General features: G+C 64.3%; 50 protein-coding genes and 1 tRNA gene (1 of these 51 cut by a window edge). 30 read left to right on the top strand and 21 right to left on the bottom strand.

From position 1 onward, the window contains the following. The 12 genes from HBA54_RS05640 to HBA54_RS05585 form a co-directional block, all read right to left on the bottom strand. On the bottom strand, window positions 1-970 hold the 5' portion of the coding sequence (locus tag HBA54_RS05640; protein ID WP_167222245.1) for a class II aldolase/adducin family protein. 104 nt of this gene lie to the left of the window's left edge; 970 of the gene's 1,074 nt are visible here — the first part of the coding sequence; the start codon lies at window positions 968-970; its stop codon lies beyond the left edge, outside the window. Further along, complete coding sequence (locus HBA54_RS05635) at window positions 967-2,472, bottom strand: glycerol-3-phosphate dehydrogenase (RefSeq protein WP_167222243.1); 1,506 nt, start codon at window positions 2,470-2,472, stop codon at window positions 967-969. The genes HBA54_RS05640 and HBA54_RS05635 overlap by 4 nt, the downstream gene beginning before the upstream one ends. A 7-nt stretch (window positions 2,473-2,479) precedes the next feature. Further along, complete coding sequence (locus tag HBA54_RS05630) at window positions 2,480-3,520, bottom strand: 2-hydroxyacid dehydrogenase (RefSeq protein WP_167222241.1); 1,041 nt, start codon at window positions 3,518-3,520, stop codon at window positions 2,480-2,482. After that, entirely contained in the window at window positions 3,517-5,076 is a 1,560-nt protein-coding gene (locus HBA54_RS05625) for an FGGY-family carbohydrate kinase (RefSeq protein WP_167222239.1), read from the bottom strand. The genes HBA54_RS05630 and HBA54_RS05625 overlap by 4 nt, the downstream gene beginning before the upstream one ends. Then, window positions 5,073-6,200: an ABC transporter ATP-binding protein gene (locus HBA54_RS05620; protein WP_167222237.1), complete on the bottom strand. Its 1,128-nt coding sequence runs from the start codon at window positions 6,198-6,200 to the stop codon at window positions 5,073-5,075. Before HBA54_RS05620 ends, HBA54_RS05625 begins: the two co-directional genes overlap by 4 nt. Next, complete coding sequence (locus HBA54_RS05615) at window positions 6,197-7,309, bottom strand: ABC transporter ATP-binding protein (RefSeq protein ID WP_167222235.1); 1,113 nt, start codon at window positions 7,307-7,309, stop codon at window positions 6,197-6,199. The genes HBA54_RS05620 and HBA54_RS05615 overlap by 4 nt, the downstream gene beginning before the upstream one ends. A 3-nt stretch (window positions 7,310-7,312) precedes the next feature. Continuing rightward, window positions 7,313-8,170, bottom strand: a complete 858-nt coding sequence (locus HBA54_RS05610; protein WP_167222233.1) for a carbohydrate ABC transporter permease — start codon at window positions 8,168-8,170, stop codon at window positions 7,313-7,315. 3 nt (window positions 8,171-8,173) lie between these two features. Then, window positions 8,174-9,097: a carbohydrate ABC transporter permease gene (locus HBA54_RS05605; protein WP_167222231.1), complete on the bottom strand. Its 924-nt coding sequence runs from the start codon at window positions 9,095-9,097 to the stop codon at window positions 8,174-8,176. A 66-nt stretch (window positions 9,098-9,163) separates the two neighbouring features. Next, window positions 9,164-10,606 (bottom strand): extracellular solute-binding protein, encoded by a 1,443-nt coding sequence (locus tag HBA54_RS05600; protein ID WP_167222229.1) that lies wholly within the window; start codon window positions 10,604-10,606, stop codon window positions 9,164-9,166. Between the two features lie 52 nt (window positions 10,607-10,658). Beyond that, window positions 10,659-11,642, bottom strand: a complete 984-nt coding sequence (locus HBA54_RS05595; protein WP_205944433.1) for a sugar-binding transcriptional regulator — start codon at window positions 11,640-11,642, stop codon at window positions 10,659-10,661. A gap of 235 nt (window positions 11,643-11,877) precedes the next feature. Continuing rightward, entirely contained in the window at window positions 11,878-12,411 is a 534-nt protein-coding gene (locus HBA54_RS05590) for a hypothetical protein (protein ID WP_167222224.1), read from the bottom strand. A gap of 202 nt (window positions 12,412-12,613) precedes the next feature. Further along, window positions 12,614-18,460 carry a beta strand repeat-containing protein gene (locus HBA54_RS05585; protein ID WP_205944432.1) on the bottom strand — a complete coding sequence of 1,949 codons (5,847 nt, stop codon included), beginning with the start codon at window positions 18,458-18,460 and terminating at the stop codon, window positions 12,614-12,616. A gap of 403 nt (window positions 18,461-18,863) precedes the next feature. Between HBA54_RS05585 and HBA54_RS05580 the strand changes: the two genes are divergently transcribed. From HBA54_RS05580 to HBA54_RS05510, 15 genes are all read left to right on the top strand, one after another. Then, a complete protein-coding gene (locus HBA54_RS05580; RefSeq protein ID WP_167222220.1) occupies window positions 18,864-19,457 on the top strand; it encodes a transglutaminase-like cysteine peptidase in 594 nt (197 codons plus the stop codon). A 54-nt stretch (window positions 19,458-19,511) separates the two neighbouring features. Next, the gene (locus tag HBA54_RS05575) at window positions 19,512-20,582 is read left to right on the top strand and encodes a DUF1612 domain-containing protein (RefSeq protein ID WP_167222218.1); all 1,071 of its coding nucleotides are present in this window, start codon (window positions 19,512-19,514) and stop codon (window positions 20,580-20,582) included. 674 nt (window positions 20,583-21,256) lie between these two features. Further along, window positions 21,257-22,414 carry a helix-turn-helix transcriptional regulator gene (locus HBA54_RS05570; RefSeq protein WP_167222216.1) on the top strand — a complete coding sequence of 386 codons (1,158 nt, stop codon included), beginning with the start codon at window positions 21,257-21,259 and terminating at the stop codon, window positions 22,412-22,414. A gap of 144 nt (window positions 22,415-22,558) precedes the next feature. Next, window positions 22,559-23,461 carry a GntR family transcriptional regulator gene (locus HBA54_RS05565; protein WP_167222214.1) on the top strand — a complete coding sequence of 301 codons (903 nt, stop codon included), beginning with the start codon at window positions 22,559-22,561 and terminating at the stop codon, window positions 23,459-23,461. A 221-nt stretch (window positions 23,462-23,682) separates the two neighbouring features. Then, complete coding sequence (locus tag HBA54_RS05560) at window positions 23,683-24,732, top strand: polyamine ABC transporter substrate-binding protein (RefSeq protein WP_167222212.1); 1,050 nt, start codon at window positions 23,683-23,685, stop codon at window positions 24,730-24,732. Between the two features lie 101 nt (window positions 24,733-24,833). Next, on the top strand, window positions 24,834-25,718 hold the full coding sequence (locus tag HBA54_RS05555) for an ABC transporter permease (RefSeq protein WP_205944431.1): 885 nt from the start codon (window positions 24,834-24,836) through the stop codon (window positions 25,716-25,718). Beyond that, window positions 25,711-26,499, top strand: a complete 789-nt coding sequence (locus HBA54_RS05550) for an ABC transporter permease (protein ID WP_167222210.1) — start codon at window positions 25,711-25,713, stop codon at window positions 26,497-26,499. Before HBA54_RS05555 ends, HBA54_RS05550 begins: the two co-directional genes overlap by 8 nt. After that, window positions 26,496-27,575 carry an ABC transporter ATP-binding protein gene (locus HBA54_RS05545; RefSeq protein WP_167222209.1) on the top strand — a complete coding sequence of 360 codons (1,080 nt, stop codon included), beginning with the start codon at window positions 26,496-26,498 and terminating at the stop codon, window positions 27,573-27,575. The genes HBA54_RS05550 and HBA54_RS05545 overlap by 4 nt, the downstream gene beginning before the upstream one ends. Window positions 27,576-27,633: 58 nt before the next feature. Then, window positions 27,634-28,935 carry a nucleotide disphospho-sugar-binding domain-containing protein gene (locus tag HBA54_RS05540; protein WP_167222207.1) on the top strand — a complete coding sequence of 434 codons (1,302 nt, stop codon included), beginning with the start codon at window positions 27,634-27,636 and terminating at the stop codon, window positions 28,933-28,935. Further along, entirely contained in the window at window positions 28,928-29,320 is a 393-nt protein-coding gene (locus tag HBA54_RS05535) for a cupin domain-containing protein (protein ID WP_205944430.1), read from the top strand. The genes HBA54_RS05540 and HBA54_RS05535 overlap by 8 nt, the downstream gene beginning before the upstream one ends. 26 nt (window positions 29,321-29,346) lie before the next feature. Beyond that, complete coding sequence (locus HBA54_RS05530; protein ID WP_167222205.1) at window positions 29,347-29,691, top strand: cupin domain-containing protein; 345 nt, start codon at window positions 29,347-29,349, stop codon at window positions 29,689-29,691. Between the two features lie 20 nt (window positions 29,692-29,711). Continuing rightward, window positions 29,712-31,223 carry an aldehyde dehydrogenase family protein gene (locus HBA54_RS05525; RefSeq protein ID WP_167222203.1) on the top strand — a complete coding sequence of 504 codons (1,512 nt, stop codon included), beginning with the start codon at window positions 29,712-29,714 and terminating at the stop codon, window positions 31,221-31,223. 97 nt (window positions 31,224-31,320) lie between these two features. Beyond that, the gene (locus tag HBA54_RS05520) at window positions 31,321-32,370 is read left to right on the top strand and encodes a D-cysteine desulfhydrase family protein (protein ID WP_167222201.1); all 1,050 of its coding nucleotides are present in this window, start codon (window positions 31,321-31,323) and stop codon (window positions 32,368-32,370) included. Next, window positions 32,367-33,104 carry a sulfite exporter TauE/SafE family protein gene (locus tag HBA54_RS05515; RefSeq protein WP_167222199.1) on the top strand — a complete coding sequence of 246 codons (738 nt, stop codon included), beginning with the start codon at window positions 32,367-32,369 and terminating at the stop codon, window positions 33,102-33,104. Before HBA54_RS05520 ends, HBA54_RS05515 begins: the two co-directional genes overlap by 4 nt. Window positions 33,105-33,290: 186 nt before the next feature. Continuing rightward, a complete protein-coding gene (locus tag HBA54_RS05510; RefSeq protein WP_167222196.1) occupies window positions 33,291-34,163 on the top strand; it encodes a bile acid:sodium symporter family protein in 873 nt (290 codons plus the stop codon). Between the two features lie 114 nt (window positions 34,164-34,277). On the opposite strand, the gene HBA54_RS05505 is transcribed toward HBA54_RS05510, so the two are convergent. The 3 genes from HBA54_RS05505 to HBA54_RS05495 all read right to left on the bottom strand — a co-directional run bounded on the left by HBA54_RS05505 (window position 34,278) and on the right by HBA54_RS05495 (window position 36,599). After that, window positions 34,278-34,354 (bottom strand) — tRNA-Arg (locus HBA54_RS05505). A gap of 156 nt (window positions 34,355-34,510) precedes the next feature. Then, window positions 34,511-35,653, bottom strand: coding sequence for an alpha/beta hydrolase (locus tag HBA54_RS05500; protein WP_240932520.1), 1,143 nt, complete (start codon window positions 35,651-35,653; stop codon window positions 34,511-34,513). Continuing rightward, window positions 35,625-36,599, bottom strand: a complete 975-nt coding sequence (locus HBA54_RS05495) for an ABC transporter ATP-binding protein (RefSeq protein ID WP_322095982.1) — start codon at window positions 36,597-36,599, stop codon at window positions 35,625-35,627. Before HBA54_RS05495 ends, HBA54_RS05500 begins: the two co-directional genes overlap by 29 nt. Window positions 36,600-36,739: 140 nt before the next feature. Between HBA54_RS05495 and HBA54_RS05490 the strand changes: the two genes are divergently transcribed. Then, on the top strand, window positions 36,740-38,011 hold the full coding sequence (locus HBA54_RS05490; RefSeq protein WP_167222192.1) for a DegT/DnrJ/EryC1/StrS family aminotransferase: 1,272 nt from the start codon (window positions 36,740-36,742) through the stop codon (window positions 38,009-38,011). Window positions 38,012-38,071: 60 nt separating this feature from the next. Then, a complete protein-coding gene (locus HBA54_RS05485) occupies window positions 38,072-39,322 on the top strand; it encodes a glycosyltransferase (RefSeq protein WP_167222190.1) in 1,251 nt (416 codons plus the stop codon). Between the two features lie 12 nt (window positions 39,323-39,334). Here the strand turns inward: HBA54_RS05485 and HBA54_RS05480 are convergent, their stop codons facing one another. Next, window positions 39,335-40,015: an acetyltransferase gene (locus tag HBA54_RS05480; RefSeq protein WP_240932538.1), complete on the bottom strand. Its 681-nt coding sequence runs from the start codon at window positions 40,013-40,015 to the stop codon at window positions 39,335-39,337. Window positions 40,016-40,221: 206 nt separating this feature from the next. On the opposite strand from HBA54_RS05480, the gene HBA54_RS05475 reads away from it, so the two are divergent. The 8 genes from HBA54_RS05475 to HBA54_RS05440 all read left to right on the top strand — a co-directional run bounded on the left by HBA54_RS05475 (window position 40,222) and on the right by HBA54_RS05440 (window position 47,472). Then, a complete protein-coding gene (locus HBA54_RS05475; RefSeq protein ID WP_205944429.1) occupies window positions 40,222-41,652 on the top strand; it encodes a phenylacetate--CoA ligase family protein in 1,431 nt (476 codons plus the stop codon). Between the two features lie 89 nt (window positions 41,653-41,741). Further along, on the top strand, window positions 41,742-41,912 hold the full coding sequence (locus HBA54_RS05470; RefSeq protein ID WP_167222184.1) for a zinc-finger domain-containing protein: 171 nt from the start codon (window positions 41,742-41,744) through the stop codon (window positions 41,910-41,912). A gap of 92 nt (window positions 41,913-42,004) precedes the next feature. Further along, on the top strand, window positions 42,005-44,779 hold the full coding sequence (gene polA / locus HBA54_RS05465) for a DNA polymerase I (RefSeq protein WP_167222182.1): 2,775 nt from the start codon (window positions 42,005-42,007) through the stop codon (window positions 44,777-44,779). Window positions 44,780-44,797: 18 nt separating this feature from the next. Then, entirely contained in the window at window positions 44,798-45,349 is a 552-nt protein-coding gene (locus HBA54_RS05460; RefSeq protein ID WP_167222180.1) for a hypothetical protein, read from the top strand. Between the two features lie 40 nt (window positions 45,350-45,389). Next, window positions 45,390-45,602, top strand: a complete 213-nt coding sequence (merF, locus tag HBA54_RS05455) for a mercury resistance system transport protein MerF (protein WP_167222178.1) — start codon at window positions 45,390-45,392, stop codon at window positions 45,600-45,602. Further along, window positions 45,572-45,796 (top strand): GDCCVxC domain-containing (seleno)protein, encoded by a 225-nt coding sequence (locus HBA54_RS05450; RefSeq protein ID WP_167222176.1) that lies wholly within the window; start codon window positions 45,572-45,574, stop codon window positions 45,794-45,796. Before merF ends, HBA54_RS05450 begins: the two co-directional genes overlap by 31 nt. A 7-nt stretch (window positions 45,797-45,803) precedes the next feature. Continuing rightward, window positions 45,804-46,934 carry an aminotransferase class V-fold PLP-dependent enzyme gene (locus tag HBA54_RS05445; RefSeq protein WP_167222174.1) on the top strand — a complete coding sequence of 377 codons (1,131 nt, stop codon included), beginning with the start codon at window positions 45,804-45,806 and terminating at the stop codon, window positions 46,932-46,934. A gap of 49 nt (window positions 46,935-46,983) precedes the next feature. Next, window positions 46,984-47,472: a hypothetical protein gene (locus HBA54_RS05440; protein ID WP_205944428.1), complete on the top strand. Its 489-nt coding sequence runs from the start codon at window positions 46,984-46,986 to the stop codon at window positions 47,470-47,472. A 95-nt stretch (window positions 47,473-47,567) separates the two neighbouring features. Here the strand turns inward: HBA54_RS05440 and HBA54_RS05435 are convergent, their stop codons facing one another. From HBA54_RS05435 to HBA54_RS05420, 4 genes are all read right to left on the bottom strand, one after another. Further along, entirely contained in the window at window positions 47,568-48,329 is a 762-nt protein-coding gene (locus tag HBA54_RS05435) for an SDR family NAD(P)-dependent oxidoreductase (protein WP_167222170.1), read from the bottom strand. 170 nt (window positions 48,330-48,499) lie between these two features. Next, window positions 48,500-49,078 carry a TetR/AcrR family transcriptional regulator gene (locus tag HBA54_RS05430; protein ID WP_167222168.1) on the bottom strand — a complete coding sequence of 193 codons (579 nt, stop codon included), beginning with the start codon at window positions 49,076-49,078 and terminating at the stop codon, window positions 48,500-48,502. 197 nt (window positions 49,079-49,275) lie between these two features. Beyond that, window positions 49,276-50,886: a phosphoenolpyruvate carboxykinase gene (locus tag HBA54_RS05425; protein ID WP_167222166.1), complete on the bottom strand. Its 1,611-nt coding sequence runs from the start codon at window positions 50,884-50,886 to the stop codon at window positions 49,276-49,278. 171 nt (window positions 50,887-51,057) lie between these two features. After that, entirely contained in the window at window positions 51,058-51,876 is an 819-nt protein-coding gene (locus HBA54_RS05420; RefSeq protein ID WP_167222164.1) for a HugZ family pyridoxamine 5'-phosphate oxidase, read from the bottom strand. 202 nt (window positions 51,877-52,078) lie between these two features. Between HBA54_RS05420 and HBA54_RS05415 the strand changes: the two genes are divergently transcribed. The 3 genes from HBA54_RS05415 to HBA54_RS05405 all read left to right on the top strand — a co-directional run bounded on the left by HBA54_RS05415 (window position 52,079) and on the right by HBA54_RS05405 (window position 54,762). Then, the gene (locus HBA54_RS05415) at window positions 52,079-53,086 is read left to right on the top strand and encodes a sodium-dependent bicarbonate transport family permease (protein WP_167222162.1); all 1,008 of its coding nucleotides are present in this window, start codon (window positions 52,079-52,081) and stop codon (window positions 53,084-53,086) included. A gap of 89 nt (window positions 53,087-53,175) precedes the next feature. Beyond that, window positions 53,176-53,484, top strand: coding sequence for a DUF190 domain-containing protein (locus HBA54_RS05410; RefSeq protein WP_167222160.1), 309 nt, complete (start codon window positions 53,176-53,178; stop codon window positions 53,482-53,484). 225 nt (window positions 53,485-53,709) lie between these two features. Beyond that, complete coding sequence (locus HBA54_RS05405; protein WP_167222158.1) at window positions 53,710-54,762, top strand: patatin-like phospholipase family protein; 1,053 nt, start codon at window positions 53,710-53,712, stop codon at window positions 54,760-54,762. A gap of 21 nt (window positions 54,763-54,783) precedes the next feature. Here the strand turns inward: HBA54_RS05405 and pspF are convergent, their stop codons facing one another. After that, window positions 54,784-55,830, bottom strand: a complete 1,047-nt coding sequence (pspF, locus tag HBA54_RS05400; protein WP_167222156.1) for a phage shock protein operon transcriptional activator — start codon at window positions 55,828-55,830, stop codon at window positions 54,784-54,786. Window positions 55,831-56,045: 215 nt separating this feature from the next. Here pspF and HBA54_RS05395 point away from each other — a divergent pair, with 215 nt between their 5' ends. Next, window positions 56,046-56,186, top strand: a complete 141-nt coding sequence (locus HBA54_RS05395) for a hypothetical protein (RefSeq protein WP_167222154.1) — start codon at window positions 56,046-56,048, stop codon at window positions 56,184-56,186. A gap of 124 nt (window positions 56,187-56,310) precedes the next feature. Further along, on the top strand, window positions 56,311-57,018 hold the full coding sequence (gene pspA / locus HBA54_RS05390) for a phage shock protein PspA (RefSeq protein WP_167222152.1): 708 nt from the start codon (window positions 56,311-56,313) through the stop codon (window positions 57,016-57,018). The last annotated feature ends 21 nt before the right edge of the window (window positions 57,019-57,039 follow it).

Genomic DNA, 57,039 nt, shown 5'->3' with positions numbered 1-57,039 from the left:
TCAGCTTGGCTGAAGGGTCGAGGCGAGCCGCAACGTCCCCCAGGCAGCAGGCCAGGGCCTGCATCGCGGGCGAGGCCTCGGCGGGGATGGCGGCGCCGCGGCCGGGAAAGACGATCATCTTGCGCGCTGCCCCCTTGCCCGCGCGGTCGATCGCCTCCGCGGCGGTCTCTTCCTCCTCCCCGACCAGGATTCCGGGGCCGAGAAAGATGACGTGGTCTGGATAGAAACTCGTTTCTCTAAGGCGGGACAGCAGGTCCGGGTCATGGGCGATGGCTGTCGTTGCGCGATGATCGACGGCCTGCCAACCCGTCCCGGCGAGGAACTGCCCAAGATCGGGCATCGGCCCTTCCACAGCCGGTGGTGCCGGTGTCAGACGGCCGGCCACCGCCAGGGCCAAGGCTTCCGCCTCCTCAGCCGTATCCGCGCCAACCACAAGCCCGTGGTTGCCCAGCACCAGGACCCTTGTTTCCGGTGTCGTGGCCGCATCGATGGCCCGGGCAAGGTCGAGGCCCGGCTTGGCGTAGGGCACGAAGGCGGCGCCCAGATCGCCGAGGCGCGCGGCGACGACGTCGGCGGCGTCCTGGCGCAGCGCCGTGGCGATGGTGGCGACGCAGTGGGTATGGATGACCACCGGCCAGTCGAAGATCGCGTGGACGGAGGTTTCGATGGAGGGCCGCAGGCCCAGGGGGTTCTCTTCCGCCGGCACGAAGGCGGCGTTGTCCTCCGCCGTGGGGTCGCCCGCCCTCAGCGCCGCGCAGAACCGCGCGCTGTCGACAGGGACCATGATGTCCTTGGTTTCGGCATCAGACAGCCAGGTACCCGATGCCTTCACCAGCATCGCGCCGCCGCCCTTCAACGAGGCATTGCCGCCCGGTCCCTGGACCTGCAGGGGGTTGCGCCCCAGGCGGGCGGAAGCCGCGAGCAGCGCGGCAAAGGCAGCGGAGTTGCGAAGCCTGTCAAAGTCGCTCATGCGGCGGCCTCCATTTTAAGCCAGTCCGAGAAGGCTGCCTTCTCGGCCTCGGTCAGGAACAGTGCATGCTTGGTCCGGCGGGTCAGGATGTCGTCGGCGGTTCGGGCCCATTCGCGTTCGATCAGCCATTTTGCCTCGCGCTCGTAGAACAGGGCGCCGAAGTGGCGGCCGAGATCGGCAAGCGAGGCGGCGCCGGCCAGCAGCGTGACGGCGTCGCTGCCGTAGCAGCGCCCGTAGTGGCGCGCCAGGTCCGCCGGCAACCAGGGCCGCGCCGACGCGAAGCTTTGCAGCCAGGCCTCGAAGTCCGCATCGGGGATGTCGCCGCCGGGCAGCGGCGCCCTGGCGGTCCAGCCGGGACCCATCTTCGGGAAGTAGATGGCGAGCTTCTCAAGGGCGTGTTCCGAGAGCTTTCGATAGGTGGTGAGCTTGCCGCCGAAGGCCGAGAGGATGGGCGCGCGGCCGTTGCCGCCGTCGATCTCGAACTCATAGTCCCGGGTGACGGCAGACGCCCCCTTTGCGCTGTCGTCGTCATAGAGCGGACGCACGCCTGAATAGGTGCTGATGACGTCGGCGGGTGCCAGTTCGGTTTTGAAGTAGCGGTTCAGGATGGCGAGCAGGTAGTCGATCTCGTCGCTGCCGATCGCCACGCCTTCCGGCCGGTCGTCATAGGGGATGTCGGTGGTGCCGACCAGGGCGAGGTCGTCGAAATAAGGGTTCACGAAGATCAGCCGCTTGTCATGGGCCTGCAGCACGTAACCGTGGTCGCCTTGCCACCAGCGCTTCATGATGATGTGGCTGCCCTTGACGAGGCGCACGCTGTGCCGGGCGTTCACACCGGCGACGTTGCCCAGGACCTTCTCCACCCAGGGCCCGGCGGCGTTGAAAAGCGCGCGGGCGCGGACGTCGCGTTCGGCGCCGGTCTGCGTGTCTTTCAGCCGGGCGTGCCAGAGATTGTCTTCACGGCGTGCGGCGATGCATTCGGCGCGCGGCAGCACCTCGGCGCCGCGCCGGGCCGCGTCCAGGGCGTTAAGGATGACGAGCCGCGCGTCGTCGACCCAGACATCCCAATAGGCAAACCCCCGGGGAAAGGCATCGCGCAGCATGGCCCCTTCGGGCGATGACCGCAGGTCGAGGGCGCGGGTCGCCGGGATGCGCTGGCGTCCGCCGAGATGGTCGTAGAGGAAGAGGCCGAGGCGGATCAGCCAGCGCGGCCGCTGCTCCGGGCTGTGCGGCAGCACCAGGCGCAGCGGCCAGGTAAGCTGCGGGGCGACCCTGAGGACGACTTCGCGCTCGATCAGGGCTTCGCGCACCAGCCGGAACTCGTAGTACTCCAGATAGCGCAGGCCGCCGTGGATGTACTTGCCCGAGCGCGACGAGGTGCCCTCGGCCAGGTCGTCCTTTTCGCAGAGCACCACGGAGAGCCCCCGCCCGGCGGCGTCGCGCGCCACCCCGGCGCCGTTGATGCCGCCGCCGATGATGAGAAGATCCACGGGCTCGTTCATTTGGCGCTCAACAGGGGTTCAGCGGCGGCTCGCCGGCGATCCAGCGGCGCACTTCCTCGGCGGCCTTGGTGGCGGCGATGCGGACGGTCTTCACCGAGGCCCCGGCGATATGCGGCGTCAGGGTCACGTTCGGCAACTGCAGCAGCGGCCAATCGGGCGGCGTCGGCTCGATGGAGAAGGTCTCCAGCATGGCGCCGCGCAGCCGGCCCGTGGTCAGTGCCTCGTAGAGCGCATCGTAGTCCATCAGGGGGCCGCGTGCCGTGTTGATGACTACCGCTTCCGGTTTCATGGCGGCGAAGGCCCCGGCGTCCAGCATGCCCCGGGTCTCTTCGGTGACGCGCGGATGCAGGGTCACGACATCGGACTCGGCGAGGAGCTGGTCGAGCCCGGCCATGATCACGCCGCCGGCCGCATCGTCGGGCGACAGCTGGACATAGGGATCGGCGACCAGGACCCGGCAGCCGAAGGCGCGCAGCAGCCGCACCACCTTGGTGCCGACGTTGCCGTAGCCGATCACGCCGACAGTCATCTCGGAAAGTTCCTTGCCGGTCACGTCGGCGCGGTAGAGGTCGCCGCGGTATTCGCCCCGGCGCAGGGCGTCGTGCCCCTTGGTGATATTTCGGGTTTCGGCGATGATCGCGCCGATGGTGAATTCGGCCACCGCCGAAGCGTTGCGCCCGGGCGTGTTGACCACCGTGACGCCCTGGCCCGCCGCCGCCGCCATGTCGATGTTCACCGGCCCGCCGCGCGACACCGCGACCAGCCGCAGGTCCGGCATGGCGGCGAACATCGAGGCGGAAAGGGGGGCGAGATGGGTGACCAGCACCGGCGCCGCACCGACGTGCCCGATCACGTCGTCCGGCTCGCCCATGTATTCCTTCAGTCCGTCCATGCCGGCCTTGGCATAACCGTGTTCCATCGGCTCGTCCGGCCAGGGCAGGTCTATGCTGCGGCAGACGACCGCGCCGCCGCAGGCCTCCTGCAGGGCCTCCTCGAACATTGCCGAGAGCATGAAGCGGTCGCCGATGATGGCGACTTCGGTGGTCATGACAAAACGCCCCGCGCGGTATTCATCGCCGCCCAGGCCGGGGTCATGGTCCGCCGCGTTGCGACATAGGCCTCATAGAGCGCGTCATAAACCCCGGTCATCTGCGGGTCCGGCGCTTCCGGCGCCTGCAGCAGCGGCGTCACCCAGGCTTCGGAGCAGGCGGCGATGTCGGGATAGAGGCCTTGCTGCACGGCGGCGATCATCACCGCACCGGCGGCGCCGGCTTCTCCCTGCGCCACGGTGCGCACCGGCGTGTTCAAGGTTGAAGCGAGGATCGACTTCAGGCCGGAAGAGCGCGCCGCGCCGCCGGTCAGGCGGATCTCGCCGGGCATCGGCCCCATCGCCGCGTAGCAGTCGCGCGCCGCCAGGGCGAGGCCGTCATAGACCGCACGGACCATGTCGAACCAGCCGGTGGTCTGGTCCAGGCCGGTGAAACTGGCTCTGGCGGCGGGTTCGGCAAAGGGGCCGCGCTCCCCCGCCGAGGAGATATAGGGATGATAGAGCGCCGCGCCGGGGCGGGCGGCCATGACACGGTCGTCCAGCCCCTTCAGCAGATCATCCAGGCTGCGTGCCACGCCTTCGCTCGCCAATACCTCCTGGGCCAGGCCCAGGACCCAGTCGATGTTCAGGGTGGCGGCCATGTTGGTCTGCATCTGTGCGTAGGCGCGACCGGGAAAGGCCATGGTGTAGCCGCAGCGCGCATCGTTCAGCACCACGGCCCCGGCGTCCGGTACGAAGCGCATGTGCATGCCGGTGGAGCCGAGCACGGTGAGGCCCGGACGGACCGCGGCGTCGTGAAGGCCCGCCCCCATGGCGCAGCACATGATGTCGACATAGCCCAGCGTCACCGGCAGGCCGGCGGGCAGCCCGGTCGCCGCGGCGGCCTGCGCCGTCAGGCCGTGCGCCGTGACGGCGCCGTCGACGATGGGGGGCAGCAGGTGGCGCAGGTCCGCAAGATCCAGGGCCTGCAGTACGGCATCGGAATAGTCCCGGGTCCGGTAGTCGCCGAAAGTGAAGACCCCTTCGGTGGGGTCGCTGGCGCGCTCGGCCGTCAGGTTGAAGTAAAGCCAGTCCTTGCAGTGCAGGGCCGTCGCGGCGCGGTCCAACAGTTCCGGTGCGTGGCGTTTCATCCAGGTCAAATGCGTGCGCATCTGGCAGACATTCACCCCGGCGCCGGTCGTGCGATAGATCAGGTCGATGCCGTCGGAGGCGGCGATGTCGCGGGCCTCTGCCGCCGCGCGGGCGTCGAGCCAGAGCCAGCCGTCATGAACCGGGATGCCCTCGGCGTCGATCAGCCAGCAGCCGTCGCCCTGGCCGGTGACGGAGAGCGCCAGGGCGCGCCCGGCCAGGGCGTCGATCTTCTCGCCCAGTTCGCGCAGGACCGCGGCCGTGTCGTCCCAGGTGCGGCGCATGTCCTGTTCGACGCCGCCGTTGGCCAGGGTGGCATAGTGGTTGCGGCGGCTGGTCATGGCGATCTGCCGGCCCGCAAGGTCGAAGGCGACCGCCTTGATCACAGAGGTGCCGGCGTCCACACCGATCAGGATGTCCTGCTTCATGCCAAAGCTCCGCCATGACTGATGGCCATGCCGCTTCGCGTGTCGAAGACGTGGAGGTCTTCCGAGGCCAGGGCGACACCGATGGTCTCGCCCTTTGCATAGCGCGTGCGGTCGTGTTCGACCGAGACGATGGCGCCGCCGGCAAAGCGCGCCGCAATGTGGGTTTGATCGCCGAGCCATTGATTGGCCGTGATCTCGGCTTTTGCCCCTTCATCGGTGATGCGGACCGCATGGGGCCGCACGCCGATGGTGACCTGCGGCTTCTTTAGGAGGGCGGCCCGCAGCGCCAGAGAGAACTCGTTCTCCGCATAGTCGAGGGTGACGCCGCCGCCGAGCCCGAAGACAAGCCGCCCGGCTTCGCTGCGCACCTCGGCATCGAAGACATTCATCGGCGGCTCCCCGATGAAGGCGCCGGTAAAGAGGTTGGCGGGGCGGTTTTTGAGATTCGCCGGCGTATCGAACTGCTGCAGCACGCCTTCTTCCATCACGGCGATGCGGTCCGCCAGGGCATTGGCCTCGGTCTGGTCGTGGGTGACCAGGATCGCGGTCAGGCCGCGCTCTTTGATGAAATGTTTGATGCGCCCGCGCAGCAACGCGCGCAGCTGCGGTTCGAGCTGACCCATGGGCTCGTCGAGCAGGTGCAGGTCGGCGCTGCGGATGAGGGCGCGCCCCAGGCTTACCCTTTGCTGTTGCCCGCCGGAGATCGAACTCGGGTAGCGCTCGAGCACTTCCTCGATCTCAAGCAGCTGGGCGATCTCCGCCACTTGCCGTGCAACCGCGTCTTTGGCGAGGGACTGGGACTTCAGGGCGAAGGCGATGTTTTCCTGCACGGTCAGCGGGGGATAGAGGGAGTAGCCTTCAAAGGCCATGGCGACATTGCGCTTGGCCGGCGCCAGGCGATGGATGTCGCGTCCGGCGAGTTGTATGGAACCCTTCGAGACTTCCTCGAAGCCGGCGATCATCCGCAGGGTCGAGGTCTTGCCGCAGCCCGAGGAGCCGAGCAGAGCAACGATCTCGCCCTCCGCCACGGCCATGTCCAGGCCCTGCACGGCATGCACCTCGTGGACGCTGCCGGGATTGTAGAACTTGTCCACGGCTTGCAGATTCAGCATTGCCTTGCTCATGCCGCGGCCTCGCTCTTTCCGCCACCGCGATGCTGCGGGGCGATCCTTTCCTGGGTTGCCCGGTCGAACAGCAGGGCATCGGTCGCATCGACTTCGATGCGCGCAGTGCCGCTGCCCGGCGCCGCTGTGCCGGCGGGCCGCGAGATCAGGATCTCACGTTTTCGCGCGGTCACCACCAGGGTCACGGTCTTCTCGTTGAAGGGCGTCTCGGCCTCGATCTCAACCGGGATTCCGTCCGGACTGTCGGAGAAGCGCAGGGCCTCGGGCCGCAGGCCAAGGACGCAGTCCCTGCCCACCGCCGCCTCCAGTCCGCTGTCCAGGGGGACCCGCTGATCGGAAAGGCGGGTGAAGACGCCGCCGCCGTCCTTTTCCGGCACCACATCCAGAAGATTTATGGTCGGATCGCCGAAGTGGCGGGCGATCTCGACCGAGGCGGGCCGGCGATAGATATCCTCCGGCGTGCCGATCTGGGCGATCCGTCCGCCCGACAGCACGGCGATGCGGTCGCCCAGCGCCATGGCCTCTTTGTAATCCTGGGTAACGTAGATCACGGTGGCACCCTGGTCGGCCAAGAGGCGCGGCAGTTCCAGGCGCATCTCAAAGCGCAGCTTGGCATCGACATTGCGCAGCGGGTCGTCGAGCAACAGGATTTCGGGCGAGGCTGCCAAAGCGCGGGCCAGGGCGGTGCGCTGCTTCTGGCCGTTGGAGAGGGCGCGCGGCGGATGGCTCAGCACATGGCCGATCTTCAGCAGCTTTGCCACCTGCTCGACGCCTTCCTGGATCTTTTCGCGCGACCAGCGCCGCGCGGTCAGCGGGCTCGCGATGTTGTCGAAGGCCGTCATATGCGGGAAGAGGGCGAAGTTCTGAAAGGCCATGCCGATGCCGCGGTGCTCCGGCGGCACATCGCTGATGTCGTTACCGCCGATGGTAATGCGCCCCTCCTCCGGATCGACGGCCCCGGCGATGCAGCGCAGCAGCACGGTCTTGCCGGCGCCGGAGGGCCCGAAGAGGATTGTCGTTTCGCCTTCGGCCACGGTGAAGGAAACGCCGTCAAGAACGGTCTCGTTCTTGAAGCGTTTGGTGAGGTTCTCGATGCGCAGTTCGGGCATGGCCTAACCTTTCACCGCACCGAGCGACAGGCCCTCGACGAGGTAGCGCTGGGCATAGAGGGCAAGCGCCAGGGTCGGCGCGATGGAAAGCACGATGGCCGCGGCGATCTGCCCGTACTGGATGCCGGAGGCGGTGACGAAGGCGAGCGCACCGACGGTCACCGGCTGCTTGTCGGCGGAGGCCAGCACCAGGGCGAAGATGAAGTTGTTCCAGGCGAAGATGAAGGCCAGCAGGCCGGCGGCGGCGATGCCCGGCCCGGCCAGCGGCAGGGCGATGCGCCGGAAGGTCGACAGCCAGGAATGCCCGGCGATGCGGTAGGCATGCTCCAGGTCCGGGCTGATATCCTCGAAGTAGCCGCGCACGATCCAGAGGATCAGCGGCAGGCAGATCAGCTGATAGACCCAGATGAGGCCGATGTAGGTGTTGGCCAGGCCGATCTGCTGGAAGTAGAGCGACAGCGGCAACAGCACCAGCAGCGGCGGGGCGAAGCGGAAGGACAGCAGGGTAAAGGCGACTTCCTCGGAACCGCGGAACTTATGCCGCGCGAAGGCGTAGGCGGCGGGCACGCCCAGCAGCAGTGCCACGGCGACCGAGCCGGCCGACAGCAGGATCGAATTCCAGAGGTTGCGCATGAAGGTGATGTCCATGGAAGCGACATTGGAATCGAGCTTGCCGGTAACGATGGCAATGTAGTTGCGGAAGGTCGGCTCGAAGACCATGGAGGGCGGGCTGCGCAGAATGGTCTCGTTGGTCTGCAGGCTCATCAGCACGATCCAGAAGATCGGGAACATGAAGAACAACACCACGGCGCTTAGGGCGATGCCCCGCAGCCCTTTCTCGACCGGTGACATGTGATCCATGGTTCAGGCCTCCCCGCGCGCGCGTTCGCGCAGGCGCAGCCAGTTCTTGATGAAGATGTTCGACAGGAAATAGGTGATGACCCAGAGGATCATCAGCAGCGCCGCCGAGCGGCCGACATTCATCGACTGGAAAAAGTTCAGATAGGCCTCGACCTGGAACACCATCAGGGTATCGCCCGGCCCGCCCTGGGTCAGCGCATAGATGATGTCGAACTGCTGGATCGAATCGAGCAGGCGGAACAGCGAGGCGGTGAGGATATAGGGGGTCAGCATCGGCAGGGTGATGCGCCAGAACTGCTGGACGCGCGGCACGCCGTCCAGCGCCGCCGCTTCGAAAGGCTGGGTCGGCAGGGAGCGCAGGCCGGCCAGCAGCAGGATCATGATGAAGGGCGTATAGACCCAGATGTCGACCAGCAGCACCGTGAAGAGGGCGGTGTCCGGCGAAGAACCCCAGCGGAAATCGGGAAAGCCGAGCTGTGCGGCGAAGTAGCTGAGGATGCCGAAGTTCGGGTTGGTCATCAGCTTCCACATCAGGGCCGCGAGCGCAGGCGCGGTCATCAGCGGCATCAGCAGCATGATGGAGATGAAATTGTTGAGCCGGCTGCGCTTCTTCAGCAGCAGCGCGATGCCCAGACCCAGCAGCAGTTCCAGCCCGACCGTCAGGAAGGCGTAGGTCAGCGAGACCTGCAGCGTGTTCCAGAAGTCCGGGTCGGAGAGAAAATTCAGGTAGTTCTCGCCCCAATTCATGCCGCGGTTCCAGGGCTGGGACAGCCGGAAACGCTGCAGCGAGTAGAAGACCGCGGTGAAGAAAGGCACCAGGATGGCGATGCAGACCAGCAGAGCCGGCAGGCTCAGCAGGTAGGGCAGCACCCGGCGCGAGACCGAAAAACGGCGCCTGGGTATGGAGGTGTCGCTCGCCGTCGCCATGGCGATCATCCTTCGAAGAAGAGAGAGCAGCGGCCCACCGCGAGACGGCAGGCCGCTGGCTCAGGTTCAGCCGAGGCCGGCGTCCTTCAACTGACGGTCCACCGAGGCCGCAAGCTGATCGAGGCCTTCGTCGACCGGCAGTTCCTTGGCCACCATCTTCTGCAGGCTCGATGCCCACTCCGTCGTCAGATCGAAGAACAGCGGCTGTGCCGTGAACTTGATGCTGGCGCCGGGCGCGGAGACATCGTGCATCGCGACATAGCCGGGATAGCTTTCGTCCAGCCGCTTGCGGAAGCCGCTGTCGGCCCAGACCGATTCGCGCACGGGATTGACGAAGTCCATCTTGGTGGCGCCGAAGAGGCCGTGCTCGGGGCCGGAGGCCCACTGCATGAAGTACCAGGCAGCGTCCTTCTTCTGGGAGAAGTTGGACATCGACAGCGACCAGATCCAGATGTTGGGCGTCGGTGCCGAAGCGGCCGGGTTGGCGGCGAAGGGCGCATAGGCCAGCTTGCCCGCCATGGCATTGTCGCCGCCGTTCATGAAGTAACCCAGGATGTCGGCATCGAAGATCATCGCCGACTTGCCGGCGCCCAGGTCGGTGCCGACCTGATACCAGGTGTGGGACGACCAGTCCGCCGCGCCGCTGTCCTGGATCATCTTCACCCAGTCGGCGTGGAAGGCCTTCGAGCTGGCGGTGTTCATCGCCGCCGAGAGCTTGCCGTCGCCGGCGAGATTCAGGTCCTTCTCGCCGAAGTTGGCATAGGCCGAGAGGAAGCCCGGATGAATCGTCGCCCAGCTTCGCGAGCCGCGCACACCGATGCCATAGGCGCCGTCGATGTCCTTGGTCGCCTTGGCGGCAACCTCCATCAGTTCCGACATGTTGGTCGGCACCTTGGCGCCGATCTGCTTCAGCATGTCGGCGTTGTAGGCCAGGTTGTTCTGCTCGTAACCCCAGGGAATGCACCACTGCTTGGCATCGTCGGAGCCGAGCTCGCCGCCGGGCTGGCCGTTCCAGGCGCAGGACTTGCGCACGCCCTCCAGCATGTCGTCCCAGTTGTAGGTGGGAGAGGTCTTGCTGTCGTCCTGGATCCACTCGTTGAGGTCGGGAATCCAACCGGCGGGCCCGTAGGTCCAGGTCATATAGGCGCCGGTCATGAAGGCGTCGTATTCGCTGGAGCGCGAGGAAAGCGCCGCTGTCACCTTGTCGAAATAGACGTCCTCGGGGAAAACGTCATAGCTCACTTCCATGCCGGTGAGGGCCTTGAAGTTCTCCAGGTTGGCGATCATCGCATCGGTATAGGGGTGCTTGTTCAGCAGCAGCTTCACGCCGGTGCCGGCATGCTTTTTCCAATCGAAATCGGCAGCCATGGCCTGGGTCGAGACCATGTTCACCAGAACCCCGGCGGTGGCGGCGGAGACGCCGAGAGCGCCGAGGCCGCGGATCATATTCCGGCGGCTCATCTGCCCCCGGCGGAACGCGTCTATGAGATCTTTTTCTTTCTCGTACATTGTGTTCCTCCCGTTTTGCTCTTCTTTTTGGGTCTGCAGCCGAGGCTCCGGCTTACAGCGCTTCGACAAGGCGTCGAGCAGTTGCCTCGTCGATAATCAGTCCAGTCAGCATTTCGCTGCGCAGCGCCGCGCGAATGGCGTCGACCTTGCTCTCGCCGCCGGCAATGGCGACGACTTCGCGGCCGCGCAGGCTTTCCAGCGCCGGGGCCATGACCCGCCTGTCGTAGGGGGTCGCCAGGATGGTTCCCTCGGCGGTCAGGAACTGGCCGAGAATTTCCGCCGCTGCGCCCAGGCGGCTGAGTTCGGCGATGGCGTCCGGCCCGTCCAGCGCATCCGCCGAGGCGCCGCCGCCCGAGCTGTCCATGTCGCCGATCCCGACGACCACCAGAGAGGCCTTGGCGATCAAGTCCATGGTCGCCGCCAGGCCGGACTGGCCCATCATCACCTGTTTGTCCTCGGCGGAGTTCGCAAACAGCGGCGCCGGCATCAGGTAGGCCTCGGCCTTGGTCTTGCGGGCCAGGTTGTGGATCACGTCGTAGGGATTGGCGGCGTAGCTGCGGGTCAGGCCGCCGAGCATGGAGACAAAGCGGATGTTCTCGCCCGGTGTCCGGCCCATGGCATCGACCGAGGCGGCGATGGTGCGGCCATGGCCGACGCCGATCACCTCATGGGCGCCGGCGGCCACGGTCTGCATCAGATAGTCGCCGCCGATGGCGCTGAGGGCGCGCAGCGGCAGCGGGCCGCTTTCCGGGGCCTCCATGGCCACGCGGCAGACCGAAAGCCCGTAGGCCGCCATCAACTGTGTTTCCAGGGCGACGCAATCAGCCGATTCGATGTCCACGAAGACGCGGACCAGCCCTTCGCTCTGGGCACGGGCGATGTAGCGATGTGCCCGGGTATTGGGAACGTTCAGGCGTTTGGCGACCTCGCTCTGGGTCAGGCCGCCGACAAAGTGCAGCCAGGCTGCCCGCGCCGCCATTTCGGCTTCGCTGCCGGCGTTGACGGCGCCGGTCCTTGTTGCCCCGGTTCTTGTCACCCCAGTCCCTGTCGATATCGGCATTTCGATCCGAATGAAAATATTTTCGTTACTGGAATATTTTTCAGATCGGCCTTTTTGTCAACCGGTATCATGACGGGACCGCCTGTGAGATCCCGGGCGGGACCGGCAATCGCGGCCCCGGGCAGTCGGCGTGCAGCCGACGCGCAGCAGTGAATATGGTCTGGCGAAGCGTTGCCTCGGTTGGTGGCGGCAGGAGACGCCGCCCTGGTCTTTACGAAACCTGCGACAGTCCCGGCGCTGGGGGAGTGGGGTTTATCCCGGGGGCGAAGCAGGCCTTCGGCAGCCTGCCGTCGCGCAACAGCGCCTGAAGGGCGGTGCAGAAGGTACTGCCAGAGACGGCCAGGACTTCTGAAGACAGCCGGACCAGCCTGTCCAGCGTAGCCCCATCGCCGCGGGCCAGGGCCATGACGCCGACGATGCTGGCCAGGATATCCCGACCGTCCAATTGAAAGATGGGCGACCTGGCCATCGCTTCGATGGTGATGAGGTCACGGAGCTGCAGCCGGCTGCCGTTCTCGAACGCGAGCAGCAGGTCCCGGTCCTTCACCGATACGGTGGCCCTCCGCGCTGACCCGGGCAGGACATAGCAGATGCCCGGCGCGAGCCGCAGACCGGCAGACTGGCCGGATTGAGGCTCCTGGACGTAGCGGGCGGCGGGGCTGCGCTTGATCGCGGCGGCTGCAGGACGGCCGTCCTTGTCAAGGGAGCAAAGCTCCCGAAACCCTGGGTGACGGTTGCTCGTCATTGGGTGTTCCGTCATTGGACAGCGATCGCCCGGGGCCGCTTCGGCGCTAAGAGCATGGAAGCACTTAGGAGCGCCCAAGTCCGCTGTCAGGGGAAGTAGGGGTCACAGAACAGCCGGACTTGGAACGCCCCTACCGCGCTTAGCCTAAGGGTTCCCAAGGTCGCCGCATCACCCGAACGGGTGATGCGGCTTCGCTTCTTATTCAGACCGTGGAAAGATTCAGGCTGTCGGCGTTCAAGTCACCGGTGACATTGGTCACCGACACGATGACGATATCGAAGGCAGCGTCTCCGTTGCTGTCGATGGAGATGATGGCGTCGGAACCGCTCGCGTCCTGTTGAATGTCGACGCGGCCCGCACGTTCGACCTCATCCTCGGCAACGCCGAGGCTGTCGAAGAGCGCATCCAGGTCGATCCGGTCGCCGTCCGCGCTACTGAAGCCGTCGATGAGGTCGCCGGCATCCTGCAGAGCTTCGTAGGCGAAGACATCGCCGCCCGCACCGCCAACAAGCGTGTCCGCACCGGCGTCGCCGAACAGCGTATCGTCGCCCTCGCCGCCGTAGAGCAGATCCGCGCCGCCGTCGCCGGCCAGATCGTCGTTGCCCAGACCGCCGAACAAGGTGTCGTCGCCGTCGCCGCCGTCCATGGTGTCGGAACCGTCGCCGCCGAAGAGAACATCGGCACCGGCGCCGGCCTCTGCGTCGTCATCGCCGCCACCGCCAACGATCGAGTCGTCCCCTGCGGTGCCGACGAAGATGTCTGCATCGGCGCCGCCCAGGAAAACATTGCCGCTGTAGCTGCCGTCGGTGAAGATCTGAAACACCCCATTGGTGTTGCCGCCACCGGAGTTGTCGAAGGTGTTGTCTTCGATATCAGTGGTCGTATCGCGTGCCCGCAGACCGAAGTTGTAGGTCAAGCCGGTGAAGCTGTTGCCGGTGATGCTGGAGTTTTCCGCATCGATGGTGACCAGGAAGTTGCCGAAGAGTGTGCCGCTGACATCTTGGGGCGCGCCAGCGGTTCCGGTCAGTTCGTTGTTCTCGAAGACGATCCCGCTTTTGTCGTTGCCGCCGATAAAGACAAGAGCGCGCGGTACGTTGTTGACCGTGAACTGTTCGGAAAAGTCGGCATTTGCGACGGTCGTGCCGGTGAAGGTCTGGCCGGAGAAGATATTGTCCGAGATGACAAAGTCGGTATTTGCAAAAGCATACTCGGTCAGCAGCCCGGCCTCGCCCTCGGCACGGATATCGTTACCTGCGATTCCCGCGTTGGCATGAGCACCCTGAAAATACAACGCCGCGTGCTCGATCCCGGGGGTTGCCACGTCGTAGCCGATGATTGTGAAACCATGCCCGATGGTCCCGATCTGCACACCGTCGGTATCGTTGGTTACCATGACAGTGCCCAGATTGCCGGCGCCCGACGAACCCTGGATGATCGCGCTGTCGCGCCCCTCGGCGGAGATCAGCTTGACAGCCTTATCGATGGTGATGTTTTCGTTGTAGGTGCCGGCCGCCACCAGGATGGTATCGCCCTCACTGGCGTTATCGATGGCGTCCTGGATGGTGAGGTAGTCTCCGGATCCGTCTTGCGCAACCGTGAAATTGGCTTCGACTACGACCTTCATCTGAGTTTCGGCGACAATCTCGCCGGTCGAATTGTCGGTCACCGTCAGCACGAATTCGTAGCTGCCCGGTGCCGTCGGGTCGTAGTCGCTGGCCTGCCAACCCAGATTCTGGGAGTTCTGGACACCATCCGTGTTGCCGTCAGGGTCTTGGTAGTAATCTTCCGCACCGCCCTTTGATGCCCGATGCGTGATCGGATTGAAGTTCAGGATGCCCTCGCTGCGGTTGCCGTTGATGTCGACGAAGTCGGCGGTGATGGCGATGGTGTAGTTCGACAGGTCGGCGGCGCCGTAGTCGACGACGCTGTAGTCGAAATTCCACAGTCCCGCGGCCCCGGAACTGATGCCGGTTTCGGTGTGGTAGGTCAGGCCGTCGGAATCCGCGTCGCCCTGGTAACGGAGCTTGGTCTTGATCGCGGCCTCGATTTGGACTTCCGTGTTGTCGTGGATCACGAAGTTGACGTTGGAGTTGCCGGTTCCCGGGTGGAAATTATCGCTGTTTTCGTTGCCACCGATTTCTCCGGGTGCAGCATCTATCTCCGGAACGCCTCGGGCCAGAGTCGCGCCGAAGCGCAGCGTTCCATCGTCGAACTGCAGGTTCTCGATGCCGTTCAGCGTATCGCTGCCCTCGTCACCGTCGTCCGGGTTGGTGTCGGTCAGCGTGAAGCCACCATCCGCCGTGGCGACGATCTCGAAATCGGAACGGTCGCCAAAGTAGGAAGCGGTGTCATCGCCGTCCCCGCCGGTGATGGTGTCGTTGCCGCCGCCGCCGTAGAAAAAGTCGACGGCGTTAGTGCCGGCCAGCGTGTTTGCCTCGTCGAGAACGTCATAGGGTGACGGCAGGCCATTTGGGTAGTCGATCCCGTGGGCCAGATCCCAGCCGATGGTGCCGGAGGCCGCTGTGAAGTCTGTGTAGTCGCCTTGGTTATCGACAGCACCGGCGTGATAAGGGCGGTCGCCAAAAGCTTCCGCCGCCTCGGTTCGCGGATCGGGTTGGGCTTCCGGTGCCAGATTGGTGAATCGGCTTGAGATGGGGCCGTCGCCCAGGTTGCCCAGCAAGTTGTCGTGCAGGGTCTGTTGGCGCCCGTCCGGCTCCGGGGCTACTTTCACCAGATCCAGGATCGCCTCACCACCTGCCGCCAGGTAGCGCACGTAGTCGTTGCCAAGATAGGCAAAGTCGGTGTTGACCGGCAGATTGAGAAAATTGCCGCCGGCAACATAGCTCGCATCCAGGTGAATCCAGAAAGCGGCGAAAACCGATGCATGGTTGCCGTCAATCGTCAGGTTTTCCGGAACCAGCGATTTCTCATCCGCCAGGCCGTCGAATTCCAGGGCCAGCAGATTGTTCACGCTCGGCGCAGTGCCGTCGTTGGGCAGGGTAAGGCCCGTATTGACGATATTGACCGCGGCGCCGCCCGAAATCGTCAGCGTCTGATCGTCGACCAGGGGGCTGGCGTTCGGGAAAGCCGCCGCGATCTGGCCGCCGTCCAGCTCGATACTCTGACCGCCCGAAGTCGTGATCTGCGTCAGTTCACCAAGGCTGGTAAAGGTAACGGCAGCGGCGCTGAGGCCGGAGACATCCAGATCCGTCACGCCGGACAGCTCATCGGCATTGATGGCGATGGCGGTACCGGGGCTCAACACCGAGACTCCGCCGCCGCTGAAGTTGTTGTCGGCAATCAGATCGTCATCGTCATAGTTGTCGTTGCTGTCGCGGATCGCCGGGACCAGGTCCGACGTCTGAAAGTCGTTGCCGGTGATCACGGCGCCGTCGCCGAAGATCTCCAGGTTTCCGAAATTGCTGTAGCCCTCGAAGGTATTGCCGGTGATGACGGCATCATCCGCTTCCACACCCAGCAGCAGGCCTGCACCGGGGGTGCCACCGATGCCCGCAACGGGGGGAGCACCAGTGAAGGTGTTGTCGATGAAGCGGACGTCGCTGGAGGCGTGGTCAGGCCCCAGGCTGGCTTCGCCATTGTTGTAGGCCACGGCCAGCGGTCCGTCGGCCTGCATGTCGTTGTCGCGTACGGTCAGATCGTCGATCTGGCCGCCGGTCAGCAGGGCATGGCCCGTACCGCCATCGATAGTGTTGCCTTCGATCACGATGCCTTCGTTGTCGCCGACCACATAGACCGCCGCCAGGTCGCCGTCGCCGGTGGAGATGTTGAAGCCGTTGTCCGAGCCGCCGAGGGTCACGTCGTCGACGTCTGACTTGATGCTGACGGCGGCACCCTGATTGACGCCGGTGCCGGTGATGGTCGCGCCATCGCCAAGAGCCAAGAGGGTCAGCGACTTGTCGATGGTGATCGGGCCGTAGTCGCCGTCCGCGACCAGGATGGTATCGCCCGCCTCGGCGGCGTCGATGGCGTCTTGAATGTTTTCGAAGGGATGACCCTCGCCGACCAGCAGGACGTTGCTGTCGGTGAAGGCGATGTCTTCGACGTTGGTCAGGCTGTCGGTGTCGCCGCTCGCCGTCTCGGTGATCAGGATCTCGCCGGTCTCGCCGCCGGCGAACGTAAAGCCGCCGATATCGGCGTCGTAGCGCACGATGTCCGTGCCGTCGCCGCCGTCGATGGTGTCGCTGCCGGGGCCGCCGACGATATCGTCGTTGCCGGCCCCGCCGTTGATCGAGTCGTCGCCGGCGCCACCCAAGAGGATGTCGTTACCGCCGCCGCCGTTGATGGTGTCGTTGCCCGCACCGCCGGATATAGCGTCGCTGAAGTCTCCGCCGGTCAGCAGATCATCACCGCCCAGGCCGTCGATGCTCTGGCCTGATGTGTCGACAGGATCGGCGACGAAAACGTCGTCGCCCTCGGTCAACGTCTCGGAACCGGTGACGCTGCCGACGTTGGCATCTGCCGCCTCACTCTCGATATCGTCAACATCAGTGAAACCGTCAACGGCAGTGCTATCGCTGTTTTCGACCGCGTCCTCGATGGCGTCGGCAGCCTCGTCCTGCGCCACCTGGGCGACCTGCGCCAGATCGGTCAGAACCTCTGTGGCATTGCTGTCATCATCAATCTCGATGTTTTCGACCGCTGTGTTGGTCGCGGCAATTACATTCGTGGCGTTGTCGACGTCGTCGTTGTCGAGATCGGTGTCATCCACGTTGTTCGCCGCTTCGGTCAGGACGTTTCCAATTTGACCGTCGTCGGTCAGATCGGTGTCGGTTCCGGCGCCTGCATTGTCGGCGATTTGTTTGGCGATGGCGTCATAGGCGGCGTTGGAGGCGCCCTCCGTATCGCTTGCTCCGCCGCCCTCCAGGGCGGCCTTTACCTGCGTTGCCGTATTGGCCACCTGGATACCGGCTTTCACGACTTCCAGCGCTTCGGTATCGCCGCCGGCGGCGGCGGCGACCGGATCGGTGTTGGAAAGATCGAAGTCCTCGGCGATCCCAAAGGCTTCCTTGACGGCGGCTTCCGCTTCTTCGGCGGTTTGATCGCCGTCTTCGACAAGCTGCTGCACCAGCGTGGTCAACGGCGTGATGACCGTGGCGCCCGCCGGGGCCTTCAGAACGCCTTTGAAGGCGAGGCCGGTGGAAACGTCGGTGCCGCCGACGGCGATCAGCGGGCCGCTACCGCCTTCCAGAGTGAAGTTGCCGTTGATGTCGGTGATGGTGGAAACCTCACCGTCATCCAACTGGCCATTGCCGTTGGCGTCGCGGAACACGGTGGCATTGGCGATGTAGCCGTCGACCACCTCGCCGGAGATAATCTCGATCGTAGGACCGCCATCCCCGCCGGTGGTGCTGCCGGTATCCGTCGTAGTCTCGATTTCCGTGCGGCCGGCCACGACGACCGGAAAGCCCGAGATGACGGTGCCGGAAGAAACCTCGGGTCCGACGTCGCCGCCAAGCGCGCCGCCGACACCGCTCAGGGCGTCGCTGCCCCCGCTGAAGCTGTTGCTTCCGGTGTTGTCCTGGTACTGGGTGGCGCCGCCGCCCAGAGCCGGTTGGCCATCGCCTCCGCCGCCTGCGGTTTCCAACGCCGGACCGGCCGGGCTCTGTTCCGCCTCGCCGGCGTCCTCGCCGCTCTCTCGTGCGAAGGCCAGGGCGCTCTCAACCAGGGCGGTGATGTCGTAGTCGACGCCGGCGATCTGAAACACCGGGGCGTCCGGCCCTTCAGTCATGCCGGCGAGTTCTAGGAAGACGATCCGCGAGTCCGCGCTGCCGTCGCCGTCGCTATCGAAAGTCAGGACGAGATTCTGCCCCTCGACGGTGATCCGCGCATCCGCCGGATCGAAGTCGAGAAGGTAAACAGCGCCGGTCTCACCGGTCACTTCCAGGGTCTCCCCGGCAGCCGGCTGATTGACCGTCAGTGGCGCCTGTGCCTGGCCCTCAAGCGCGGAAACCCCCGCATCACCTTCGACTGCGGTGTTGTCCGCATGCTGCTTCGCCGAGCCGCTCATTGAGCGCTCGTTAATGTCCATCGACCCCATGTGCACCTTGCTCCCTTTTTTTGAACCGCCGACCCCCAATCGACGACTGATGTAAAGCAAAGGTTGTGGTTCGGCGTCACCCCTAGGGGTGAATTTAATTGATGGTTTCTCATCAAGCTGTCCGAAAACACTAATCAATTCAGTTTGATAGCTTCACCCCCAGGGGTGACGGCAGGAGGGCTGGCTTTGCGTAAGAGTGTTCTTGGAAATGGGATGCAGGCTTTGGATAAACCTAAGGGCGCATTTCGAAACGTTGCTTCGGGCCAGGAAAGAGGCCCGAAGAGATTGCCGGAGGAGGCGGAACGGAGACGCGCAGGCCCGATGCGTTCGGGTGAGGCGCGGGCCGGTTCCGGAGAGAGGACGGCCTCTAGCAAACAAAGAAATGGAGCAAAGTATGCTGACCAGAAGACACCTATTGGGCGCCATGACGGCCTCGGCTGTGACCGCGATCTTACCGCGGCAGTCGCACGCCAATCTGGTTGCCTTGCCGGAGCCGCTTCCCCTCTCAACGCCGATCGGCAGCGGCGCGTTCGTCAATGCGCCGCCGGCCTGGTTGCGTCTTGTGGAGCGTTTTCCGGCGCTGCATCCGGGCAAGGCATCGTTGAGGCAGTTTGCTTCCACAAGACTGCGCGAAGCTGAATTGGACTATGTGCAGCGTCTGGTGAACAAGCAGACCCTCTTCACACCCGAGAACAAGGATGTCTGGCTGCCCGCCGGCCGTTCGGGGGATTGTGAGGACTTTGCGATCCGCAAGCTGGAGTTGCTGATCAAGCGCTTCGGCTGGCCGCGTGGCGCTTTGACCCTGGCGACCTGCTATGCAGATACCGGCCAGGGCCACGCGGTGCTGCTGGCCCATACGAAACGCGGCGCCTATGCACTGGATAACAGGTCTGTCCCGGTCATGCCCTGGCGGCGCCTGCCCTATCGCTGGGTTGCGCGTGAGGAGCCCGGCAGCCCCTTTGCTCTATGGCGCAAGATCGAAGTCTAACCCGGCCCCGGATGTTCGACCGGCCCGGCACCACTGATTGAGAAAGCAAACACTATGCAAGTCACGCCACAGCCACTTCAGAAAAACGGCAATCAACTCGGTCGTGAACTGCGTAAGGAACTCCTCTTCAGGCGGCCGGATCGCAAATCCGCGGACTACCAGGTCGGTTTACCCTGGGAGTCCTTCGCGCGGGCCTGGAGCCTGGCGGAAGATCGCGTGGCCCGGTTGGAGCAGCAGCTCTCGGTCAGCGATCTGCGGCACTCCTGGATCTGCCGGGCGGATTTCGAAGAAGCCTCCGCTCTGGTTTTGTTGGATGGGCAGTCCGTCGCCCTCCAGGATCTGGCCATGGTGGATGCCAACATATTGCCGGCTGAGCCGACAGCGGCATGGATGAAGGCGAGGGCCCTGCTCTCTCTGCGCCGCCACATCAGCCGGGCCGGACCGGCCAAGACGCTGACCAGCGACGGTATTATCGCGCTGGAAACCAGGATGATCGACAGCATCCAGGGCAACGGCGATGAGGCGGCCGAAACCTCCACCGAAGTTTCCCATGTAGACATCGAGGACAAACGTCGCTCGGTACAACGCTGGTTGGACGTTGTGGAAGAGCTGCAATCGACGCCGGCACTGCCGGCCGCGGCGGTGGCCTTGCGCGTGTGGCGCCGCATGAGCCCGCTGGAAGCCTACAACGATGAGGTCGGCCTGGTCCTGGCATCCCTGCTGCTTTGGCATTGGGGTAAGACAAAGGGTCTGACGGTTTGCCTTGGGATCGGTTTGCGCGAAGCGCAGCGCAGCCTTGACGATCAGGTGACCCTCGGGGTCTGGATTCAACGCTTCTGCGAAGCGGTGCAGGTCGCGGCGAACGCGGGGCTGGACAATCACCACACCCTAAACCGGGGCCGCGCAAAGTTGGTCCAGATTCTGACTCAGCGCCGGGCCGGTTCACGCCTGCCGCGCCTTGCCTGGCTCTTCCTGAACTATCCGGCCATTTCGACCCGGTTTATCTCGCAGCGCCTCGACGTCACCACCCCTGGGTCGTCGTGGCTTCTCGAAGAACTGATTCGCGAAGGCGTGGTGGAGGAAGTCACCGGCAAGGGTCGCAACAGGGCATATAGCCTGGCCTAGCCAAGAGACGGTAATATAGTATGGGTTAAATGCCCTAATAGGTCATATAACCCTGATATTTATGATTAAAGCATACGTATGTCCGTATTAATCAGGGCATTATGCCATAATTATGAGGATATTCTTACAATATTTCTTAGATTTTACCAGAAATGGAATTGATATGAGCTGATTTAACTTTTACAATGAAAGCAGGTTGGATGAAGCCTAAGGAGGCATCCGGCTGCAGCGTAAAGGGATGAAGGGTCGTCGGTATCAAACGAGGACCGCGTTTTCCGGATGTGGCACCGCTCAGAGTGGCCTGGGCGAAAACATCAGCCGCCATCCGGACAATCAACCAAACGGCAAAACAAAGAGGTCGCATAAACGGAAGTCACAGAACTTTCTGTTTAAGTTTGGTTGTATGCGCGTGAACTCGATCACCCTTGAGGGTGACGCTCCGCCCTTCCCTCGAAGTTAGATTTCATGTGGGGAGAAAAAGGGTTGGTAGTTATCGTTTCAACTTTGGCTATGGCGGCGCTGCCGCGGGCCCGCAACGCGGGAACCGCCGGGCGTGCTTCTGCCAATGAACGCGATAACACGCTTTCCAAAGTTACCTGCAGCAGAGGTGATCGCGACAGGCGGTTCTTGACGCTGCGCGTTCCCGGGCAAACGGCATTGAAGGAGGGTGGCTCATGGTCATAGACCGCCAGACCTTCGATGCGCTCGTCGAGCAGGTCTATCGCGCATCGACCAGTGAAATAAGCTGGGAGTCGGCACTGCGCTCGGTGGCCTCGGCCTTCGATGCGTCCTTGGCCGCTGTCGTCCTCGAGCGCTGCGAGCTATCGCAGATCCGTCTGGATCCGGCGGACATCAAGCCCGAGCCGGTGGCCGTGCATCTCTCGGCCGATCTCGGCGATTTTCCTGACCTCTACTTCAGCCATTATCATCAACTGGACCCTTTCCGCCTCAGCCTGCCGATCGCCTTTTCGCCGTCGATCATGCGGCTGCAGGAGGTTTGCGATCCCAAGGACTTTGCGCGCAGCGAGTACTATCAGGACTTTGCCATTCGCGCCGACAGCTTCCATCTCAGCCGCTTCACATCGCGTTTCGACGCAAAGTTGCAGTTGAAGGTGATGTTGAATCGCAGCGAAAAGGGCGTGCCGCTGGACGATCTTGAACTGGCCCGTTTCGACTCGCTGACGACCCACATAATGCGGGCACTGAAGGTCGAGCGCCAGATCACCCAGATGGGCGCAACGATGGACGCAGCCTTCGATGCGCTGAATCAGATCGGACGCGCTGCGTTCCTGGTCGATCGCAACGGCCGTGTCGTGCGCATGAACGCCTTGGCGGATTCGATCTGCGGTCTGGACGATGGGCTTACCGTCCGCAACAACCGCTTGGTTGTCGATGCGCAGAACAGCCAGCGTCAGCTCCGCGAGGCGCTGGCCAGACAGATCTGTGAGGATGCCGGTGCGGCGCCTGCGGGCCCCGCAATCGTGGCCTTTACCAGGCCCTCAGGCGGGCGGCCCTACATGGCGGAGATCACGCCATTTGAATTTGAGAGCTATTGGACCACCGAGACTACGGCTACCGCCCTTGTCACCATCAACGACCCCGACGCGCAGCAGCGCCCGAAGAGCACCGGCGATTGGGGCAAGGCGCTGGGGCTGACCCGTGGCGAATGGCGCGTCGCGACCACTCTGGTGAGCAGCCGGGACGAAGGCGAGGTGGCGGCGACGCTCGGCATCAGCCTGAATACCGTGAAAACCCATCGCAAGCGCATCTACGCGAAGCTCGGCATTCATCGCCGCGCCGAGCTGACGGCAATTCTGCCGGGTCTGCGCTGAGTACTGCTTAGAACAGGCAGTTCTTTCGCATCGCCGGGCAGGTAGCCCGGACCTTCCCCGGATCACAGGTGTTGCAGACCGCGCCGATTTGGTTTTGAGTTCTCCCCGCAGCGGGCGCGGTCCGCAAGGCACAACGGAGAACTGATGGCACAGGGTGGCAAGCAGATCGAGCTGGCCGGGCGCATCCTGGACTGGCTGCGCAAGGAACGCCTGCCTGCCGGTGCGCGTCTGGCCGAGGCCCGCCTGGCCGATGTCCTGGGGGTGTCCCGCTCTCCGGTGCGCGCCGCGCTGGCCACCCTGGCAGAGGCCGGGGTTGTGGCCTATCAGCCCAAGCGCGGTTACGAACTCTGCGATGCTTCCCTGGAGACGGCGCTGCCGGTTACCGATGACGAGCGCATCTATCGCACCATGGCGAGTGAGCACTTTGCCAAGCTGATCGGCGAGCAGATTTCCGTCTCGGGGCTGGTGCGCCGCTATGGCGTCGGCCGTGCGGTAATCAACCGGGTACTGGCGCGCATGAGCGAGGAGGGTCTGATCGAGCGGGCGCCGGGGCGCGGTTGGGTGTTTCGCCCGGCGCTCATCGACGAGGATGCCTATGACGAGAGCTACCGCTTTCGCGAGCTGGTCGAACCGGCGGCGATCCTGGAGCCCGGTTTCCGGATCGATCGGGGTCGTTTCGCCGAGCTGCGCCGTGCGCACGCGGCCATTCTCGACGAAGGCGTCGACAGTCTTCCCATGGGCCGGCTCTTCGAAGCCGATGCGCAGTTCCATGAAGCCATCGCTGCCTGCTGCGCCAATCGCTTCCTGGCTCAGACGATCCGCCAGCAGACCCGTCTGCGCCGGCTCAGCGAGTACGAAAACTACAGCGAGCGGGCCCGTCTGGCGGAATCCCTGGGCGAGCATCTTGAGATTCTGGATGCCATCGAGGCCGGAGAGATGCTGCGGGCGGCCGAACTGATGCGCCGCCATGTGGCGGTTTCCCAGGCAGTAAAGCCCGATTTCAACAAGGTTCGATTTCTTGCGCATCGCCGCCTGACCCGACGCTGAATCACGAATTTTCGGCAGATCGGGCGGCGCGGGCTTGCGTCTTTCTGCGATCTGTGCGGTACTTTTTGCGTAAAAAGTGCAATATTCGGATCGAAGGGGTCACCCGGCAAAGGGTGGCGGCCTTGATGAACGAGGGGCGGCCGCTGCTTTCCGGGGGCGGAAAGGCAGGGCCGGGGAGGGTCGGTAAAGGCCCGGACTGAAAAAACAGGGAGACAATGAATATGCGCAAAATGACCGTAACCGCCGTGGCCCTGGCCGCCGCGATGACCTGTGGCGCCGGCGCGGCAATGGCCGAAGGCAAGATCGTCATTTCCAACTGGGACGGCTACATGCCCGCCGACCTTCTGGAGAACTTCACCGCCGCCACCGGGATCGAGGCCGAGCTTTCTGTCCATGCCACCAACGAAGAGATCATGGGCAAGGTGGTGGCCGGTAAGGGCAAGGGCTACGACGTGCTCTTCGTCTCCTCGCCTTTTGCAGAGGCGTTGAACGAGCTGGGCCTGGTGGCCAAGATCGATCATGCCATGACCCCCAATATGGCGAATCTCTATCCCGAGGCCATGAAGCTCGATCACGACACGGGCAACGGCTTTTCGGTTCCCTATGCCTGGGGTACCACGGGGCTCTGCTACCGCTCCGACATGCTGGCCGCGGCACCGGACAGCTGGAACGACCTGCTGAAGCCGTCGAGTGATCTTACGGGCAAGATCACCATGCTCTCGACCGACCGCTGGCTGATGGCGGCGGGCCTGCTGGCCCAGGGCCTCTCGGTGAACGAGAAGGACGCGGCGAAGATCGAAGCGACCAAGAACCTGCTGGTCGATGCCAAGCGCGGTCTGCTGGCTTATGACGACACGACGTTCTACTCCAAGCTGGTGTCCGGCGAGGCAAGCCTGGTCCACGCCTGGGACGGCTGGTGCAACTACGGCATCGCCGAGAACGCCGACATCAAGTACGTCATTCCCAAGGAAGGTTCCGACCTCTGGGTCGACACCATCGTGGTGACGGCGGCTTCGCAGAACAAGGAAGCCGCGCATAAGTTCATCGACTATGTCCTGGGCAAGGACGTCGGCATCTGGGTCGCCTCCAACATCCTCTACAAGACGCCGAACAAGGCGGCGATGGATGCACTCGACCCGGCACTGACCGCACAGTTCCCGAACCTTGCCATGGCGCCGGGCGATCTGCTGAAGTTCGAACAGCTGCGCGATCTCGGTGCGACGCAGAAGAGCTACACCAAGGCCGTCACCGAAATCATGGCTTCACAGTAACAGCGGGGAATGCGGCGCCCGGCGCTTCGCGCCTTGCATGCGGCCGGGTGCCGCCTTCTCCACCTGACGTTCAGCGGATCGCTATTGCCGTGCAATCTCGGTTGAAGACTCTGTTGCTGCTCGGGCCGGGCCTCGGCTGGCTCGCGGTCTTCATGGTCGTGCCCTGCGGTATCATCTTCGTGCATGCGTTCTTTGAGCGCGGCATCTACGGCGGTATCGACTACAGCTTCACCTTCGAAAACTTCCAGCGGGCCGTCGATCCGATCTACCTCACGATCCTGCTGAACTCGGCGCGGATTGCCGGCCTTGCGACGCTGATCGCCGTGCTGCTGGCCTATCCCGCCGCCTATGCCATTACCCGCGCGCCGCGCCACCGGCAGGTCGGCTACCTGATCCTCGTCATGCTGCCGTTCTGGAGCAACTACCTGGTGCGCACCTACGCCTGGATCGTGATGCTGAACCGCGAGGGCCTGATCAACCGCGGCCTGCGCGGCCTGGGGGTCATCGACGAACCCCTGCCGCTGCTCTACAACGAATTCGCCATCGTCACCGGGCTGGTCTACAACTACCTGCCCTTTGTGGTGCTGGCGATCTACGCCTCGCTCAGCCGTCTCAATCTGGAAGTGCTGGAAGCCTCGGAGGATCTCGGCGCGCCGGCCTGGCGGACCTTCCTGCGGATCACCCTGCCGCTCACCCTGCCCGGCGTGGCTGCCGGTGCGGTTTTCGTCTTCGTGCTTTCGGTCGGGAACTTCATCACGCCGGACCTGCTGGGCGGCGGGCGCCTGCAGATGGTCGGCAACCTGATTTACGACCAGTTCCTTTCGGCGCGGGACTGGCCTTTCGGGGCGACTCTCAGCTTCTTTCTGATCGCCGTCATGATGGCGCTGCTCTTTACCCAGGCGGTCCTGGTGAACCGGGCCCAGGGTGAAAGCCGGAGCCAAGTCGAAGGCCGGACGGCCAAGAAGGCGGGCCTGGCCGATGCTTGAGCGCGGGGCGGGCGGGCTGCTGTTATGGCTGCATCTGCGCCTGATCTACATCTTTCTCTATGTGCCCATCGCCGTGCTGATGGTGCTGAGTTTCAACAAGGCCGGTCTGCCGACGGCCTGGACCGGCTTTTCGGTCGAATGGTACGGCAAGCTGCTGGACAGCGGGCCGATCCTGGGGGCCGCCCTCAATACCCTGATCGTGGCGACGGTCTCGACCGTTCTGGCGACGGGCATCGGCACCCTGCTGGCTCTGGGGGTTGAGCGGCGGCGGCGCACGTCCTGGCTGGATGCGCTGCTCTTCGCGCCGATGATCATTCCCGATATCGTGCTGGCCATCGCGTTGCTGTTCTTCTTTACGCTGCTCGAATTCACCCTCGGCCTGCATTCGATCATCCTCAGCCATGTGGTCTTCAACATCGCCTTTGTCTGCGCCGTGGTGCGCACCCGCCTGCGCCATTTCGATTATGCGGTCGTCGAGGCCTCCATCGACCTCGGCGCCAGCGAAATCACCACCTTTTTCCGGGTCACTCTGCCGATCATCTTTCCCGGGGTTCTGGCCGGTGCCCTGCTCGCCTTCACCCTCTCGATCGACGAGTTCATCATCGCCTTCTTCACCGCCGGGGCGGGGCCGAGTTCGACCACCCTGCCGATGCAGATCTATGCGATGATCCGCTTCGGCGTGACGCCGGAGATCAACGCCATGGCGACCATCATCATGCTGGTGAGCTTCACCCTGGTGTTCCTGGCTCAGCGCGCGAACCGGGAGGCGGTAACCGGATGAACGCAGCCGACAACGTCATCACCACCCGGAACCTGACCAAGCGCTTTGGCGGCGTGACGGCCGTCGACGGCATTTCCTTCGGGCTGCGGGAGAACGAGTTTTTTGCCTTGCTTGGCCCCAGCGGCTGCGGCAAGACGACCCTGCTGAGGCTCATCGCCGGTTTCGAGCAGGCCGACGGCGGCAGCATCCTGCTGGACGGAGAGGACCTGACGGCGCTGCGCCCCAACCGCCGGCCGATCAACCTGATGTTCCAGTCCTATGCCCTGTTTCCCCACATGACGGTCGAAGGCAACGTTGCCTACGGCCTGGAGATGGAACGTCTGCCCAAGGCGGAGATCGCCGCGCGCACGGCGGAGGTGCTGGCCAAGGTGCAGCTTGGCGATCTCGCCCGGCGCAAGCCGCAGCAACTCTCCGGCGGGCAGCGCCAGCGCGTCGCCCTGGCCCGCGCCCTGGTGAAACGTCCGCGGGTGCTGCTGCTCGACGAACCGCTCGGCGCCCTCGACAAAAAACTGCGCGAAGAGATGCAGCTTGAACTGAAGCGGCTGCAGCACGAGGTCGGCATCACCTTCGTGGTGGTCACCCACGATCAGGAAGAGGCGCTGGTCATGGCCGACCGCATCGCGGTTCTCGACGCCGGGCGCATCGCCCAGATCGGCACGCCGCGCGATCTCTACGAGGAACCGGCAAGCCGTTTCGTCGCCGCCTTCATCGGCGCCATGAATTTCTTTGAGGGCGAGACCACGGCGCAGGGTCTCGCCGTCGCGGGTCACGGCCTGCTTACGGCGGCGCTACCTTCCGGGGTGGCGCCCGGTCAGCCGGCCAGCCTGGCGGTGCGGCCGGAACGGCTGTCCATGGCGGCGGCGCGCCCCGCCGATGGCGCCAACGCGGTGGCCGGCAGGGTCGTCGATATCGCCTATCACGGCACTGACCTCAGCCTGCATGTCGCCGTCGCCGGGGTCGAACGCCGTGTCCTGGCGCGGCTGCCCAGCAACCGCGCGCGGGACGCCGGCTGGCAGGCGGGCCAGGAGGTCTGGTGCTGCTGGGCGCCGGAAGATTCGAGAATCCTGGTCGCATGACCGGCCGGGAAAAACGAAGACTAGAAAAACGAAGACAAGCAACGGGAGGTTTGCAGCCATGAGCCAGGAAAAAACCATCGTCTTCTTCCCTGAGGCCGCCTTCGGGCCGGCCCTCAATTCGGTGGCGATCGCCCAGGCCTGCGAGGCGTTGGGGCACAAGGCGGTATTCTTCACCGATCCCGGCATGGGCGGAGTCTACGAAGGCTACGGCTTCAAGGAGTACAAGGTGAACATGTCGGAGCCCATGGCGCCGGAGGAGATGGCGAAGTACTGGGTCGACTTCATCAACAGCCATATTCCCAATTTCAGCAAGTCGCCCTATGAGCAGATCGACACCTACGTGAAGGAGTGCTGGGAGGCCATCGTCGATACCTCGGTCTGGGCGGAAAAGGAGCTGCCGGGCATTCTGGAAGAGGTTCGCCCGGATGCGGTCTGCGTCGACAACGTCATCCTGTTTCCGGCGATCAAGCGCTACGCCAAGGAGAACGGCAAGCCCTGGCTGCGCATCATCTCCTGCAGCGAAAACGAGATCGAAGACCCCGACATTCCGCCTCACCTCTCGGGCTGCGGCGAGAACGACAAGGCCTGTTTCGAAGCCTTCCGCAAGCGCTTCCATGAAATGATCGTGCCGATCCACCAGGGCTTCAACAGCTTCCTCGCCGACTGCGGCGAAGACCCCTATCCCCTGGGCGAGTTCTTCGAAGCCTCGCCGCACATGAACCTGCTGCTCTATCCCGAGGCCGTGCAGTTCAAGCGCCGCCATGCGCTGGACCCCAAGCAGTTCCAGTACCTCGACGGCTGCGTGCGCAAGGACGAACCCTATACGGTTCCCGACTTCGCGGCGCAGGCCGACAAGCCGCTGATCTACATCAGCTTCGGCAGCCTGGGGTCGGGCGATACCGCCACGCTGCAGCGCCTCATCGACGCCATCGCCAAGCTGCCCTACCGCGCGCTGGTCAACGTCGGCGACTACAAGGAAAGCTTCAGCGGGCTGCCCGGTAACGTTCATCTGGAAAGCTGGTTTCCCCAGCCCTCGGTCATCCCCCAGGTCGACGCGGTAATCCACCATGGCGGCAACAACACCTTCACCGAATGCCTTTACTTCGGGAAGCCGGCCATCGTCATGCCCTTTGTCTGGGACGGGCATGACAATGCGACACGGGTCGCGGAAACCGGTCATGGTTTCAGGATGCTGCGCGCCGACTGGACAGACGAGGAACTGGCGCGCAACCTGGAAACCATGCTGACCAGCGAAACGATGCGCGCCAAGCTGGCGGCGACTTCGGCGCAGATGCAAAACCGTCACGGGCCGACCAAGGCCGCCGCGCTGATCGACACCCTGGTGCGCGCCGATGGCTGAACCGGCTGAGAAGCCTGCCGCCGCCAGCGGCCTGGATTCCTCCGCGCCGCACATTCACGGCGCCTCGACCTATGACCGCGACCTGCGCGACTGGGGCGGCCATCTGGAGCCTCTCGACGGCCGTTCCCAGAATCGCGGAAGGCTGTTGTGGAAAGGCGACAACGGCCTGCCCGAAGCGGGCCTCTGGGTCTGCACGCCGGGCAGCTGGCGCCTGACCCTGCCGCGCGACGAGATGTGCCACTTCCTCGCCGGGCGCGCGGTTTACCGGCCAAGCGAGGGCGAGCCCATCGAGGTCGGCGCCGGAACCCTGGTGCACTTCCCGGAAGGCTGGAGCGGGACGGTCGAGGTGTTCGAAACCATCCGCAGTGTCTACATGCTGCGCTGAAGCGTTGTGGTGAAAGAAGGACTGTCATGAAGGCTGCTGTTTTACAGAACCCGGTGGAGGTCGATGATCTGGTCGATTGGGGCCCGATCCCGACCATGATCGAGGGGCGCTCCGTCACCTCGGGCCGCCTGCTCCATAAAGGACCGGAGGGGTCGCCGGAATCCGGCATCTGGGTCTGCACTCCCGGGACCTGGCGTTGCGAGGTGGAGCGCGACGAGTTCTGTCACTTCCTGCTGGGCCGCTGCACCTACACCCATGACAACGGCGAGGTGATCGAGATCGAACCGGATACCATCGCCTTCTTTCCCGCCGGTTGGGCGGGTACCTGCGCGGTGCGGGAGACAGTACGCAAGGTCTATATGATCCGCTGAGCGGAGAGAGGAAGCACGGCATGGCGGCATTCGACCCCTTTGCCCGACAGATCTTCAGCGGCAACGACTTCGTGGCTGCAACGACCCGGGCGGAGCGTGAGATCGTCGACCCCGGCAAGCTGGAACCGGTGGGCCGTATTGCCCTTTGCGATGCAGCGGAGGTTGCACGGGTAGCTGCCGCCGCGGCCGAGGCACAGCGCGACTGGCGGCAAAGAGACGCGAAGGCGCGCGCCGTCCTGTTGCACGGCCTCGCCGATGCCATCGAGAGCAGCGACTTTCACGATGTCGCCCAGCTGATGGTGCGTGAGATGGGCAAGCCCTATCCCGAGGCGACGGGGGAGCTGGCCAACGCCGGTGCCGTGTTCCGCTACTTCGCCGAGATGGCGCGCGACGAGGCCGGCAGGATCGCCGGGACCACCCAGGCAGGTTCCTTCCAGTATGCGCGTTACGAGCCCTACGGTGTCAGCGCCCACATCATGCCCTTCAACTTTCCGATCCTGCTGATGTGCTGGACCCTGGCGGCTTCCCTGGCGGCGGGCAATGCCTGCATCGTGAAACCGGCGGAGGCGACCTCGCTCTGCACCCTGAAGTTCATGGAGCATTTCCGCCTGCTGCCCGAGGGCTTGGTGTCCTGCATCACCGGCGACGGCGAAACCGCCCAGGCGCTGATCCGCCAGCCGGCGGTTCAGGTGGTTGCCTTCACCGGCGGCCTCGCCGCCGGGCGGCGGGTGGCGGTTGCCTGCGCCGAACTGATGAAGCCCTGCATCATCGAGGCCGGCGGCAACGACGCCCTGATCGTCAGCGAGCACGCACCCCTGGATGTCGCCATTGCCGGTTCGGTCACCGCTGCCTTTCACCTCTCCGGCCAGGTCTGCACCTCGGCGGAGCGGTTTTTCGTGCATGAGAAAATTCACGACGCCTTCGTCGAGGGATTTGTCGCCGCGACCAGGAATCTCCGGGTCGGCTACGGCCTGGACGAAAGCGAGATCGGCCCCCTGGTCAGCGAAGCGGCGCGCGAACGCGTGGCCGGCCTGGTCGAGGCGGCGCGGGCCGAGGGCGCGACGCTTGCCTGCGGCGGGCGCGTGCCGCCGGCGCTGAACACCGGCTGGTACTACGAGCCCACCGTCCTCACCGGTGTCACGCCGGAGATGGCGGTGATGCGCGGCGAGGTCTTCGGTCCGGTCGCCGCGGTCTGCAAGGTCGCCAGCCTGGCGGAGGCGCTGGACCTGGCCAATTGCTCCGACTTCGGGCTCGGCGCCAGCATCTTCACCGGCGATCTGGCCGAGGCGCAGCGGGCCGCCGAGACGCTGGAGGCCGGCATGGTCTGGGTGAACAATCCGCTGATCGACAACGACGCCCTGCCCTTCGGCGGCTGGAAGCTTTCCGGCATGGGGCGGGAGCTGGGCCGCCACGGCCTTGACGCCTTCCGCCAGTCCAAGATGGTGATCGTCGACGCCGACCCCAAGGTGCAGGACTGGTGGTATCCCTATCCCCGGGAGTGGTTCTACGGCAAGGCGGGGCGCGGGTTTTAGGGCTGGCGGTTTCTTTATCAGCCGTGCATCTGCTATGAACGGGATCCAGCCCTAACGGTCGCGCAGAAGTCGGGGCCCGCAACAGGAACCCCTGGCCATGAACGCCGTTGATCGTCTGAAGGAATCGCTCGCCCGCTTTCCGCGCGCCGCCGTCGCCCACCTGCCGACGCCGCTGGAACCCCTGGCCAACCTGGGCGGCGATCTGGACCTTTCCCTCTTTGTGAAGCGCGACGACTGCACCGGGATCGGGTTCGGCGGCAACAAGGTGCGCCAGCTTGAGTTCTATCTCGGCGCCGCCCTGGCCGAAGAGGCCGACACGGTCCTCATCACCGGTGCCGTTCAGTCGAATTATGTGCGCACGGCCGCGGCCATGGCGGGGCGCTTCGGCATGGACTGTCATATCCAGCTGGAGGAGCGCGTTACGGATGTCGACGATCTCTACCGCAACAACGGCAACGTGCTGCTCGACCGCCTGCTCGGCGCCACTCTGCACAGCTTTCCCGAGGGCGAGAATGAGGCCGGCGCCGACGCCGCGGTTGGGGCCATTGCGGAGCGATTGCGCGGCGAAGGACGCAGCCCCTATATCATCCCGCTGGGCGCCGGTCATCCTCCATTGGGTGCGTTAGGTTATGCTTCTGCGGCTATCGAATTGTCTATGCAGGTCGAAACCATAGAGCCGTTCGACGAGATCGTCATCGCCTCGGGCTCCGCGGCAACCCACGTCGGTCTTTTGGTCGGCCTGCGCGCGCTGGGCCTGGACATCCCCGTCAGCGGGATCTGCGTGCGCCGTGCGGCAGACATCCAGGCCGCGCGAGTGAAACAGCGGGCCGACGATCTTTGCAAGCTGATGGGTCTGTCTCTCTCTTTGGCGGACAGCGACTTCCGGCTTTTCGACGGCAGCCTCGCGCCGGGCTATGGCCGCCTGAACGACGCGACGGTCGGGGCAATCCGGCTGACGGCGCAGCGCGAGGGACTGTTCCTCGACCCGGTTTACACCGGCAAGGTCATGGCGGCTCTGATCCAACTGAACGAGACCGGCGGGCTGGCGGGCCGGCGCATCCTGTTCTGGCATACCGGCGGCCAGCCGGCGCTCTTCGGCTATGCCGGCCAACTGACCGAGGGTTCGTCGTCAGGCGGGCCGTCGTGATCGGTTCTCTCGCCACGATGGCCACCGTCGAACTGCTGCTGGCGAACCTGGTGGTCTGCTTCGCCGCCTTCGTTCAGGCCTCCGCCGGTATCGGTTTCGCCATGATCGCGGTGCCGCTGCTGGTGCTCATCGATCTCACCTACGCACCGGGGCCGTCGCTCTTCGTCATGATGTTCCTGTCGATTGCCATGGCGGTGGAGGCCCGGCGGCATATCGACCGCCAGGGCCTGGCCACGCTGCTGCCTGGGCTTTGCGTCGGCACCGTCGCTGGTGCCCTGCTGCTCGGTGCGCTGCCGCCCACCTGGTTCGGCCTGGTCTTCGGCGGCATCGTGCTGCTTGCCCTCATCGTCGGTCAGCTCGGCCTGGCGCTGGCGGCTTCACCGGCCCTCTATGGCGCCGGCGGGTTTGCCGCCGGCCTGATGGGTACCATCTCGGGCATCCATGGCCCGCCCCTGGTGGTGCTCTATCAGCGCGCTGCCCATGCCACGGCCCGGGCGACCATTGCCCTGATCTTCGTCATCGCCAGCATCCTCTCCCTGGTCTCGCTGTATCTGGAGGGCATCTTTCGTGAGCCGCAATTGCTTATCGGCCTGTCGATGCTGCCCGGCCTGATCCTGGGCTACGGCCTGGCCCATATCGGCCGCCAGCTGATCTCAGAGTCTCTCGCGCGTGCCGTCATGCTCATCGTCGCCGGCGCCAGCGCCATCGTGCTGATCGCCAAGAGCGTTTGGTGAAGCCGCGGTGACGCGGTTTTCGTATAAGTCTTTGGGAAGTTTGGTGGACCCGGCGGGATTCGGACTTGTGATCTCCGCCTGCGGAGAGATGCGACGGGGTGCAATATCCCATTTGACAAAGCGTCCCGATCCATCGATACGGACGCTCCCAGTCGCCGCTGGTCGTCAATCTTTGAGAGTCGTATTGTGGATTTAGTTGTTTCAGTTTTTCTGCCGGTGTCCCTGGGCATCATCATGCTGTCCTTGGGTCTCGGCCTGACGGTCGCCGATTTCGCCCGTATTATCCGCCAACCCCGCGCCGTGGTCGCGGGCCTGTTTGCCCAGGTCGTCCTGCTGCCGATCATCGTTTATGGCTTTGTGATTGCCTTCGGGGTCAGCGGTGAACTCGCCTTTGGGTTCATGCTGTTGGCGGCCAGCCCAGGCGGTGTGACCTCGAACATCCTGACCAAGCTGGTGGGCGGCACGCTGGCGCTCTCCATCTCCCTGACCGGGCTGATCAGCCTTCTGTCGGTCATCACCGTGCCTTTGCTGGTCGTGTTCTGGGCCGGGCTGTTCCTGGATACCGGCGACGCGACCATCAATGTCACCGGTCTTGCCCTGACGATGTTTGCCATCACGGCGGTGCCCGTGGCGATCGGGATGATCATCCGGGCGGTCGCGACCGGTCTGGCCGGTCGGATCGAACCGGTGCTTTCCTTTGTTGCCGCGGTTCTCTTTGTGGTCATCGTCATCGGTGCGGTTGCCGCATCCTGGGACGTTCTGGTCGCCAACTGGACCACCTTGGCCCCGATGACGGCTTTGATGGTGCTGTGCCTGCTGGCCCTCGGCTGGATCATCGCCCGCGTCATCGGCCTGCCGGTCCCGGACCGCGCGGCCATCGGCATGGAAACAGGTATTCAGAACAGCACCGTGGCCATCACCCTGGCCGGCATCCTGCACGCCGGGCCGGAAGCGCTGCCGGTCATCGCCCTGCCTGCCGCCATGTACGGCATACTGATGTATCTGGGCGCCTTGCCCGGGGGTTATCTGATGTACCGCGCCGCGAGGGGCGCGGCATAAGGGCGACGGAGGGTCGTCATTATGGACGGTCGCCTGGCGCCCTCCCCATCCTCGCGAGGAGCGTTTTCCAGCGCTCGCGGCGCCAGTGGTACATTGCGAAGTTCTTGGGGGCTCTGGCGGACCCGACAGGATTCGAACCTGTGACCTCTGCCTTCGGAGGGCAGCGCTCTATCCAGCTGAGCTACGGGTCCTCTAGGGGGAAGCGGGCTTCCGGCTTCCCCTGAGCGCGGCGACAATACTGCATTGCGGGGGCGGGCGCAAAGGGCTTTGCAGAGGAATCCTTTGGTCTTGCGACTGACGTCGCAGCGGGCTGGCGCCGAAAAAAGCGATAGCGTTCGAAAGAAACCTCAGCAGGCGGGCGCGGCGCAGCCCCCGGCGGCGGCGGTTTCGTTTTCGGTCGCGTTTTCAGTCTCGGGGTCTGCCGTCCCGCCGTCTTTCGCCAGGGCGGCGGCGGCATAGGCCTCGGCCTGCGACGGCAGGGGCGCCTGGCGGTCGCGGGTCCAGGCGGCGATATCGTCGATCACCACCCCGGCCTGCAGATCGCGCAGCAGCATGTGCCAGCCTTCGGCATAGAGGGCGCGGCGCTGGCGGGCGGCGGCCTCGGGCGGCAGGCTGCGCCACAGGGCATAGGTCGGTTCTGCCGGCACCACCTCGTCGCGTTCGCCGTAGAGCAGCAGCGCGTCCTGGTCGATCGACGGGGCGGCCTGCAGGGCCGCGTCCATCAGGTTCACCAGGCCGTAGATGGCGTCGACCCGGGTTTTCTTGATGAACAGCGGGTCGCGGCCGAGACCGCGCAGCATCTCTATGTTGTCGGAGGCCTGGATGCCCAGGCCGCTGCCGCTGAAGCGGGCCCAGGGAAACAGCCTGGCGCCGAGCCAGAGGGCGGCGCGCTGGCTGAAGGGCATGGTGGAGCGGGCCCAGACCGCCGGCGCCGCCAGGATGACACCTTCGGCCTGCGGCGGGTTCGCGCCGGCTAGTGCCGCCAGCACCACGGCCCCGCCCATCGACTCGCCGAGCAGGAACAGCGGCAGGTCCGGATGGCGTTCTTGCAGCAGCGCCGCCGCGTCGCTCAGGTCGCCGGTCAGGCGGTCGATCCCGGCCCAGAGCCCGGTATGGGGCGCCGTGCCGAAGCCGCGCTGGTCGTAGGCGTAGACCAGCAGGCCGGCCTGTGCCAGGGCCGGTCCGGGCAGGGAGAAGGCCTCCGAGTAGTCGTTGAAGCCGTGCAGGGCCAGGATCACCCCGTGGGGCGCCTTGTCCGCCGGCGGTTCCCAGGAACGCAGCGGCAGGGTCAGGCCGTCGGCGGTGACGAAACGGTCCCCGGAGATCTGCGCGACAGGGCTTTCCGGGTTTTGCAAACCAGGGCCGGGAGGCGCCAGCCGTGGCGCACAGGCACCGAGTGCAAGCAACAGACAGCACAAGAGGAGGCGGGTTGGCCGGGATCGGGTCATGGCCGCCGCGTCGTCAGGCCGCTGTCCCGCTGTTCCCATCATGGGTGTCCCCGTCATGGGCGCCGCGGGTGAGCTGCAGGAAGATGTCTTCCAGGTCGGTTTCCTCGGTCGACATGTCGATCACCGAAAGGCCGGCCCCGCAGACCGCATCCAGGATCTGCGGCACCGGGCTGTCGCTGGCGTGATAGCGGAACAGCAGACGCCGGGCGGCGGTCTGTTCCGGGCTGAAGGGCGCCAGCGCCGGCGGGATGTCCGGCAGGTCGCGGTCGAAGATCAGCGTCAGCGCCTTGTTGTCGAGGCGCGCCAGCAGGCTTTCGGTGCGGTCGCAGGCAATCACCTTGCCGTGGTTGATGATGGCGATGCGGTCGCAGAGTTCTTCGGCTTCTTCCAGATAGTGGGTGGTCAGCAGCACCGTGGTGCCGGCGCGGTTCAGCTCGCGTACATTGGCCCAGAGCTGCTGGCGCAGTTCGATATCCACGCCGGCGGTGGGCTCGTCCAGCACCAGAACGGGGGGTTGGTGCACCATGGCCTTGGCCACCATCAGGCGGCGGCGCATGCCGCCGGAAAGGGTGCGGGCATAGGCTTCGGCTTTGTCCGCCAGGCCCATGGCGGCCAGGATCTGGTCGCTGATGCGCTCGGCCGGCGGCACGCCGTAAAGTCCGGCCTGAAGCTCCAGCAACTCGCGGGGCGTGAAGAAAGGATCGACGTTCAGTTCCTGCGGCACCACCCCGATGGCGGCGCGCGCCTGGCGCGCCTCCTTGTCGATGTCGTAGCCCCAGACAGTGGCGCTGCCGGCGGTCTTGTTCACCAGTCCGGCCAGGATGTTGATGAGGGTCGATTTGCCGGCGCCGTTGGGGCCCAGCAGGCCGAACAGCGAGCCGCGGGGAATATCGAGATCGACGCTGCTGAGGGCCAGCTTTGCGGGGGCCTTGCCGGCGGCCTTATAGGTTTTGGTCAGTCCTTTGACGGAAACCGCTTGGTCGGGCATCGCGCCGGCGGCGGAAAGGCCGCCTGCCGCGCCATCGGGTCGTGCCACGGCTCCAGCTCTGGGGGATTCGCTGTTCATGCTTGCCTTTCTTCGGGGTGCCGGCGGCGGAGAGGCGCCAGCCATGGGTAGCACCGCCCCCTATGCAGGGTCAACAAAGGGCCTCAGAGGTCAACACAAACGCTTGTTTTGGATTATTTAATGCCGACTGTCTGATATTGTCCGCATTTGTTTCGGATCGACGTGGCCTGGATATGCCGAGTATGAAAGTCATGAGCACTACGCCTGTCGGCGGATTCACTCACCGAAGTTACCGACCGAGCCTGCCGGCGGCATCGGCCCTGCTGCCCTATCTGCAGGAGATCGACCGTAACCGCTGGTATACGAATTTTGGTCCTTTGGCGCTGCAGTTCGAAGCCAGGCTGGCGGCGCAGTACGCCGTGGATCCTTCACGCATTGTCACGGTCGCGAACTGTACGGCTGGTCTGACGCTTCTGTTGCAGAGCTATGCAGCAAGCCCCGGTGGCTATGAAGCAGGTACCTTCTGCGCGCTGCCGAGTTGGACTTTTATTGCCAGTGCGGCCGCTGTGGTACAGGCAGGCCTGATTCCCTGGTTTCTGGATGTCGAGCAGGAAAGCTGGCAGTTGACGCCCGACTTGGTAGACAGTGCCTTGCCGTCGGCGCCGGGCCCGGTTGCCGCGGTGATGCCCGTGGCGCCTTTCGGCGACCGGGTCGATGCTGCGGCCTGGGCCGCTTTCCGTGCGAAGCACGATATCCCGGTCGTGCTTGACGCTGCGGCCGGCTTCGACAGCGTGACGAAGGCGAATGCGCCGGCGGTGGTCAGCCTGCATGCAACCAAACCTCTGGGTGTCGGTGAAGGCGGGCTCGTCCTGGCGGAGTCGGCGGCCCAGGCGGAAAACATCAGACGGCGGTCGAATTTCGGGTTCGACCGCCATCACGAAGCGGTCTGGCCTGGGCAGAATGCCAAACTCAGCGAGTATGCAGCGGCGGTCGGGCTGGCATCGCTTGATGTTTGGCCCGAAACCAGGGCGGCTTTCACCGCCTCGGCTGAAGTCTACCGCAAGGTCTTCGCGAAGCTTGGTCTGGGTGCCGTCCTCTCGCTCTGTTTTTCACGTTGTGACGTCAACACCGGCTGTACGTTGCAGTTGGACACGCCGCAAGCTTTGGCGGTGGTGGAACAGTTGCGAGCGAAAGGGATCGAGGCGCGGCAATGGTGGGGGCAAGGATGCCATGCTCAGGCAGCTTACACCGGCTATCCCCGTGGGCCGCTGCCGGTCACCGAAGATCTTGCGCGCCGCAGCCTGGCCCTGCCTTATCATCCGGAAATGTCGTGCGCCGACATCGTTGAAATCGTCGAAGCCTTACGCAGCGTCGTTGTGCAACGGGCTGAATGACAGGCAGCGCCTGCGGTTCCAGGCTGTTCTATCCCAAAGTTTCCCAAAGGATCTCCCCTGATGCCGGGTTTTCATCGAGTAGCTGTCATCGCACCGAAAGGGGATTACAACAATAACATGCTGCCGCTTTTCGCGGCCGATCTGGGGGCGGCTTTCAAAGCGTGCGGTCTGGAGGTTGTGGTCATTGACAGCAACGGGCGCGACTTCCAGCGTGAACTCCTGCGCTGTGCCCTCGACCCGGCCACGGCTATCTATGCGGGTCATTTTTTCTATGATTTCGGGCTTACACATGCCGATGAAACCCGCAGTGAGCGTGTAAGTCTCTTCGAGGCACTCGATCGTCCGGTCTTTGCCCGCCTTGCCGATCATCCTTTCGCACAGTTCATGTGGCGTCGGATCGAAGGTGCCTCCCGGACAACGCACTTTCTGACGCCGACCATGGAATTTAAGCCGGAGGCTCAATTCCTCAATCCGGCGCTCGCTCATTTTCATGGGGTTACGCCTTCGGTCACCATGCCGGTTCCCGACGAAGCTGCTGTGCCGCCATTGGCGCAGCGTCCCATCGACATCTTCATGCCATGCAGTTTCAAAGCGATTGCGCCGAGCGTAGAAGACTTGCGGCAACGCTATGCGGATCGCGGCAACCCGATGATGCAGGTTATCGACGAATCCGTGGCAGCCGGGGTGGCCGACCGCGACCGATCGATCATGGAGATCTTTCTGCAGGCGATCCAGCGGCATACAGGCCGACGCTTTGTGGCCAGCTTTCCGCTTGAGGGTGGTGACAAGGAAATTCTGCAGGTGTTGTCCAGTGTCGATTTCAAGGTACGGACACTGCGGCGTCTTCGTGTGGTGGAGAATCTGGCCCGCTTGGATCGCGATTTGCGCATCGTCGTGACCATACCTGAGGCCATGCGCGACAGGATTCCCCAGTTACAGAAGCGGCCCAATATTGAGCTCATTGGCAAGGTCGATGTCATACGCGCCGGCGAGCTTTATCTTGGCTCGAAATATGTCATCAACGTGAACCCGACGTACGTCTCGCTGGTTAGTGAGCGGGTGCGCAATGCCATGGCATTCGGCTGTTGCGTCATCTCGGACAGGTCTGCGCATATCGCGGAGACATTCGCCGAGGGGCGCGAAATCCTCTTCATGGATGAATATGATCCGAGCGTGTTGAGCGGCCATTTCAAAGAAGGGTTGGAAGCTTCGCAGGCGATCGCCTCATCAGCCCGCCAAAGGGTCCTGGCGGATTTCTCGGTCTCCAAATTGGCCGACGATATCGTCACCGTCATGCGCAGGGTCTCGTAAGGGCTCTGCTGTCTATAGTTTCATGTTGCTGGAATCGGTGCTGCGCTTGGCCGGGACTCCCACATAGAGACCGCCGGGTTCGGTGGAGCGGGTTGCCACGGCGCCGGCCGCCAGCATGCAGCGCTTTGCGAGGGTAACGCCATCGCGCAGCGTGGCGTTGATTCCTAGAAAACAATGCGACTCGATAGTGCATCCGCCGGCGATGGCTACGCGTGGGGCCAGAAAGCAATGATCGCCGATACGCCCGTCATGGGAGACGTGGACGCCGGCGCGCAGCACAACGTTGGATCCGATACTTGTAAAGGGTTCTACCACCGTGTTCTCGAAGATCATACACCCCTCGCCGATATCCAGGTCCGGCCACAACAGCGCTCTGCTCGCGATATAGTTGGCAAAGCGGTAGCCCATCGCTTTGCCCTCGGTGAAGCGGTCGGCTCTTGGCCGGTTCATATCGTGCGGTCCGACGGCGATCAGCAGATCGTGGCTCTCGGCCGGAAACTGATCGCTCAGCGATTCAAAGGGAACCACGGGCAGGCCAAGCATACGGTCTGTCTTCATCATCGCCTCGTCGACCGCAAAAGCGGCGACCTGGCGCGGGCTATCCTCCGACAGGCAGTAGTATGCGAGACGCGCCAGCGCGCCTGCGCCGAACAGTATGACTTTACGTGACGACTGCTTATCGGTGCCGGGCATTGCGGTCACTCGCTAATACTCTCAAAACAATCTCCACAGCAGGATCCGGACCGGGTTTCCCAACTGTCGGCCCATCTTAACCTCTCCGGCGAGCCTGCGGGACCGTAGTTTCCAGATTCCCAGCAACTCTAGACCCTACGGGGGATTCGCTGCCATCCCAATGGTGCAGTCGGGCCGGACTCTTTCCTAAGCAAAAGGTTTACCCGATGACGGGACTTCTGCTATCCGGGGGTATGACTGTGTCTTCGCCGACTGCGCCGCCGGTTTACCGGCCCCTGCCCAGCGCCCACAGCACGGTTGCCTGGCCGGCGCTGCCGGCGCCGGAAGTCGCCTTGATGGGCGCCCTGCTTCAACAGCTCGACGAGAGCCAGTGGTGGGCGCCTGAGGATATGCGGGCGCAGCAGCTGCGCCAGGCCAATGCCCTGCTGGTGCATGCCTATCGTACGGTGCCTTTCTACCGCGACCGGCTGGCGCAGGCGGGTTTCGTCCCCGGCCAGACCCTGACCGAAGATGTCTGGTCCGCGATCCCGATCCTCACCCGCGCGGACCTGCAGGAAGCCGGTGACAGGCTGCTCAGCACCCAGATTCCCGAGCGCCACGGCAAGACCTACGACATTTCGAGCAGCGGCTCGACGGGCCGGCCGGTGAAGGCCAAGGGCACCCGGCTGGTGCAGTTTTTCTGGGATGCGATGACGCTGCGGGAGCACATCTGGCATCGCCGCGACTTTCAGGGGAAGCTGGCGGCGGTCCGATCCTTTCCCAGCGGCGTCGCGGACTATCCGGCCGGTGCGCTCTCGCGCCACTGGGGGCGCTCGACCAAGGACATCTTCGCGACCGGCCCCAGCGCCATGTTGACGGTCAGTACGAGAACGAATGATCAAGTTGAGTGGCTGCTGCGCCAGCAACCCGCTTATCTGCTGACCTATCCCTCCGCCCTGCAGGAACTGCTGATTCATTGCAAAAGAGAGAGGATACGTATTCCCGGCCTGCTTCAGGTGCGCACGTTGTCAGAGGCGTTGAATCCGGAAATCCGAGGGCTTTGCCGGGACGTCTTGGATTTGGAGATCGCCGATCTCTACAGCACTCAGGAAAACGGATACTTGGCCTTTCAGTGCCCGGAACAGGGTGCCTATCACGTGCAGGCGGAATCGGCGCTGCTGGAAGTCCTCGACGAGCAAGGCCGGGCCTGCGTGCCGGGCGAGGTGGGCCATGTGGTGGTGACATCCCTGCACAACTTCGCCATGCCGATGCTGCGCTACGCCGTCGGCGACCTGGCGGAAGCCGGCGCCCTATGTCCCTGCGGGCGGGGCCTGCCGGTGCTGAACCGCATCCTCGGGCGGGTGCGCAACGTGCTGGTCTATCCCGACGGGCGCAGAAGCCGACCGCGGACCATCGAGATCTGGGAGGATGGGGTGCTGGACATTCGCCAGATGCAGATTATCCAGCATGCCCTCGATGACATCGAGATCCGGTTGGTGACCGGACATCCCTTTGCCGAAGCGGAAGAGAAGCTTGTGCAGGCGCGCTTTCATCAGTGTACTGGCCACAACTTTTCGACGCGCATCACCTATCACCAGGAGATCCCGCGCGGTCCCAGCGGCAAGTTCGAGGATTTCCGCTCGGAAGTCGCGGATTAGGATGCCCTTCAGGGATTGATTAGCTGCGGCAGCGCGCTATCATCGCGCCATTACCGTCCTTCCCGTCAGGGCCCTTTTGGAGAACAAGCATGGAGCCGGCAGAAATCGTTACCGTGGATCGCGAGCAGATCGCCTGCGACGGCGGGAAGGGCGGGCTCGGCCATCCACGGGTTTTCCTGAACATGGAGGGCAAGGGCCAGATCGACTGCCCCTACTGCGGCAAGCGTTTCGTCCTGAAGCAGGGCAGCGCCGCAGAATAGTCAGGATAATAGTCAGGATCTGTCAGCTGACCTGGCCGACAGGGGCCTTTGGGTGCTCGACTTAGCCCGGGCGCTCCGGCATTCTCCGGGACATGACAACACCCCCCTACAAGCACCTCTATCTGGTCGACGGTTCCGGCTACATCTTTCGGGCCTATTTCGCCATTCCGCCGCGCAGCACCGCCGACGGCAGGCCGGTCAACGCGACTTTCGGCTTCACAAACATGCTGATCAAGCTGCTGCGCGACAGCGATGCCGACGGCATCGCGGTGATCTTCGACAAGTCTGGCAAGACTTTCCGCAACGAGATCTACCCGGAATACAAGGCCCATCGGCCGGAGGCGCCGGAGGATCTGGTGCCCCAGTTCGCCGCGATCCGCGAGGCGACCAAGGCCTTCAACCTGCCCTGCATCGAGATGGAGGGCTACGAGGCCGACGACCTGATCGCCACCTATGCCCGCCAGGCCAAGGAGGCCGGGATCGAGGTCACGGTGGTGTCTTCCGACAAAGACCTGATGCAGTTGGTCGACGGCGGCATCGCCATGCTGGACCCGATGAAGGACAAGACCATCGGGCCGGACGAGGTGATGGAAAAGTTCGGCGTGGCACCGGAGAAGGTGATCGACGTCCAGGCCCTGGCCGGCGACTCAACCGACAACGTGCCGGGCGTGCCGGGCATCGGCATCAAGACCGCGGCGCAGCTGATCAACGAGTACGGCGATCTGGAATCGCTGCTGGAGCGGGCCGGCGAGATCAAGCAGAACAAGCGCCGTGAGAAGCTGATCGAAAACGCCGAGCTTGCGCGCGTTTCCAAGAAGCTTGTCACTCTGGAGCGCTATGCGCCGGTGACGGAGGGCATCGAGGGCTTTGCCCTGCGCCAGCCGGAGCCGGAAACCCTGCGTGCCTTTCTGGAACTCTATGAATTCCGTTCTCTGCTGCGGCGTCTGTCGGATCAGCTGGGCGACGAGGTTCCCGCAGAAGCAACGCCCGTCCCGGCGGCCCCGGGCGAGGCCAACTACGAGCTGGTTCAGGATCTGGCGGCCCTGGAGCGCTGGGTGGCGGCGGCGCAAAAGCGCGGCGTCCTGGCGGTCGATACCGAGACCACCTCGCTGGATGCGGTGGCGGCGGAACTGGTCGGCGTCTCCCTCTCCACCGAGGCCGGCAAGGCCTGTTACGTTCCCTTGGCCCACAAGGGCGATGCGCCGGCTGACGGCGGGCTGGACCTGGAAGGCGGCGGGGCGGAAGCACCGAAACAGATCCCCCTGGATCAGGCCATTGCCGCTTTGAAGCCTCTGTTGGAGGACCCCGGTGTCTTGAAGGTCGGGCAGAACATCAAGTACGACATGCTGATCTTCGCCCGCCAGGGCATCGATGTCGCCCCCATCGACGACACCATGCTGCTGTCCTATGTGGTCGAGGGCGGCCTGCACGGCCACGGTATGGACGACCTGGCGCAGATCCACCTGGACTATCAGACCATCAAGTTCAAGGACGTGGCCGGCAGCGGCAAGAACCAGGTGACCTTCGACCATGTGCCCCTGGAAAAGGCGCTGGACTACGCCGCTGAAGACGCCGATATCACCCTGCGCCTGCATCAGGTGTTGAAGCCGCGTCTGGTGGCCGACCGCCTGACCACGGTCTACGAGACCATCGAGCGGCCCCTGGTGCCGGTGCTGGCGGCGATGGAATTGACCGGCATCAAGGTCGACCGCGACACCCTGCGCCGTATGTCCAACGACTTTGCAACGCGCATCGGCGAACTGGAGGTGGCGATCCATAAGCTGGCGGGCCGGCCCTTCACCATCGGCTCGCCCAAGCAACTGGGCGAAATCCTCTTCGACGAGATGAGCCTGCCCGGCGGCAAGAAGGGCAAATCCGGCGCCTATGCGACCGGCGCCGATATTCTTCAGGGCCTGGCGGCCCAGGGCCACGACCTGCCGGCCCGGGTGCTGGACTGGCGCCAGTTGGCGAAGCTGAAAAGCACCTATACCGATGCGCTGCAGACCCAGATCAACGAGGAGACCGGGCGGGTCCACACCTCCTACTCCCAGGCCGTGGCCTCGACCGGGCGGCTGTCGTCCAACGACCCCAACCTGCAGAATATCCCGATCCGTACCGAGGAAGGCCGCAAGATCCGCACCGCCTTCGTCGCCGAGAAGGGCCACGTCCTGCTGTCGGTGGACTACAGCCAGATCGAGCTGCGCCTGACGGCGGAGATCGCCGAGGTCGAGGCCTTGAAGCAGGCCTTCCATGACGGCCAGGACATCCACGCCATCACCGCCGCCCAGGTCTTCGGCATCCCGGTCGAAGGCATGGACCCGATGACCCGGCGCAAGGCCAAGGCGATCAACTTCGGCATCATCTACGGCATTTCGGCCTTCGGTCTGGCGCAGAACCTGGGCATTCCCCAGGGCGAGGCCCGGGACTACATCGCCGCCTACTTCGAGCGCTACCCCGGCATTCGCGGCTATATGGACCGCACCAAGGCGCTGGCCGGCGAACAGGGTTTCGTCACCACCCTCTTCGGCCGCAAGATCCATGTGCCGGGCATCAAGGACAAGAACCCGGCAAGGCGCAGTTTCTCCGAACGCGCCGCCATCAACGCGCCGATCCAGGGCACCGCCGCCGATATCATCAAGCGGGCGATGATCCGCGTGCCCCCGGCGCTGGACAAGGCCGGGCTGAAGGCACGCATGCTGCTGCAGGTCCATGACGAGCTGCTGTTCGAGGTGCCGGAGGGCGAGGTCGAGGAAACCTCCGCCGTCGTCCGCGAGGTCATGGAAAACGCCTGCGCCCCAGCGCTGGAACTCTCCGTGCCCCTGGTCGCCGACGCCGGCACCGGCGCCAACTGGGCCGAGGCGCATTAGAAGATGTTTGGAGCGAAGATGAATCGACTGCTGACAGTTTTTGCTGGCTGCCTGTTCCTGACGGCCTGTGCCGGCCCTCAGATCAATGCGCTGGGGCCGTCGATGTCCGAGATCCAGGCTATGCCCCTGAAAGAAGCGCAGACACACTTGGCGGGCAGGACGGTGATGACCTTCATTGAGCGGCATCGGGAGTACCAAGACAGTTCCGATGCCTTGGGTTACTACAAATGGGTGGATGGACCGGGAACCCAGGTGGAGTTTCTTGCAGAAGACGGTCGCTGGTTTCTTTGGTCACCGGAGGGAACAGAACTGGCTTCAGGAGAATGGGTTCTTCGCTCTTGGTACAACGACAGATACTACATCTGTTTTTCTCCTTCCGGCGCCTTCAACAACGTGCTTGCCCGTCACGCGCAGGAAGACGAATTCAAATGTGTCTTGTTGGCGGAGTACGCCGGCCAGGTAGTTGAAGCACGGCGAGGCGACGCTTTTGAGCTTGCGAGTGGCCGCCTGCCATTCGAACTGAGCGCCGAACCGGCGACAATCGATAGTCTGTTGAAGCGTAGCGAATAGTGACCGCTTCGTCAGCCAGTTCGGGTTGTAAGGTTTGGTCATGACAAACAACTTGCTGCTTAAAACAGGTGTCGTCGGAACGGTGGTCGCCGCGCTCTGCTGTTTCACGCCGCTGCTGGTCGTCGTTCTCGGCAGCCTCGGGCTGTCGGCGCTGCTCGGCATTCTGGACTATGTGCTGCTGCCCGCCCTTGCCTTCTTCATTGCTCTCACGGTTTACGCCCTATGGAAAAGCAATCGCGCCAGGTCGAACTGAAGTCGATGCTGACTTGCCCGTCCTGCGGGCACGTCGAGACCGAAACCATGCCGACCGACGCCTGCCAGTGGTTCTACGACTGCAAGGGCTGCGGCGTGGTGCTGAAGCCGAAGCCGGGCGATTGCTGCGTCTTCTGCTCCTACGCTACGATGCCCTGCCCGCCGATCCAACTCGGCGACGGCTGTTGTTCCTAAAGTCCGCATGAGCATCCAGCGCTCTCTACGGCTCTTGCCCGCACCCAAGGACGACTTTATCGGCCTGACCGGCAAGGTGCATCTCTCCACCGGCGGTGAACCGCCCTTGCTGAAGGTTCACCGTCAGGCCTTCGAGCGCTTTGCCGCCGACAAGGCCAGCGGCTACGACGGCTACTGGCGCCATTGGGAGGAGGACGACGCGCTGCGCGGCGATCTCGCCCGGCTGATGCAGGCCGAGCCCGGGGATATCGGCATGGTGGGGAATGCCTCGGAGGCGATCATGCGCATCGTTGCCAGCATCGACTGGCGGCCCGGCGACAACGTGGTGGTGCCGGAACTGGATTATGCCAGCGGCCGCTTCGCTCTTGGCGGCCTCAAGGCGCGGGGCGTGGAGGTCCGCCTGGTGCCCGGGCGCGGCTGGTGGATCGCGCGGGAAGATATCGTCGCCGCCTGCGATAACCGCACACGTCTGGTCTACCTCAGCCAAGTGAATGCGCTGACCGGACAGCACCACGATATCGCCGCCCTGTCGCGCGCTCTGGAAGGCTCGGGCGCCGCCCTGATGGTGGATGCCAGCCATGCCCTGGGCGTGGTGCCGGTGGATGCCCGGCTCTGCGATTTCGTGGTCTCCTGCTGCTACAAATTCCTGCTCGGCATTCACGACGGCGTCCTGGTGTGGAACCGGCGGCGCCGGCCCGATTTCATCCCCTCCGGTGCAGGCTGGGCCTCGGCCACGGCGGGCGCCTCCCCGGCGGACTATCACCTGAAGCCCGACGCCCGGCGGGTGGAGTTCGGTAATGCGGGGCACCTCGGCGCCTATCTCCTGCGCGATTCTCTGGCCTACCTCGAAAGCTTCGGTATCGACGCCATCGCTGCCCACACCCGTGCGCTGGCCGGGCGGTTTATCGCCGGCATGGGGGCGCTTGGCCTTGAGGTCATGACCCCGGCAGCGCCCGAGAATCACGCCGGCAACGCTGCTTTCGTCTGCACCGATCCGCAAGGCCTGACCCGCAAGGCGGCCGCGGAAGACATCTTTGTCTGGGGCGACAACGGGCGCCTGCGCGTAACTGCCCACCTCTTCGCCACCGAAGAGGATGTCGAGACCTTCCTGGATCGCCTGCCGCGCTATCTCGCGTGAACCTTCGCCATGATTTGGCCAAGTTGTTCGGCCTGACTGAGGTTGTTTAATGATCGGGTTCAGGATTGCCATGCTGAAGCACTTTGTGACGACCGTCCTTTGCATCCTGGCTGCGGCCGCAGTCTTGATGGGAAGCGTCACGGCTTATGCCTGCCGGCAGCCGAGCTTGGAGTCACGTGTGGATGGTGCGCATGCCGTGTTTCACCTGCGCGTCGTCGAGGCGCGATTGGTGCAGCTCGAAGATCTGGGCATTGCCTGCGATGCGCAGTCAGACATGGATCGATGCGGGAGGGTCGAAGTGCGCTTTGACATCCTTGAGGCCTACAAGGACCCGGCCGAAATGATTGAGGTCTTCTACGCCGGCCTTCCCGGCCGCTGTCACCAACCCATTGGCATTGGGGAGGAGTACGTTTTTTTGTTGGAGGATCACAAGGGGTTCATCGAGTCCTATGTGGGCTCACTCCGCATCGGTCGCAGCATTGGAAAAGAAGAACTCACCAAGCTACGCGACCGCATAGTTCAACACCTCGAAGATTGACAGTGGCCGGAACCAAAGTGTGAGCGCATCCTGGCCTTGCGCGCTGGAAACCTGATGAGCTCACACCTTGGACCGACCGTATAGGGCTACCGCTTTCAGCGTCCGGCGGTGACGCCGCCGTCAACCGCCATCACCGTACCGGTGATCCAGCCGGCTTCCTCGGAGGCAAGGAAGAGCAGGGCCGCGACCACATCGGCGGGCTGGCCGTTGCGTCCGATAGGATGGAAGGCATTGAAGGTCGGCAGGGTCTTTTCAACTTCTTCCGGGCTCATGAAGGTTCCATAAACAGGGGTCTCTACGACTGCCGGGGCGACGCCGTTGACGCGGATCTTATCGTCGGCCAACTCGATCGCCAGATTGCGCACCAGGGCATGGACGCCGGCGTTGGCCGCGGAATAGGCGCTCGACGGTGTCGCTGCCACCGCCACATCGGCCCACATCGAACCGGTATGGACGATGGCGCCGCCACCCCGTTCGCGCATCGCCCTGGCTGCTGCCTGGGCGGTGAAGAACTTGCCCTTCAGAATGGTGGTGAGGAAACCGTCGTAGTCGGCCTCACTCAGCTCCAGGAACGGCTTGGGGGTGAAAATGCCGGCGTTGTTCAGCAGGATATCGACGCCGCCGAAAAGGGTCTTGGCTTTGTCGACCAAGGCCTGACCGACCTTCGGATCGCCGATGTCGCCGGCCAGGTAGTCGGCCCGCTCCGGCCCGATCTTCGCCACGGCCTGTTGCAGCTTTTCGCCGCTGCGTCCGTTGATGACGACCCTGGCACCCTCGGCCGCCAGGCGTTCCGCCGCTGCCAGGCCGATCCCCGAACCGCCGCCGGTGATGACGGCGACCTTGTCTTCAAAACGCATGATGTTTCCCTTTTTCTGGAGCAAAGGATGTTGTCTATCTAGTAGTAGATAGATAACTGGGGACTGCATTAGAAAGATCAAGGCATCGGCTGAGATATTGTTGTTCAGGAGGTCGATGCCGCCCGGCAAAACCAGCTATCGCAGCCGATCCTGACCGGGGCCGCCGGCCTTCAGTCCTGGTCGGGGGTCCTCAGAACGCGCAGGAAGGCGTTAGCCGCCCGGTCGAAGCGGTCGGTATCGTTCATCGCGCGGGCCACCACCATGGCGCCTTCAAGCAGGGAAAGGAACTGGTCGGCAACGGCCTGCGGATTGCCGCGAAAGGCGATCTCCTCGGCCTTGCGGCCCTGCTTCAGGACATCGATCAACCAGGCTTCGCAGAGGATGAAAAAGCCCGATACCTCGTTGTTCACCGGCGCCGGCAGGCCGCCCATCTCCGCGCCCAGCATGCCGCAGAGGCAGAGGCGGTCGTCACGCAGGGTCGCGCGGAACAGGGCGACGAAACACTTGAGGCGTTTGGGCGCCTCGGCGTTGCGCGTCAGAATGTCCTGCAGCTCCTCGGCAAAGGCCTCGCGGTAACGGCTGACCAGGGCCACGCCGAGATCGGCCTTGCTGGGGAAATGATAGTGGATGCTGGCCGACTTTATGCCGATCTCCTCGGCAATATCGCGATAGCTGAAGCCGTTGTAGCCGCGCGTCTGAACCAGCCGCTGCGCAATATCCAGTACCTTGTCTGCGGTGATCGCCGACATGCCTATAGAGCCCTCCCCCCCAAGGGTCTCAATAATGAAGCGATCGCGGCAAATAGCAACGATCTCATCGCGCTAGCCCTGACGAAAGAGTCTTAGGGAACCCTGGTGCAAGCTGTGCTGCCCCCTTTTTCCCGCCGGCGGCGTGTCGGGCGTCCGCCGGCGGGTATCTGGCAGGGGTGTTGCGAGGGGCTTCGCGATCAGGCTGCGGCGCGGATGCCGGCCTCGCGCACGGTTGCGCCGACATAGGGCTCGAACTGCTTGAAATTGGCCTCGAAACGCTGGGTAAGGTCACGCACGGTAAGGTCGTAGGCCTGCTTGTCGCCCCAGGTGTTGCGCGGGTTGAGTACCTCCGCCGGCACGTCCGGACAGGCCTGCGGTATGGCCAGGCCGAATTCCGGATGGCGCGCGGTGACCGCCTCGCTGAGGCCGCCGCTCAGCGCCGCGCGCACCATGGCCCTGGTATAGGCGATCTTCATGCGTGCACCTACACCATAGGCGCCGCCGGTCCAGCCGGTGTTGACGAGCCAGCATTTGGCGCCGGTGGCGGCCATCTTATCGCCCAGCATCTTGGCGTAGACCGAGGGGTGACGCGGCATGAAGGGCGCGCCGAAGCAGGTGGAGAAGGTGGCGGAGGGTTCGGCGCCCATGCCCTTCTCCGTTCCGGCCACCCGGGCGGTATAGCCGGAAAGGAAGTGGTACATGGCCTGGTCCGGCGTCAGGCTGGAGATCGGCGGCAGGACCCCGAAGGCATCGGCGGTGAGCATGACGATGTTCTTGGGCTGGCCGCCAAGGCTGTCGGCGCTGATGTTCGGAATGAAGTCCAGGGGGTAGCTGGCCCGGGTGTTTTCCGTGTGGCGGTTGTCGTCCAGGTCCAGCAGGCCGCTGGCCGGGTCCATCACCACATTCTCCAGCACCGTGCCGAAGCGCCGGGTGGTGGCATGGATCTCCGGTTCGGACTGCGGATCCAGGCGGATCACCTTGGCGTAGCAGCCGCCCTCGAAATTGAACACACCCTTGGGCGACCAGCCGTGCTCGTCGTCGCCGATCAGGCTGCGGCTGCCGTCGGCGGAAAGGGTGGTCTTGCCGGTGCCGGAAAGGCCGAAGAAGATCGCCGTGTCGCCGTCCGGCCCGATGTTCGCCGAACAATGCATGGGCAGTACATCGCGCTCGGGCAGCAGATAGTTGAGGATCGAGAAGATCGATTTCTTGATCTCCCCTGCATAGACCGTGCCGCCGATCACCACCAGACGGCGGGCGAAGTTCACGACGATGAAGCTTTCGCTGTTGGTGCCGTCGACTGCCGGTTCGGCATGGCAGAAGGGTGCGTGGAGCACCGTGAAGCCGGGCATGAAATCGGCCAGCGCTTCCTGGCCGGGCTGGATGAACATGTTGCGGGCAAAGAGCGCATGCCAGGCGGACTCGCTGACCACCCGCACCGGCAGGCGGTAGTCTGCGTCCGCGCCGGCGTATACGTCCTGCACGAAGACGTCGCGGCCCTGCAGATAGGCGACGACTTTTTGATAGAGGCGCTCGAAACCGTCCTCATCGATGCCGACGTTCACATCGCCCCACCAGATATCCTGCTCGGTCGAAGCCTCGCGGGTGATGAACTTGTCCTTGGGCGAGCGCCCGGTGTGTTTGCCGGTCAGAACGACCAGGGCGCCGCCTTCCGACAACTGACTCTCGTCACGCTTCAACGACTCGCTGTAAAGCGCAGCGACACCCAGATTCCAATAAGCTTTTCGGATGTTTACGAGGCCATGCAGAGACAGGCCGTGGCGGCTGGCCGCCGCGCCGATGGTTTCCAATGTAACGTTCTCCCACTGTCGAGTTTTTGGTTCGAGTTCTTGCTTTGTTGGTTTACGGTCCCGCCCTTAAGGGGGCGAAGTTTCCGGTTCCTGAAGGTTTTCTGCCGGCTGACAGATAATTTGCCGGAGCGGGCATTGCCATGCTGTTTGTGTGTCTTTTCTGATCCTTCCTCAATCAGGTGATGAGCGCCCTGCCTCCGCCAGCTTTCGGGCCTGCTGTGTCAGGGCGACCAGGGCCGCGCGTGCCGCCTGGGCATCGGCGATCGGCCCGGTGAAGTGCCCGGCGAAGTCGACACGCTGCAGCCCGCCGGGGCCGCGCAGGTCGAAACCTTCGGGATCGATGCCGGTCATGACCCAGGGGTCCTCCCCTTGACCGCCGTCGTCCTGATGCAGCAGGTGGCGCGCGATCAGCGCCAGGGCATCGGCGTGGTCTTCGTTCATGTGCGCCACAATGTCGCTTTCCGCGGCGGCCAGGACCTCGGCGGCGCTGCAGTCGTAGAGCAGGCTTTCGGCGTCGATCCAGTGAATGGCGCCGAAGCCGGCGACCAGATGCGCCTTGTCGACGGTGAAGCGATAGAGGTTGAAGTCGCCGAAACCGGCATAGAGCGCCGCGCCGGGGTGGCGGTTCTGAAAGCGCTGCAACGCTGCGGCGGACTCGACCCGCCCGAGGCTGCCCTGCAGGCTGAGCCGTGGGCCGGTCAGGGGGTCCTGGTGGCCGGCTGTGCCGTCGATCAGCAGGCCCGCCCGCGGCGAGGCCTTCAGGTTTGCCGTGTGGTCGGCCAGGTCCGACAGCAGCAACAGGGGGCTGGCGTCCTGGTCCACCGCAACGATCACCAGCGAGGCATAGGGGTCGCCGCTGCCGTCGCGTTGCAGGCTGGTGGCCAGGCTGGCCCGCTCGGCACGCCGCAGCAGCCCGCGGCCTTGCACCCCCGGGGCCGGTCCGGGCCTCTCTTTCGCGGCGCCGTTTTCGCCGCCGCTTTCAAAAGCCATCAGCGTTCCTCGAAGAACCGGACATAAGAACAAGCTAACGTTAGCCCATCGCACCCCGGCTTGCAGCAGTCAAACGCAGGGAGGCATGCCCTGCGGCGATCTATCGCTTCTTGGTTTGGTTTGGGTCTTGGACTAAAAGTCTGAACGCTCCGTTGTTCCTTGCAGCCGAACCCCTCCCAACAAGCTGTTCCGGAAAATCTCAGTGCCTGATCTGCTTCCCCTTGCGCTCGACAATCTGCTCTCGCCGATCATCCTGTTCTTCGCCCTGGGCTTCGGCGCGGCGATGCTGCGCTCGGATCTGTCGGTGCCGGAGGCCTTTGCCAAGGCGATGGCGCTCTACCTCATGCTCGCAATCGGCTTCAAAGGCGGTGTGGAGCTGAACAAACAGGGCCTCGACTGGACGGTCGGGGTGATTCTTCTCGCCGGCGCCGCGCTCAGTTTTCTGATTCCCCTGATCGCCTATACCCTGCTGCGGATCTTTACCCGCCTGGGGCAGGCCGATGCAGCGGCGGTCGCGGCCCACTACGGCTCGATTTCCGTGGTCACCTTCGTTGCCGGCAGCGAGTTCCTGACCCTGATGGGGATCGGCTTCGAGGGCTACATGGTCGCCGTCATGGCGATCATGGAGACGCCGGCCATCGTCACCGGTATCTGGCTGGCGCGGCGCAACCTCAACGGAGCAGGCGGGCAGGCGCCGCGGCGGTCCCGCCCCGGCCTGCTGGACCGCGACCTGATGCGTGAGATCTTTCTGAACGGCAGCGTCGTTATCCTGATCGGCGCCTTTGCCATCGGCTGGATCACCGGTCCCAAGGGGCTCGATGCGATTGCGCCTTTCGTGGTGGCGCCCTTCAAGGGCGTGCTCTGCCTGTTTCTGCTGGACATGGGCCTGGTGGCGGCAACCCGCCTGCGCGGCGCGTCGGAGCTGACCTGGCGGCTGGTCTTGTTCGGTCTCGCCATGCCGGTGATCGGGGCCTCGCTGGGGCTTGCCACCGGCTGGGCCCTGTCGCTCGGCGCCGGGGAGACCGCGCTGCTGGCGCTGCTGGCCGGCAGCGCCTCCTACATCGCCGTGCCGGCCTCCATGCGTCTGGCGGTCCCCGAAGCCAGTCCCGGCATCTATCTCACCCTGTCGCTGGCCATTACCTTTCCTTTCAACCTGACGCTCGGCATTCCGCTCTACTTTTCCATCGCCGCGGCGATATCTTCGCCCTAGATACCGCCGCTGCGATATCATCGCCCTACATATCGCCGCTGCGATATCATTGCCCTGGATGAATCGGGGCACCCGGAGACACGCGACCCATGGAAACCCATCACCGCAAGAAGCTGGACATCATCGTCGAGGCCCCCCTGCAGCGCCGCGTCGTCGCTCTGCTGGAGGAGCAGGAAGTACGCGGCTACACCGTCATGCCCTGCCTGGCCGGTAAGGGGGCGGATGGAACCTGGCAGCAGGGCGAGATCAGCGATGCTTTTTCGATGCGCCTGATCGTCGTCATTGCCCGGGAAGAGGCGGCCCGGCGGATCATGGAGGCGGCGCACGAGCTGCTGCGCGACTACAGCGCCATCATCACCCTCTCCGACGTCGAGGTGATCCGCGCCGATCATTTCTGATCCTGCGGTCATCGGCGGTCCTCGCCCGCAGCCGTCGTCCCTCGCCGGCTGCGATCTGCTGCTGCCGCGATCTGCCACAGAATCGCCTTAAGTTATTGTTCATTAATCATAATTAGAACACTGGCAAGGGTTGCGCCCTGGTCCCTTGTTAGGGGAATGGCTGCAGTAAGGTCGTCAAGAAACCGCTTCTGGATGGAAATGTCCCGGACCTTGTCTGGAGGCATTATGGCTTTGCGAGACGGCGTTTCACGCCTTGATACGACCCCGGCACGCCAGCTTTGGCGCTCACGGCGCCGCAAGACTGCGACACCGCGCTTATCGCTTTCGCTCGCCCTGCAGGGCGGCGGTGCCCATGGCGCCTTTACCTGGGGCGTGCTGGACCGCCTTCTTGAGGAAGATCGGCTCGATATCGACGGCCTGAGCGGGGCCAGCGCCGGCGCCTTGAATGCGGCTGCCCTGGCCAGCGGCTGGCTGGAGGGCGGACGAGACGGCGCACGCGAAAGCCTGGATCGGCTCTGGCGCCGGGTCAGCAGCCTTGGCGAGTTCAATCCGCCCGCCGCCGCCTCTCCGGCCCTCGATATGATGACGCGGATGTTCTCGCCGTATCAGCTCAATCCCCTGGGCGTGAACCCCCTGCGGGCGGTGCTGGAGGAGGCTATCGACTTCGAAGCCCTGCGTGCGGCGGTGGCGCCGCGGCTGTTCGTTTCCGCCACCGAGCTGAAGCAGGGCCGCGCGGCGCTGTTCGAAAACCCGGATATGACCGCCGATGCCTTGTTGGCGTCGGCCTGCCTGCCCCATCTCTACCGCGCTGTGGCGATCGACGGGGCGCACTACTGGGATGGCGGCTTCATGGCCAATCCGACGATCTTTCCCCTGGTTTTTCACTGTGACAGCCGGGACGTGCTGATTGTCCAGATCGATTCCCTGACCACCGACGAGGTGCCGCGCTCGGCGCGCCAGATCGCCAACCGGCGCAGCCAGATCGTCTTCAACGCCCCCCTGATGCGCGAGCTCGAGGGCCTGGCCTATATGGGCCGCATGGCCGCTGCGGGAAAGGCGCGGGGCGACAGCATGGCGGCCAGGGTACGGGGGCTGAACCTCCACCTGCTGGAGGGCGGCGCCGCCATGCGCGCCTTGGATGTGTCGAGCAAGCAGCGTGCCGACTGGGGTTTTCTTCAGGACCTCAAGGCCATCGGCCGGGAAGCGGCGGCGGTCTGGCTGGAACGTCATGGGGCAGCCCTGGGCAGGCGCTCCACGGTCGAGCTGCCGGGCGCTTGAACAGGGGCACCATGATCCGCCTCAGGCCGGGCGCTCCAGCAGGCCGTGCTTGCGCAGGCGGTTGCGGAGCTGGTCGTAGGTCAGGCCGAGCTGCTTTGCGGTGGCCCGCTGGTTGAAGCGCTGCGCCGTCAGGGCTTGCTGCAACAGATCGTGCTCGACCCGTTTCAGCGCCTCGCGCAGGTCGAAGGCCCGCAAGGGGTCGGACAGCACGCCGGCGCCTTTGTCTTCCGCAGCCGCGGCAGGCCTCTCCGGTTTGTCCCGCTCCCCTGACCGCGCGCTGGGCCCGGGGTCCAGCGGATAGGGGCTGGCAAAGGGATCGAGCACGATCCGGTCGACCGGTGCCTCGGCGTGGCTGCGGGCGACCGAACGCTCCACGACGTTGCGCAGCTCGCGCACATTGCCCGGCCAGGGGTGGTTCAGCAGTTGATCGACAGCGGATTCGCTGAAGCCGGGGAATTGCGGCCAGTCGAGCTCGTTGGCCATCTCCCGCCCGAAGTGGGCCGACAGCAGGGGAATGTCCTCCGGCCGCGCGCGCAGGGGCGGCAGGGTGATGACCTCAAAGGCCAGGCGGTCGAGCAGGTCGGCGCGAAAGCGCCCCTCGCTCGCCGCCGCCGGCAGGTCTTCGTTGGTGGCCCCGATCACCCGCACCTCGACGCTCAGGGTGGTGTTGCCACCGACCCGCTCAAAAGCGCCGTACTCGATGACCCGCAGCAGTTTTTCCTGGACCGCCGGCGTGGCCGCGGCGATCTCGTCGAGGAACAGGCTGCCGCCGTCGGCCAGCTCGAAGCGGCCGGCGCGCCGTTTCGCCGCACCGGTAAAGGCGCCGGCCTCGTGCCCGAAGAGCTCGGTTTCCAGCAGGCTCTCCGCCAGGGCGGCGCAGTTCAGCTTCACGAAAGGCCCGCCCCAGCATTGCGAGAGGAAATGCAGGCGGGCGGCGACCAGCTCCTTGCCGGTGCCGCGCTCGCCGATCACCAGGACCGGGCGGTCCAGTGGCGCGACGCGGGAGATTTGTTCGGCCAGGGCCAGGAAGGCCGGCGACTCGCCGATCAAAGGGGGAAGTTCGGGCATCTTCATATCGTGAATATAGCTATGAAAGAGTTTAAATCACCAATAATTGGTATTTCTGATGCATCGCAAGTTTCGTGAATATGCCCCGGATTGTGGAAAATATTATTTGAATCAATGGGATGGCGTAGTTTTGAGAACTTGGCACGGTCTCTGCAATATCTCTGCAAAAGACACCATGGGGGTGGCTTCAACCTGAGAGACAGAGGCTGAGACTGATGAACCGCTTCACCGACGAGCCCCGAACGCGAAACCTGGAAAGCTGGATCGACCGCATTGGCGCTTACCTGCGCAGCCGCACTGCCGATCATTGGCTGATGTTTATCGGCGGTCTGTTGCTGGGCATCATCGTAGGTTAACGCAAGACCTGACCCTATCACGCGCCGCCGGCGCTGAGCGATGAGCGCCCGCCTGGTACGGCGACCGATCGAAGACAAAGACAAACCAAGACCCAAAGAGAAACCGAGACAAGGAACAAGACAGATGGGCATTTTCTCCCGCCTTGCAGACATCATCAATTCGAACCTCAATGCGATCCTGGACCGCGCCGAAGAGCCGGAAAAGATCATCCGCCTGGTGATCCAGGAGATGGAAGACACCCTGGTCGAGGTGCGCAGCACCGCGGCCAAGACCATCGCCGAGAAAAAAGAGATCAGCCGCCGCCTGGCGCGCCTGAGCGAGGCGCAGCAGGGTTGGGAGCAGAAGGCCGAGCTGGCCCTCAGCAAGGGCCGTGATGATCTCGCCAAGGGCGCCCTGCTGGAGAAAGCCAAGCTGGCCGAGGCCGCCCAGGCGCTTCAGGAAGAATTCGGCGACCTGGAAGAGCTGCTGCAGCAGGGCGAAACCGATATCGTCAAACTGGAGAGCAAGCTGCGCGAAGCCAAGGCCAAGCAGCAGGCGCTGGCGGCCCGCCACGAAACCGCCGGTTCGCGCCTGAAGGTCCGCCGGACGCTATATGACGGCCGGGTGGAGGAGGCCTTCAGCCGCTTCGAACAGGTCGAGAAGAAGCTGGACGAGGCCGAGGGCGCCGTTGAAGCCTACGATCTCGGCCGCGACGGCCGCTCGCTGGCCGATGAAATTTCCGACCTTGCCGCCGAATCCGCTATTGAAGAGGAATTGGCGGCCATGAAGGCGCGGATCGGCAAGGACGGGGCCAAGAAGGCCGGCGACGGCGGCAAGCCGGAAAGCAATTAAGGACGCCAGGGGATAGAAGGC

This window comes from Pelagibius litoralis, from assembly GCF_011683915.1.
Classification (GTDB): Bacteria; Pseudomonadota; Alphaproteobacteria; order Kiloniellales; family Kiloniellaceae; genus Pelagibius; species Pelagibius litoralis.
This window is presented reverse-complemented; position numbering and strand designations above follow the sequence as displayed.

Excerpts from the sequence above, each read along its gene's own strand:
- HBA54_RS05635 (WP_167222243.1), bottom strand. The coding sequence starts at position 2,472 with ATGAACGAGCCCGTGGATCTTCTCATCATCGGCGGCGGCATCAACGGC.
- HBA54_RS05630 (WP_167222241.1), bottom strand. The coding sequence starts at position 3,520 with ATGACCACCGAAGTCGCCATCATCGGCGACCGCTTCATGCTCTCGGCA.
- HBA54_RS05625 (WP_167222239.1), bottom strand. The coding sequence starts at position 5,076 with ATGAAGCAGGACATCCTGATCGGTGTGGACGCCGGCACCTCTGTGATC.
- HBA54_RS05620 (WP_167222237.1), bottom strand. The coding sequence starts at position 6,200 with ATGAGCAAGGCAATGCTGAATCTGCAAGCCGTGGACAAGTTCTACAAT.
- HBA54_RS05615 (WP_167222235.1), bottom strand. The coding sequence starts at position 7,309 with ATGCCCGAACTGCGCATCGAGAACCTCACCAAACGCTTCAAGAACGAG.
- HBA54_RS05610 (WP_167222233.1), bottom strand. The coding sequence starts at position 8,170 with ATGGATCACATGTCACCGGTCGAGAAAGGGCTGCGGGGCATCGCCCTA.
- HBA54_RS05605 (WP_167222231.1), bottom strand. The coding sequence starts at position 9,097 with ATGGCGACGGCGAGCGACACCTCCATACCCAGGCGCCGTTTTTCGGTC.
- HBA54_RS05600 (WP_167222229.1), bottom strand. The coding sequence starts at position 10,606 with ATGTACGAGAAAGAAAAAGATCTCATAGACGCGTTCCGCCGGGGGCAG.
- HBA54_RS05590 (WP_167222224.1), bottom strand. The coding sequence starts at position 12,411 with ATGACGAGCAACCGTCACCCAGGGTTTCGGGAGCTTTGCTCCCTTGAC.
- HBA54_RS05585 (WP_205944432.1), bottom strand. The coding sequence starts at position 18,460 with ATGGACATTAACGAGCGCTCAATGAGCGGCTCGGCGAAGCAGCATGCG.
- HBA54_RS05580 (WP_167222220.1), top strand. The coding sequence starts at position 18,864 with ATGCTGACCAGAAGACACCTATTGGGCGCCATGACGGCCTCGGCTGTG.
- HBA54_RS05575 (WP_167222218.1), top strand. The coding sequence starts at position 19,512 with ATGCAAGTCACGCCACAGCCACTTCAGAAAAACGGCAATCAACTCGGT.
- HBA54_RS05570 (WP_167222216.1), top strand. The coding sequence starts at position 21,257 with ATGGTCATAGACCGCCAGACCTTCGATGCGCTCGTCGAGCAGGTCTAT.
- HBA54_RS05565 (WP_167222214.1), top strand. The coding sequence starts at position 22,559 with ATGGCACAGGGTGGCAAGCAGATCGAGCTGGCCGGGCGCATCCTGGAC.
- HBA54_RS05560 (WP_167222212.1), top strand. The coding sequence starts at position 23,683 with ATGCGCAAAATGACCGTAACCGCCGTGGCCCTGGCCGCCGCGATGACC.
- HBA54_RS05550 (WP_167222210.1), top strand. The coding sequence starts at position 25,711 with ATGCTTGAGCGCGGGGCGGGCGGGCTGCTGTTATGGCTGCATCTGCGC.
- HBA54_RS05545 (WP_167222209.1), top strand. The coding sequence starts at position 26,496 with ATGAACGCAGCCGACAACGTCATCACCACCCGGAACCTGACCAAGCGC.
- HBA54_RS05540 (WP_167222207.1), top strand. The coding sequence starts at position 27,634 with ATGAGCCAGGAAAAAACCATCGTCTTCTTCCCTGAGGCCGCCTTCGGG.
- HBA54_RS05535 (WP_205944430.1), top strand. The coding sequence starts at position 28,928 with ATGGCTGAACCGGCTGAGAAGCCTGCCGCCGCCAGCGGCCTGGATTCC.
- HBA54_RS05530 (WP_167222205.1), top strand. The coding sequence starts at position 29,347 with ATGAAGGCTGCTGTTTTACAGAACCCGGTGGAGGTCGATGATCTGGTC.
- HBA54_RS05525 (WP_167222203.1), top strand. The coding sequence starts at position 29,712 with ATGGCGGCATTCGACCCCTTTGCCCGACAGATCTTCAGCGGCAACGAC.
- HBA54_RS05520 (WP_167222201.1), top strand. The coding sequence starts at position 31,321 with ATGAACGCCGTTGATCGTCTGAAGGAATCGCTCGCCCGCTTTCCGCGC.
- HBA54_RS05500 (WP_240932520.1), bottom strand. The coding sequence starts at position 35,653 with ATGATGGGAACAGCGGGACAGCGGCCTGACGACGCGGCGGCCATGACC.
- HBA54_RS05495 (WP_322095982.1), bottom strand. The coding sequence starts at position 36,599 with ATGCCCGACCAAGCGGTTTCCGTCAAAGGACTGACCAAAACCTATAAG.
- HBA54_RS05490 (WP_167222192.1), top strand. The coding sequence starts at position 36,740 with ATGCAGGGTCAACAAAGGGCCTCAGAGGTCAACACAAACGCTTGTTTT.
- HBA54_RS05485 (WP_167222190.1), top strand. The coding sequence starts at position 38,072 with ATGCCGGGTTTTCATCGAGTAGCTGTCATCGCACCGAAAGGGGATTAC.
- HBA54_RS05480 (WP_240932538.1), bottom strand. The coding sequence starts at position 40,015 with ATGCCCGGCACCGATAAGCAGTCGTCACGTAAAGTCATACTGTTCGGC.
- HBA54_RS05475 (WP_205944429.1), top strand. The coding sequence starts at position 40,222 with ATGACGGGACTTCTGCTATCCGGGGGTATGACTGTGTCTTCGCCGACT.
- HBA54_RS05470 (WP_167222184.1), top strand. The coding sequence starts at position 41,742 with ATGGAGCCGGCAGAAATCGTTACCGTGGATCGCGAGCAGATCGCCTGC.
- polA (WP_167222182.1), top strand. The coding sequence starts at position 42,005 with ATGACAACACCCCCCTACAAGCACCTCTATCTGGTCGACGGTTCCGGC.
- HBA54_RS05460 (WP_167222180.1), top strand. The coding sequence starts at position 44,798 with ATGAATCGACTGCTGACAGTTTTTGCTGGCTGCCTGTTCCTGACGGCC.
- merF (WP_167222178.1), top strand. The coding sequence starts at position 45,390 with ATGACAAACAACTTGCTGCTTAAAACAGGTGTCGTCGGAACGGTGGTC.
- HBA54_RS05450 (WP_167222176.1), top strand. The coding sequence starts at position 45,572 with ATGGAAAAGCAATCGCGCCAGGTCGAACTGAAGTCGATGCTGACTTGC.
- HBA54_RS05445 (WP_167222174.1), top strand. The coding sequence starts at position 45,804 with ATGAGCATCCAGCGCTCTCTACGGCTCTTGCCCGCACCCAAGGACGAC.
- HBA54_RS05440 (WP_205944428.1), top strand. The coding sequence starts at position 46,984 with ATGATCGGGTTCAGGATTGCCATGCTGAAGCACTTTGTGACGACCGTC.
- HBA54_RS05435 (WP_167222170.1), bottom strand. The coding sequence starts at position 48,329 with ATGCGTTTTGAAGACAAGGTCGCCGTCATCACCGGCGGCGGTTCGGGG.
- HBA54_RS05430 (WP_167222168.1), bottom strand. The coding sequence starts at position 49,078 with ATGTCGGCGATCACCGCAGACAAGGTACTGGATATTGCGCAGCGGCTG.
- HBA54_RS05420 (WP_167222164.1), bottom strand. The coding sequence starts at position 51,876 with ATGGCTTTTGAAAGCGGCGGCGAAAACGGCGCCGCGAAAGAGAGGCCC.
- HBA54_RS05410 (WP_167222160.1), top strand. The coding sequence starts at position 53,176 with ATGGAAACCCATCACCGCAAGAAGCTGGACATCATCGTCGAGGCCCCC.
- HBA54_RS05405 (WP_167222158.1), top strand. The coding sequence starts at position 53,710 with ATGGCTTTGCGAGACGGCGTTTCACGCCTTGATACGACCCCGGCACGC.
- pspF (WP_167222156.1), bottom strand. The coding sequence starts at position 55,830 with ATGCCCGAACTTCCCCCTTTGATCGGCGAGTCGCCGGCCTTCCTGGCC.
- HBA54_RS05395 (WP_167222154.1), top strand. The coding sequence starts at position 56,046 with ATGAACCGCTTCACCGACGAGCCCCGAACGCGAAACCTGGAAAGCTGG.
- pspA (WP_167222152.1), top strand. The coding sequence starts at position 56,311 with ATGGGCATTTTCTCCCGCCTTGCAGACATCATCAATTCGAACCTCAAT.